This is a genomic window from Rheinheimera riviphila (assembly GCF_004005945.1).
GTDB classification, from domain to species: domain Bacteria; phylum Pseudomonadota; class Gammaproteobacteria; order Enterobacterales; family Alteromonadaceae; genus Pararheinheimera; species Pararheinheimera riviphila.
On record NZ_SACS01000018.1, the window covers coordinates 56,689 to 102,413 of the forward strand.

General features: G+C 51.4%; 38 protein-coding genes (1 of these 38 running past the window's edge). 22 read left to right on the forward strand and 16 right to left on the reverse strand.

Annotated elements, in window-relative coordinates; all coding sequences use genetic code 11:
* The 4 genes from ilvA to ilvG all read right to left on the reverse strand — a co-directional run.
* Positions 1-122, reverse strand: partial view of a threonine ammonia-lyase, biosynthetic gene (ilvA, locus tag EOE67_RS15415; RefSeq protein WP_240652840.1) — the 5' portion only. Its footprint begins 1,420 nt before the window's first position; the window shows 122 of its 1,542 coding nt (coding positions 1-122); it begins with the start codon at positions 120-122; its stop codon lies beyond the left edge, outside the window.
* Between the two features lie 146 nt (positions 123-268).
* Complete coding sequence (ilvD, locus tag EOE67_RS15420; RefSeq protein ID WP_127700230.1) at positions 269-2,122, reverse strand: dihydroxy-acid dehydratase; 1,854 nt, start codon at positions 2,120-2,122, stop codon at positions 269-271.
* A 352-nt stretch (positions 2,123-2,474) separates the two neighbouring features.
* Positions 2,475-2,750 (reverse strand): acetolactate synthase 2 small subunit, encoded by a 276-nt coding sequence (gene ilvM, locus EOE67_RS15425; protein ID WP_240652837.1) that lies wholly within the window; start codon positions 2,748-2,750, stop codon positions 2,475-2,477.
* 2 nt (positions 2,751-2,752) lie between these two features.
* A complete protein-coding gene (gene ilvG / locus EOE67_RS15430; protein ID WP_127700231.1) occupies positions 2,753-4,420 on the reverse strand; it encodes an acetolactate synthase 2 catalytic subunit in 1,668 nt (555 codons plus the stop codon).
* 506 nt (positions 4,421-4,926) lie between these two features.
* Between ilvG and EOE67_RS15435 the strand changes: the two genes are divergently transcribed.
* Together EOE67_RS15435 and EOE67_RS15440 are read left to right on the forward strand one after the other, a co-directional pair.
* Complete coding sequence (locus EOE67_RS15435; protein WP_127700232.1) at positions 4,927-5,187, forward strand: DUF1289 domain-containing protein; 261 nt, start codon at positions 4,927-4,929, stop codon at positions 5,185-5,187.
* A 99-nt stretch (positions 5,188-5,286) separates the two neighbouring features.
* Positions 5,287-6,960 (forward strand): ATP-binding protein, encoded by a 1,674-nt coding sequence (locus EOE67_RS15440; protein ID WP_127700233.1) that lies wholly within the window; start codon positions 5,287-5,289, stop codon positions 6,958-6,960.
* Positions 6,961-7,009: 49 nt separating this feature from the next.
* Here the strand turns inward: EOE67_RS15440 and EOE67_RS15445 are convergent, their stop codons facing one another.
* The 3 genes from EOE67_RS15445 to EOE67_RS15455 all read right to left on the reverse strand — a co-directional run bounded on the left by EOE67_RS15445 (position 7,010) and on the right by EOE67_RS15455 (position 10,290).
* Entirely contained in the window at positions 7,010-8,779 is a 1,770-nt protein-coding gene (locus tag EOE67_RS15445; RefSeq protein WP_127700234.1) for an alpha-amylase family glycosyl hydrolase, read from the reverse strand.
* A gap of 243 nt (positions 8,780-9,022) precedes the next feature.
* Entirely contained in the window at positions 9,023-9,379 is a 357-nt protein-coding gene (locus tag EOE67_RS15450; RefSeq protein ID WP_127700235.1) for a RidA family protein, read from the reverse strand.
* 92 nt (positions 9,380-9,471) lie between these two features.
* A complete protein-coding gene (locus EOE67_RS15455; RefSeq protein WP_127700236.1) occupies positions 9,472-10,290 on the reverse strand; it encodes a DUF2884 family protein in 819 nt (272 codons plus the stop codon).
* Positions 10,291-10,609: 319 nt separating this feature from the next.
* Here EOE67_RS15455 and EOE67_RS15460 point away from each other — a divergent pair, with 319 nt between their 5' ends.
* From EOE67_RS15460 to EOE67_RS15475, 4 genes are all read left to right on the forward strand, one after another.
* Entirely contained in the window at positions 10,610-12,418 is a 1,809-nt protein-coding gene (locus EOE67_RS15460) for an assimilatory sulfite reductase (NADPH) flavoprotein subunit (protein WP_127700237.1), read from the forward strand.
* Positions 12,418-14,154, forward strand: a complete 1,737-nt coding sequence (gene cysI / locus EOE67_RS15465) for an assimilatory sulfite reductase (NADPH) hemoprotein subunit (protein WP_206099621.1) — start codon at positions 12,418-12,420, stop codon at positions 14,152-14,154. The genes EOE67_RS15460 and cysI overlap by 1 nt, the downstream gene beginning before the upstream one ends.
* A gap of 49 nt (positions 14,155-14,203) precedes the next feature.
* Positions 14,204-14,938 carry a phosphoadenylyl-sulfate reductase gene (locus tag EOE67_RS15470; RefSeq protein ID WP_127700238.1) on the forward strand — a complete coding sequence of 245 codons (735 nt, stop codon included), beginning with the start codon at positions 14,204-14,206 and terminating at the stop codon, positions 14,936-14,938.
* 103 nt (positions 14,939-15,041) lie between these two features.
* Positions 15,042-16,448 carry a S41 family peptidase gene (locus EOE67_RS15475; protein ID WP_127700239.1) on the forward strand — a complete coding sequence of 469 codons (1,407 nt, stop codon included), beginning with the start codon at positions 15,042-15,044 and terminating at the stop codon, positions 16,446-16,448.
* A 13-nt stretch (positions 16,449-16,461) separates the two neighbouring features.
* On the opposite strand, the gene EOE67_RS15480 is transcribed toward EOE67_RS15475, so the two are convergent.
* Positions 16,462-17,652, reverse strand: coding sequence for a tetratricopeptide repeat protein (locus EOE67_RS15480; protein ID WP_127700240.1), 1,191 nt, complete (start codon positions 17,650-17,652; stop codon positions 16,462-16,464).
* Positions 17,653-17,846: 194 nt separating this feature from the next.
* Here EOE67_RS15480 and sstT point away from each other — a divergent pair, with 194 nt between their 5' ends.
* The 7 genes from sstT to EOE67_RS15515 all read left to right on the forward strand — a co-directional run bounded on the left by sstT (position 17,847) and on the right by EOE67_RS15515 (position 25,214).
* Entirely contained in the window at positions 17,847-19,046 is a 1,200-nt protein-coding gene (gene sstT, locus EOE67_RS15485; RefSeq protein ID WP_127700241.1) for a serine/threonine transporter SstT, read from the forward strand.
* 261 nt (positions 19,047-19,307) lie between these two features.
* On the forward strand, positions 19,308-20,729 hold the full coding sequence (cysG, locus tag EOE67_RS15490; protein ID WP_127700242.1) for a siroheme synthase CysG: 1,422 nt from the start codon (positions 19,308-19,310) through the stop codon (positions 20,727-20,729).
* Between the two features lie 59 nt (positions 20,730-20,788).
* Positions 20,789-21,691, forward strand: a complete 903-nt coding sequence (gene cysD, locus EOE67_RS15495; protein WP_338069036.1) for a sulfate adenylyltransferase subunit CysD — start codon at positions 20,789-20,791, stop codon at positions 21,689-21,691.
* Positions 21,691-23,118, forward strand: coding sequence for a sulfate adenylyltransferase subunit CysN (gene cysN / locus EOE67_RS15500; protein ID WP_127700243.1), 1,428 nt, complete (start codon positions 21,691-21,693; stop codon positions 23,116-23,118). Before cysD ends, cysN begins: the two co-directional genes overlap by 1 nt.
* Positions 23,119-23,204: 86 nt before the next feature.
* Entirely contained in the window at positions 23,205-23,798 is a 594-nt protein-coding gene (gene cysC / locus EOE67_RS15505) for an adenylyl-sulfate kinase (RefSeq protein ID WP_127700244.1), read from the forward strand.
* 24 nt (positions 23,799-23,822) lie between these two features.
* Positions 23,823-24,608: a 3'(2'),5'-bisphosphate nucleotidase CysQ gene (gene cysQ, locus EOE67_RS15510; protein ID WP_240652838.1), complete on the forward strand. Its 786-nt coding sequence runs from the start codon at positions 23,823-23,825 to the stop codon at positions 24,606-24,608.
* Positions 24,609-24,758: 150 nt separating this feature from the next.
* Positions 24,759-25,214, forward strand: a complete 456-nt coding sequence (locus tag EOE67_RS15515) for a hypothetical protein (protein WP_127700245.1) — start codon at positions 24,759-24,761, stop codon at positions 25,212-25,214.
* Between the two features lie 52 nt (positions 25,215-25,266).
* On the opposite strand, the gene EOE67_RS15520 is transcribed toward EOE67_RS15515, so the two are convergent.
* Positions 25,267-26,613: a sodium-dependent transporter gene (locus EOE67_RS15520; RefSeq protein ID WP_127700246.1), complete on the reverse strand. Its 1,347-nt coding sequence runs from the start codon at positions 26,611-26,613 to the stop codon at positions 25,267-25,269.
* 212 nt (positions 26,614-26,825) lie between these two features.
* On the opposite strand from EOE67_RS15520, the gene EOE67_RS15525 reads away from it, so the two are divergent.
* The 4 genes from EOE67_RS15525 (at position 26,826) to EOE67_RS15540 (ending at position 30,334) form a co-directional block, all read left to right on the forward strand.
* A complete protein-coding gene (locus EOE67_RS15525) occupies positions 26,826-27,572 on the forward strand; it encodes a substrate-binding periplasmic protein (RefSeq protein ID WP_127700247.1) in 747 nt (248 codons plus the stop codon).
* 134 nt (positions 27,573-27,706) lie between these two features.
* Entirely contained in the window at positions 27,707-28,411 is a 705-nt protein-coding gene (gene rsuA / locus EOE67_RS15530) for a 16S rRNA pseudouridine(516) synthase RsuA (protein ID WP_127700248.1), read from the forward strand.
* A 52-nt stretch (positions 28,412-28,463) separates the two neighbouring features.
* Positions 28,464-29,600: a sensor histidine kinase gene (locus EOE67_RS15535; RefSeq protein WP_164852369.1), complete on the forward strand. Its 1,137-nt coding sequence runs from the start codon at positions 28,464-28,466 to the stop codon at positions 29,598-29,600.
* Complete coding sequence (locus EOE67_RS15540; protein ID WP_206099622.1) at positions 29,597-30,334, forward strand: LytR/AlgR family response regulator transcription factor; 738 nt, start codon at positions 29,597-29,599, stop codon at positions 30,332-30,334. Before EOE67_RS15535 ends, EOE67_RS15540 begins: the two co-directional genes overlap by 4 nt.
* Before the next feature lie 51 nt (positions 30,335-30,385).
* Here EOE67_RS15540 and EOE67_RS15545 read toward each other — a convergent pair whose 3' ends face one another.
* The 3 genes from EOE67_RS15545 to EOE67_RS15555 all read right to left on the reverse strand — a co-directional run bounded on the left by EOE67_RS15545 (position 30,386) and on the right by EOE67_RS15555 (position 33,838).
* The gene (locus EOE67_RS15545; RefSeq protein WP_164852371.1) at positions 30,386-31,771 is read right to left on the reverse strand and encodes a serine hydrolase domain-containing protein; all 1,386 of its coding nucleotides are present in this window, start codon (positions 31,769-31,771) and stop codon (positions 30,386-30,388) included.
* A gap of 178 nt (positions 31,772-31,949) precedes the next feature.
* Positions 31,950-33,074 (reverse strand): site-2 protease family protein, encoded by a 1,125-nt coding sequence (locus tag EOE67_RS15550; protein WP_127700251.1) that lies wholly within the window; start codon positions 33,072-33,074, stop codon positions 31,950-31,952.
* Positions 33,075-33,142: 68 nt separating this feature from the next.
* Positions 33,143-33,838, reverse strand: a complete 696-nt coding sequence (locus EOE67_RS15555) for a putative 2OG-Fe(II) oxygenase (protein WP_164852373.1) — start codon at positions 33,836-33,838, stop codon at positions 33,143-33,145.
* A 287-nt stretch (positions 33,839-34,125) separates the two neighbouring features.
* On the opposite strand from EOE67_RS15555, the gene EOE67_RS15560 reads away from it, so the two are divergent.
* Both EOE67_RS15560 and EOE67_RS15565 read left to right on the forward strand, forming a co-directional pair.
* On the forward strand, positions 34,126-35,118 hold the full coding sequence (locus tag EOE67_RS15560) for a catalase family peroxidase (protein ID WP_127700253.1): 993 nt from the start codon (positions 34,126-34,128) through the stop codon (positions 35,116-35,118).
* Between the two features lie 246 nt (positions 35,119-35,364).
* Positions 35,365-36,324: a DUF5694 domain-containing protein gene (locus EOE67_RS15565; RefSeq protein ID WP_206099623.1), complete on the forward strand. Its 960-nt coding sequence runs from the start codon at positions 35,365-35,367 to the stop codon at positions 36,322-36,324.
* A gap of 103 nt (positions 36,325-36,427) precedes the next feature.
* On the opposite strand, the gene EOE67_RS15570 is transcribed toward EOE67_RS15565, so the two are convergent.
* Both EOE67_RS15570 and EOE67_RS15575 read right to left on the reverse strand, forming a co-directional pair.
* A complete protein-coding gene (locus tag EOE67_RS15570; RefSeq protein ID WP_127700254.1) occupies positions 36,428-37,327 on the reverse strand; it encodes an Abi family protein in 900 nt (299 codons plus the stop codon).
* Positions 37,328-37,559: 232 nt separating this feature from the next.
* Positions 37,560-38,489, reverse strand: coding sequence for a LytR/AlgR family response regulator transcription factor (locus EOE67_RS15575; RefSeq protein WP_240652839.1), 930 nt, complete (start codon positions 38,487-38,489; stop codon positions 37,560-37,562).
* Between the two features lie 113 nt (positions 38,490-38,602).
* Between EOE67_RS15575 and EOE67_RS15580 the strand changes: the two genes are divergently transcribed.
* Positions 38,603-39,844 carry an acyltransferase family protein gene (locus tag EOE67_RS15580; protein ID WP_127700256.1) on the forward strand — a complete coding sequence of 414 codons (1,242 nt, stop codon included), beginning with the start codon at positions 38,603-38,605 and terminating at the stop codon, positions 39,842-39,844.
* Between the two features lie 9 nt (positions 39,845-39,853).
* Here EOE67_RS15580 and EOE67_RS15585 read toward each other — a convergent pair whose 3' ends face one another.
* Entirely contained in the window at positions 39,854-42,892 is a 3,039-nt protein-coding gene (locus EOE67_RS15585; RefSeq protein ID WP_127700257.1) for an efflux RND transporter permease subunit, read from the reverse strand.
* Entirely contained in the window at positions 42,889-43,833 is a 945-nt protein-coding gene (locus EOE67_RS15590) for an efflux RND transporter periplasmic adaptor subunit (protein ID WP_164852374.1), read from the reverse strand. Before EOE67_RS15590 ends, EOE67_RS15585 begins: the two co-directional genes overlap by 4 nt.
* A 192-nt stretch (positions 43,834-44,025) precedes the next feature.
* Between EOE67_RS15590 and EOE67_RS15595 the strand changes: the two genes are divergently transcribed.
* Both EOE67_RS15595 and EOE67_RS15600 read left to right on the forward strand, forming a co-directional pair.
* A complete protein-coding gene (locus tag EOE67_RS15595; protein WP_127700259.1) occupies positions 44,026-44,652 on the forward strand; it encodes a TetR/AcrR family transcriptional regulator in 627 nt (208 codons plus the stop codon).
* A gap of 192 nt (positions 44,653-44,844) precedes the next feature.
* Positions 44,845-45,315, forward strand: coding sequence for an energy transducer TonB (locus tag EOE67_RS15600; protein WP_127700260.1), 471 nt, complete (start codon positions 44,845-44,847; stop codon positions 45,313-45,315).
* Positions 45,316-45,725 lie beyond the last annotated feature (410 nt).

Genomic DNA, 45,725 nt, shown 5'->3' on the forward strand with positions numbered 1-45,725 from the left:
CGTTTTAAATACACATGATGACCCAGCCGCTGCGCCAGTTTGGGCATGGCTTGCAGCGGCGTTTCCACCGCCGCCTGGTACACCGGCGACAGCAGAATTTCGCGCAAATACTGCTGTTGCAATGCTTGCGCTTCGCTTTCGGATAAATCGCTTGGCGGATAATTCGGGTTGCGGATTGATGCTGATGCTTGAACCGCATGAGTTTCAACCGAAAGCGTTTCGACCGCCGGATCGACCAATACCACCGAGTTTTTTAAGGCCGCCTGACTCATACATCTTCCAGCTTCGATAAATCGCGCACTGCACCTTTGTCGGCCGAGCTTGCCAATAAGGCGTAAGCTTTCAGCGCCGGGCTGACCGAGCGCACGCGATCAAGGGGTTTCCAGCCGAGTTTGCCTTTGGCGTTCATCGCATCACGGCGGCGCTGTAATTCGGCGGCGTCGATACGAATTTGAATCGAGCGGTTTGGAATATCGATATCAATGCCGTCACCTTCCTGCACCAGCGCGATGGCGCCGCCGCTGGCTGCTTCTGGTGATACGTGGCCAATCGATAAACCCGAAGTGCCGCCCGAAAACCGGCCGTCGGTGATTAAGGCGCAAGCTTTGCCCAAACCCATCGATTTTAAGTAACTGGTTGGATACAACATTTCCTGCATACCCGGGCCGCCTTTTGGCCCTTCGTAGCGGATAATAACTACATCACCGGCCACGACTTTGCCGGCCAGAATGGCCGCGACTGAATCGTCCTGGCTTTCAAAAATGCGCGCCACGCCTTTAAACACCAGGTTGTCTTTATCGACACCGGCAGTTTTGACGATACAGCCGTTCGGCGCTAAGTTGCCGTATAGCACGGCTAAACCGCCATCTTGTGAATAGGCGTTTTCTTTGCTGCGGATACAACCTTCAGCGCGGTCGTCGTCCAGACTTGGGTAACGGCAGCTTTGTGAAAAGGCCTGCGTCGTGCGGATCCCGGCAGGTCCTGCGCGGTAGAATTCTTTTACCGCTTCATCTTGCGTGGTCATGATGTCAAAGCGTTCTAACACATCGCCTAACGAGCTGCCCGCTACGTGTGGTGTATTGGGGTTCAATAAACCAGCACGATTGAGTTCGGCCAGAATGGCAATCACGCCGCCTGCTCGGTGCACATCTTCCATATGATATTTTTGCGTCGACGGCGCCACTTTGGATAAATGCGGCACGATGCGCGATAAACGGTCGATATCGTTCATACCAAAATCGACTTCGGCTTCAATGGCGGCAGCGAGTAAATGCAGCACCGTATTGGTGGAGCCGCCCATCGCGATATCCAGCATCATGGCGTTTTCAAAGGCAGTTTTATTGGCGATGGAGCGTGGCAGTGCGCTCACATCATCGTTTTTATACCAGCGGTTGCACAGGTCCATAATGCGCGAACCGGCACTGATAAACAGCGCTTTACGGTCGCTATGGGTGGCCAGCATCGAACCATTGCCCGGTTGGCCTAAACCTAATGCTTCTACCAAACAGTTCATCGAGTTGGCGGTAAACATGCCCGAGCAGGAGCCGCAGGTTGGACAGGCGCTTTTTTCAATTTTTTCGCTGTCTTCGTCACTGACGTTGGGGTTAGCCGCTGAGACCATGGCGTCGACCAGATCGAGTTTGATAATTTGATCAGACAGCTTGGTTTTACCGGCTTCCATCGGCCCGCCTGAGACAAAAATGGCTGGGATATTCAGGCGCAGCGCGGCCATCAACATGCCAGGGGTGATTTTGTCGCAGTTGGAGATACAGACCATGGCGTCGGCGCAGTGGCCGTTGACCATATATTCGACCGAGTCGGCAATGATTTCACGCGACGGCAGGCTGTACAACATACCGCCGTGGCCCATCGCGATGCCGTCATCGATGGCGATGGTATTAAATTCTTTGGCGATACCGCCCGCTTCTTCAATGGCTTCGGCCACTAGTTTGCCGAGATCGCGTAAATGCACATGACCCGGCACAAATTGGGTAAAAGAGTTCACCACGGCGATGATTGGCTTACCGAAATCGGTATCTTTGACGCCGGTAGCGCGCCATAAAGCGCGGGCGCCCGCCATATTGCGGCCTTCGGTGGTGGTGGCTGAACGTAATTTAGGCATGCGGTTTACTCCTGCATTTCTTTAAAAATAGGCTGACGTGTTGTTCAAGGCTCGTCAGCGGATAATTGTGCAAATTGTTCAGGGCCACTTGGTTGTTTGCCATCGCCTGTAGCGATAGTCGTGCCGGGCTTTGCCCGTGCTGTTATGGGTCGAGCTTATTCTATAGTCTTTTTTCGAAACAATTAGTTTTGTTATTCGATGGTGTTTTCGTACGGCGTACTACCCTTCGGGTGAGTACGCCCTACTGTGGTACGACGAATTTTTCATAAAGCGTATGTCCATCGAGCGTAGGGCGTACTCACCGCGTTCGCGGTAGTACGCCGAACATGCCGAAAGCCCAAAAAACACTCCATCAAGCCCGCAGCGCAGCCGTGGCTGGTGCATGCAATTCCAGATGCTGTACATCGTATAACTTATTCAGCTGTGCCGTCAGCAGGCTGATTGGTTTGTCGCTTAGAATATTTAAAGTCACTAATAAACCATTGTTGTCGGCCAGTGGTTTCATTTCCAGGCCGCACAGTTGAAAACCGCGGTAACGGGTGACTTGTAATAACCGCTCTACGGCCACCACTTCCAGGCCGGTCTGGATGGTTAAGGTATGTTGGGTGCTCATTGAATTGGTGCTCATGGTTAATCTTCCCACTGTGGCAAATCGGTCATCATGTCGTGGTTGGCGGCGCCTGGTGGTACTAACGGCCAAACGTTGTCGGTTTCATCAATCCGAACATGCAATAAATACGGGCCGGGCCAGGTGAACATGGCGTCGAGCGCGTCGGCGACTTCGTCTTTGCGGCTGATGCTGTGGCCCGGAATGGCAAAAGCGGCGGCCAGCGATACAAAATCCGGGTTATCCGATAAATCGGTTTCGCTATAACGGCCATTAAAAAACAGCTGCTGCCACTGTTTCACCATGCCAAGGCGCTGGTTGTCGATCACCACAATTTTCACCGGCAAACGGAAGCGTTTGATGGTGGCCAGTTCCTGCACATTCATCATAAAAGAGCCATCGCCGCTGACTACAATCGAGGTATCGTTCGGCCGCGAGATTTTCGCGCCAATCGCCGCCGGCAAACCAAAACCCATAGTCCCCAGGCCACCGCTGCTTAAATGATTGCGCGGGGTGTTAAAGCTCATATGCTGCGCCACCCACATCTGGTGCTGGCCCACGTCGCAGCTGACCACCGAATTGTCCGGCATCCGCTCGCTCAGTTGTTTCAACAGCAACGGCGCATAGATCCGCTCGCCCGGATGATCGTACCGCCAGCCGTGTTGCAGCTTCAGATTCAGACAATGTTGTTGCCAGTCGGCGCAATTGGTTGCCACCGCCATTTGTGGCAGTAACGCGCGTAAATCGCCGAGCATGGCGCAGTCGGCACGGCGTAATTTATTCAGTTCGGCGGGGTCGATATCGATATGAATAACCTTGGCTTCAGGCGCGAATTTCTGCAAATTGCCGGTGACGCGATCGTCAAACCGCGCGCCTAAGCAAATCAGTAAATCGGTTTGTTGCACCGCGATATTCGCCGCCTGAGTGCCGTGCATGCCCAGCATACTTAAATAATACGGATTGCTTTTATCGACCGAGCCCATGGCTTTTAAGGTAGTCACGCTTGGCATGCCGGTGGTTTGCAAGAAGTCATGCAGCTCGGTCAAAGCACCCGCCATATGCACGCCGCCGCCAATGTAAACGATTGGTTTCTTGGCGCTGGCGATCAGCTCGCGGGCTAATTGCAGTTGCTGCAATGGCAATACAGCCTGGGAAGTTTCCACCGCCGCCAACGAGCGTGGGGCAACATACTCAACCTGCGCCAGCTGCACGTCTTTTGGAATATCGACCAGCACCGGTCCCGGCCGACCGCTTTGCGCCAGCACAAAGGCCTGACGTAAGGTGTCAGCTAAGTCATTGACATTTTTCACTAAAAAGCTGTGTTTGGTCACCGTCAGCGATAAACCCAGTACATCCACTTCCTGAAACGCATCAGTGCCAGCAACGGCTTGCGACACCTGACCGGTGATGGCAACTACCGGCACAGAATCCAGCAAAGCATCGGCTAATGAAGTGATGAGGTTGGTCGCACCAGGGCCTGAAGTCGCCATACAGACGCCGGTTTTACCGGACGCGCGGGCAAAACCAATGGCGGAAAAGGCGCCGCCTTGTTCGTGGCGACAGAGGTAATGTTTGACCGGGCTTTGGTAGAGCGCGTCGTAAATCGGCATGATAGCGCCGCCAGGATAGCCAAAAATGCTCTCCACACCGTGCTCTGTCAGCAACTTGATCACTAATTCCGCGCCCGTCATACCTTTTCCTTTTTTCCTGACTTACATTTGACCTGCTGCTCAACACATTTTCACAGGCCCTAAAACGACAAAACCCCCGGACCTTTCGGTGCGGGGGTTTTGCTGGTATCTGGTTTCTTCGTCTATCTGAAACCCAAACGGCAGCCCCCGCGGCGACTAATAATCACCACGACGAGGACCACAATAATGTTCAGGTTGTTTACTAAATTCATTTTGGTATTAATAACTCTGTTGGTTATCTATTGAAACAAGTTGCCCAGCGGAGCTGGTGCGAATGACTATTAGAAATAGCCGTCTGAAAGGCCTAAGTCAATCGTTTTTTTGCTTTAAGTCGAAAATAGCCGTTCAAATGGCTATTGGCGGCCGCTGAATGTTAAATAAACAGCATTTCAGGGAAAGATGTAACCAGTTTCGACCGCTGTTTCACGCTGGCAAGCCAAGCGACAATTGAGTAGACTCAAATCAGCAACCTCATTCACCTTCGCCGCCGGAGCTGTGCACAAGCGATGGATCAACTCGAGCTATTCGACTTACCCAACCCCTGCATTGGGGTCTGCCAAAGCAATAATCGCGGTTATTGCATTGGGTGTCTGCGCTCGCGGGATGAACGTTTTAACTGGCCGCAAAAACCAGCAGCGGAACGGGCTAAAATTCTGAAACTGCTGGAACAACGCCGCGCCCGCCGTGATGCCGCGCGCCTCGCCGGAAAACCAGATAGCGGCTTTGAAGCCGACCAAACGCCTTTTACCCCCGACTTATTCGGCTGATTTGCGGCCAGATTTCACTGCAACTGATTTGCCTAATATTTGCCTAATATTGCCGCACTCTATACATTTAAAGCTGGATACAGCTTACCGGATCACTCCTTGACCAAAGCACCCGAAAATTCGTCCAGCGCCACTGCCCGCGCCGACTTACAACAACAACTGCTGGCAATCAAACATCGCTTTGTCGATGCTATCTGGCGCAGTTTTATTATCATCATTTTGATTGGGGTGCCGCTGTCGGTTTCGCGTTCCTTTACCAGCGGCTGGTTACCGATTTATACCCTGCATCTGGCTTATGGTCTATTGATTATCCTGATTGCACTGAACACCAAACGTTTGTCATTGCCGCTGAAATCCATGTTGTTGCTGTTTACGTTCTGGCTGATTGGGGTGCCGGGGATCTTCACTTTTGGCATGGCATCACCCGGCGTTTGGTGGCTGGTAGCCAGTTGCCTGGTGGCGCATGTGCTGTATTCCATCAGAGTCGCTATTGCTATGGCACTGCTGACGCTGCTGACCTTAAGTCTGATCGCCTTTGGTTTTGTCAGTGGCCTGTTGCAACTGCAGGTCGATGCCAATGTCTATTTGCGGCAGGCGTCGTCCTGGGCGACTTATATTATTGTCAATTCAGTGATGTTTTTTGTGGTGATCCGCGCGCTGCTGTCGTACAACGAAGCCAGTAAAGTCACCACCAAACACCAGTTCCGGCAATGGATTGACGATTTACCTCTGGGCGTTTTAGTTCGCGACAAAAACGGTCAGCCGTACTATCAAAACCAGGCCGCCAACTCCATGCTTGGCCCGTTATTGCAGCCTGATGCCAGTGGCAATGACAAAGTGGTGATCAGTGGCACCGAACTGCCTTACCCACCGCAGGATATGCCGGGCATGCGCGCCCTTCGTGGTGAAACCTGCATTGTCGACGATATCGAAATCATTCAAGAGGGTCAGCGCCGCCAACTGCAAGCCTGGGGTCGCCCCGGTTACAACGCTGATGGCGAACTGGCGTATGGCATTGCTTCGTTTCAGGATATTACCGAACGCAAGCGGCTGGCGCTGTTAAAAGACCAATTTGTCTCCACCGTCAGCCACGAACTGCGGACGCCACTGACCTCCATTCGCGGGGCGCTGGGGTTAATTTTAGGCAATACGCTGGGTGAGCCGCCGCCCAAAATGCTGAATATGCTGCAAATTGCTAATCAAAATTCGCAGCGCTTATTGCGGATCGTCAATGACATTCTGGACTTACAAAAGATTGAAGCCAATCAGCTGGAATATCAGTTTCAGCCGGTTGATTTGGCGCAGCTGCTGCACGATGCCGTGCTGGAACTTGAAAGTTACGCCAGCGCGCATCAGGTGAGTTTTCATGTCACCGTCACTGCTACAGACGCCACTTTGACGGCTGATCCTAACCGGCTGATGCAAGTGTTGGCGAATCTGATGTCAAACGCCGCCAAATTTTCACCCGCCAACAGCAGCGTGTCGTTGCATCTGGAACAGACCACACCGGATCAACTGCGCCTGACCGTCACCGATCAGGGGCAGGGCATTCCGGATAGCTTTAAAACGAGGATTTTTCAGCCTTTTAGTCAGTCAGACGCCGCCGACAACCGCGCTCGCGGTGGCACCGGGCTTGGTCTGACCATCAGTAAAGCGATAGTCGAAAAACATGGCGGACAGATCCGCTATGTGAGCGCGACTGGCGAAGGCAGCAGTTTTATTATTGATTTACCGAGGCAACGGCGAGAGCAGCCCGAACTGCCGCAAGATTAAACTTGCGGCAGGTGTTCGAACCTTTTGTTGTGATCGTGAGTTGTGATGGCTAGTTGTGATAAATCCGCAGCTGCCACGGCGCAATGGTGGCGGCAGCAGCAGGGTCAGCCTGTTCAGTCCACACCAACTGATAACTACTATCCGGCAACTGGGCGGCGGTTAAGATCTGCGGTTCCGCCGACAGATTCAGCACAAATACCGTGCTTTTGCCGTTTAGTTGCCGGGTGATTTGCAGCAACTTGCCCGAGGCATCGGCAGTGGCTTGATATTCACCAGCTACACCTAACTCCGACCGCTGTTTTTTCAGCTGGATCAGTGTTTTATACAAGGACCACAACGAAGTGGCTTGTTGCTGCTGTTCGGCAACGGTCAGTCCACCTGACAGCTGCGCCGCTAAAAACGGCTGCCACCAAGCGGTACCTTGTTGCGGCGGGAATAAATCGGCTGATTCGACCCAGGATTTAACCGCCGTGGTAAAACCGGCCTGTGCGGATTTGTCCCATAACATTGGTGCGCGGCGCTGAATATGTTCGGCGTCCGAAGCCTGGGTTAAACCAATTTCTTCACCGTAATACAAATATGTGCTGCCGGGGGATGCGAACAACATCGCCGCTGCCAGCTTGGCTTTTTGCTGATCGCCTTTGAGTTGCCAGCCAATCCGCGGCTGATCATGATTGGTGATAAAGGGGCTGAAATAACCCATCGGCACCCCCGCGTCGATGCGCTGCTGATAGTTTTTTTGCAGTTCATGCTGTGGCGCCGCGCCATCGTTAGACGCTACTGCCGCATCTTGCATAGTGCCAAATTCCGCTTTGACGCCACCATCGCTTTGCAACAACGCCAGCACTTTATAGCCAAAATCAAAATCAAAACCGGCGTCCAGCGCTTTGCCATCACCATAATATTTGGCGGCGACCGGCAAATCAGCCCAGGCTTCGCCGACTAACATGGCGTCAGGTTGAATCGAGCGCACATAAGCGCTGAAATCTTGCCAGTAGGCGATAGTTCCGGCGGTATCGGCCTGCCCGTCAGGCCCATTTTCAATGGCGTAGCGCACTGCATCTAACCGAAAACCGGCCACGCCTTTATCCAGCCAGAATTTGGCCATTTTTTTCATTTCTGCCACTACATCCGGGTGCGTCAGATTGAGATCTGGCTGCGAGCCACCAAAAGCGGCGTAATAATAAGCTTTGCGGGTCGGGTTAAAGTGCCAAACCACTTTTGGATCCACTTTGCTGGCGTCCCAGGCCGGGCCCCAGCCATCAGTCGGTAAATCGTCGCGCCAGATAAAATAGTCTTTGTATGGTGCTTCACCGGCAGCCGAGCGTTTAAACCAGTCGTGTTGGTCGGAGATATGGTTAATCACTAAGTCGAGGATAATCCGGATATTTTTAGCTTTGGCGTCCTGCACCAGCGCTTCAAAATCGGCCATGCTGCCGTAATCGGCTTCGACTTTATAAAACTCGGTGAAGTCGTAACCATGGTAAGAAGGGGCTTCAAAGATCGGCGTTAACCACAACGCATCAACGCCAAGGTCTTGTAAATACGGAATTTTGGCGCGGATGCCGTTAAAGTCGCCATGACCATCGGCGTTGGAGTCGGCAAAGCTACGTGGCCAGATTTCATAAAACACCGCGTCTTGCCACCAGGCTTTGCCGGGTTGGGTTTGTTGAACTGGATCAGCCTTTGCGGTGGCCGTTTCAGCCGCGACTGCGGGTTTTGAAGTGGCTGGCGCTGGTTTTTCGGCGGCAGGCTGACAAGCGCCCACTAACAGCGCTATCGATAACGACAGCGGTTTTAACAAATATGAAAGTTGCATCGTCTTGATCCTGTTGTGATTATGCCAGCGCAGATGCAACTGGCTTTATTATCACCACAGCTTAGACCAATTACCCTTTACAACAACAGTGCTTGCATACGTTTGCAATGCTCTGCCTTTCCTTACAGGTAGGGTATACCCTAAATCATTGGAGTTGCAGCTAGGCGACGAGTAAGCGAGACCCCAGGAACATAGCTGTCTATGTGACTGGGGCGAACGAGCGAAGTCAACAACGCTGCAGCTTCAAGGATGACGGGTATAGGCCGTCACTTTAATCTCAATCCGCCACGCCGGATTGGCCAATCGCGCTTCAACTGTGGCGCGGGCCGGTGCCTGACCTGGCGCAATCCAGCTATCCCAGGCGATATTCATACCGGTGTAATCGGCCATATCGGCCAGATAAATCACTGTATCCACCACGGCAGTTTTATCGGTGCCACACTCTGCTAACAGCGTATCTAGCTGTGCCAGCACGTCTTTGGTTTGCGCCACAATATCGCCGCCGGTGTGCTCTGGCACCATACCGGCACAGAAAATAAAACCACCGGCGATCACCGCTTCTGAATATCGATTACCTGGTAACACACGTTTTATGGTCATGCTGTTGTTAGTCAAAGTAAGGCTCCAAAAAAACGCCGCGCATTGGCGCGGCAAAATGTGGTTGGGAGCTTAACTGTTTTCAAACAAACTGGCTATTCGGTCTGACCTGCTGATTTTTTCAGCGGATTTTTGATGCCTTCTTTGGTGGTATCAATTAAGTCGTAAGCGGCCATTTGTGGCACTGCGACCTGAATTTGACGCTCCAACAGATCAAGCTGCTGTAAATTGTGGCAAATCACTTTGCCCCGTTGTTCCAGCGCATCACCGCGGCTTTCCATTTCCACTTCAATTTCATTGCCGAAGGTTTCCATTTTTTTGCCGAATTTTTCCATCCGCTGCTCAAAATTGCCTTCGCCCTGCATCATCGCCTGGCCCATCGTCATCATCACCGCGCCGGTCAATTGTGCAATAGATTGCTCCATCGCCTGTTCAAACTCGGCGGCGAGCTGGCCATCGGCTTGATTGATATGACTGCCGTTAATCCGAATTTCGTCGCCGTTTGAAATCACCAGATGATCGATTTTGGTTTTCAGACCACCCAATGCCTGATCAACAGAGCTTTTCAGCTGGCTGTTATCAACCCCAAAACCGGCAACGACTTTACCAACTGCATCAGAGGCCAGTTGCAAAGCTTCACCCACCAGCAACACCGTTTCTTTACTTTGTTGGCGCAGGCCAGACTGATATTGCTGCAAAGCAGCGGTGGTTTTGGCGTCGGTACTGACTTTTTTATTGTCGAGCCATAACTGGCCATCGGCATTGATGCGCCACAACTGTTTTTCCGAGCGCTCTAAATGCACGCTGGTTGGGGCAATTACTAAATCATCTTTAAACTGGAGAGAACAATTGTCAGCAGCAGCGGCTGACAGGGACAAGGAGGATAACAGGGCGGTAGCGATCAGCGTTTTCATGTTCGAATTCCTTCTGTGGTTGATAAGCTGGCAACGCAAAGGCTGTGCCACTGTATTAAATCTTTGTTTTTAAATAACATTCAGCAAGTGAACCTTTCATGAACACTATCTAATGTAGTGGCAAATGCTAAATAGTAGTCAGAATCGCCTTAATTTGCTGTGCCCATTGTTGTCTGTAGCCCAGCACCACTAAGTCAAACACTATGTCAGACTTTGCCATCTATATAACTAATTTGCATAAGCCGGAAAGATCGATTCTTTCAGATTTATCCATATAGACGGCTAAAATGCAGGCAATTGATTAGAAATAGGTGTTGTTATGCTTCTGGCTTCACTGACTGCACAAGCGAGCCCGCTGAGTGCGCAGCAAGTTAAAGATTTACAGGCGCTGGTCAGCCAGCTTAATCCAATCCAGCAAGCCTGGGTTAGTGGTTATCTGGCGGCGGCAGCGCAATTTGCCGGCCAAAGCGCGGGCACAGTGGCCGCAACGCAAGTGGCAGAAGCCTCAACGCTGACCATTTTATACGCCTCGCAAACCGGCAACGCCAAAGCCGTCGCCAGCAAGATTAAAGCTGCCGCGGAAAGCAAAGGTTTTGCCGTGGCTTTTAGCGATATTGCCAGTTATAAAACCACTGCGCTGGTGAAGGAAAAATTCCTGATCATCGTCGCATCTACTTATGGTGAAGGCGAACCGCCGGAATCGGCGGTCAGTTTCCACAAATTCTTATTTGGCAAAAAGGCCCCGCAGTTGCCACAACTGCAGTATGCAGTGTTGGGTTTGGGCGATAGCTCTTATGAATTTTTCTGCCAGACCGCCGTTGATTTTGATACCAAACTGGCCACTTTAGGCGCCAAACGGCTGCACCCAGCTGCGTTACTGGACGTCGATTACGACGCACAAGCGAGCGAATGGCAACAACAAGCTTTGACCCAGTTCGAGCCGCTGTTAAAGGCCGCCAATTCAGCACCATCAGCGCAAGTGATTGCCTGGCCAGGTGCCACCGACGGCCATCATAGTTTGTACAACAAACAACATCCGCTGCAGGCAGAATTGTCGGTCAATCAAAAAATCACCGGTCGTGATTCGACCAAAGATGTGCGCCATATCGAAATTTCGTTAGCGGATTCTGGCCTGACCTATCAGCCGGGCGATGCGCTGGGTGTGTATTTCCACAACGATCCGGCTTTGGTCAGCGCCATTTTAGCCGCCACCGGTATTGCCGCTGACAGCAAAGTTCAGTTTGATGGCGCTGAGCATACGGTGCAGCAACTACTGACCGAACAGCTGGAATTAACCCAGTCCTACCCGTCTTTTGTTGAAAAATACGCAGCGGCCACTGGCAATGCCAAGTTGCAACAACTGGCTACTGATAAAACGGCGTTACGCGAATTTTTAGCCCAGCATCAAACCGCCGATGTGGTGTTGCAATATCCGGGTTCATTAAGCGCGCAGCAGTTGGTCGACAGTCTGCGTAAACAACAACCACGCTTATATTCAATTGCATCGAGCCAGGCTGAAGTCGGCGAAGAAGTGCATTTAACTGTGGGTGTAGTGCGTTTTGATAGCTTTGGTCAAACTCATTTAGGCGGTGCATCAGGCTTTTTGGCCGAGCGGTTAGCCGAAGGCCAGCAAGTAAAAGTATTTGTTGAACACAATGACAATTTCCGCCTGCCGAACCACGATACACCGGTGATTATGATTGGCCCGGGCACCGGTATTGCGCCGTTCCGGGCTTTCCTGCAAGAACGCGATAACGCGGGTGCGACTGGTCAAAACTGGTTGTTCTTCGGTAACCCGCATTTCACCCAGGATTTCTTGTATCAGGTGGAACTACAGGATTATTTAAAACGTGGGGTGCTGAGCAAACTGGATGTGGCTTTTAGCCGTGATCAAGCGCAAAAAGTCTATGTGCAGGATAAACTGTTAAGTAAAGGCGCTGAAGTGTGGTCCTGGTTAGAACAAGGCGCGCATCTGTATATCTGCGGTGATGGCAGCAAAATGGCTAAAGACGTGCATCAGGCATTGCTGCAAATTGCGCAAACTCATGGCGGTCTGAATGATGAAGCTGCCGGCGACTATTTCGAACAACTGCGTGAATCTAAACGTTATCAGAAGGATGTGTATTAATGACAACGCCCCAGCAGCCAACACAGCACTCAATTAACCCTGAGCTACAAGTTCAGGGTGCGCTGTCTGATAACGAGCGGTTAAAAGCCGAAAGCCATCATTTACGCGGCACTATTACTACCGATTTAAAAGACGAAATTACCGGCGGTTTTACCGGCGATAACTTCTTATTGGTACGTTTTCACGGCATGTATCAGCAGGATGACCGCGATATCCGCGCCGAACGCGCCGAGCAAAAACTAGAACCGCTGCACAATGTGATGTTACGGGCGCGGATGCCAGGCGGCATCATTACCCCAACGCAGTGGCTGGCGATCGACAAATTCGCCACTGAAAAAACCATGTACGGCAGTATCCGTTTAACCACCCGGCAGACTTTCCAGTTCCACGGTGTGTTTAAGCCAAACATCAAACCGATGCATCAAATGCTCAACAGCATCGGCATTGATTCGATTGCCACAGCCGGTGATGTGAACCGCAACGTGCTGTGTACCTCGAATCCGGTGGAATCGGTATTGCACCAGCAGGCTTATCAGTGGGCGGTGAAAATTTCTGAGCATCTGCTGCCAAAAACCCGTGCTTATGCCGAGATTTGGCTGGATGAAGAAAAGGTAGAGACGACCGAAACTGAACCTGTGTTGGGCGATACTTATCTGCCGCGTAAGTTTAAAACCACAGTAGTTATTCCGCCGCATAACGATATTGACGTGCATGCCAACGACTTAAACTTTGTCGCTATTGCCGAAAACGGCCAGTTAGTGGGCTTTAACGTGTTGGTCGGTGGTGGTCTCGCCATGACCCACGGCGATAAAGGTACTTACCCACGCCGCGCCGAAGACTTTGGCTTTATCGGCCTCGAACATGTATTAAAAGTCGCCGAACATGTAGTGACTGTGCAGCGTGATTATGGCGACCGCGTGAACCGCAAAAACGCCAAAACCAAATACACCATCGACCGCATCGGTGTCGACACCTTTAAACAGGAAGTGGAAGCGCGCATTGGAGTGAAGTTTCAGCCAAGCCGTCCTTATGAATTTACCCATCGCGGCGACCGCTTTGGTTGGGTCGAAGGCATTGATGGCAAACACCATTTAACGCTGTTTATCGAAAACGGCCGTTTGCTGGATTATCCGGGCAAACCGCTGAAAACCGGCGTGTCGGAAATTGCCAAAATCCACAAAGGTGACTTCCGAATGACGGCGAATCAGAATCTGATTATCGCCGGTGTTGCTGTCGAAGACAAAGCGCAGATTGAGGCGATTGCCCGTAGCCATGGGTTGATTGAAGACTCGGTGACCGAACAACGTAAAAATTCAATGGCCTGTGTGTCACTGCCAACTTGTCCGTTGGCGATGGCGGAAGCCGAGCGTTATTTACCGACGTTGGTGACGCATGTGGAAGGCATTCTGGCAAAACACGGTGTGGCAGACGACCATATTATTCTGCGGGTGGTTGGTTGCCCGAATGGTTGTGGTCGCGCCATGTTGGCCGAAGCCGGTTTAGTTGGCCGTGGTCCTGGCAAATACAACCTGTATTTGGGTGGCAACACCGCCGGTACCCGTATTCCAAAACTGTACTTGGATAACGTCGCCGAAGCAGAAATTCTGGCCGCGCTGGATGGCCTGATTGGCCGTTGGTCGGTTGAACGTCAAAGCGGCGAATGTTTTGGTGATTTTGTGATCCGGGTTGGCGTGGTGGCTGAAGTGAAAGTCAGCAAAACCGATTTTCATGCCTGATTTGAATCTCTGATTTACATAGCAAAACAAAGGCTGGAGTTTTAACACAATGAGTTATCAGCAGTTATTGCAATTGGAGCCTGCCGCACAGCAGCAGGCGCTACTGGAACTGAACCAACTGCTTGCGCCCTTAACCGCGCAGCAGCGCATTGAGTTTGCGCTGAAAGAACTGCCTGGCAACCATATGTTAAGTTCCAGCTTTGGCATTCAGGCGGCGGTGATGTTACATCTTTGCACCAGCGTCAAAGCCGATCTGCCAGTGGTGTTAACCGACACCGGTTATTTGTTCCCGGAAACTTATCGCTTTATTGATGAGCTGACCGCCAGGCTGCAGCTGAATCTCAAAGTCTATCGCAGTGACTTAAGTCCGGCCTGGCAGGAAGCCCGTTTTGGCCAGCTGTGGACCAGCGCCGAAGGCCTGAAACAATACAATCAGCTGAATAAAGTAGAACCAATGGTACGGGCGCAACACGAACTGGCGGTACAAAGCTGGTTCAGCGGCCTGCGCCGTAGCCAAAGTTCGACCCGCGCCGATACGCCGATTGTCAGTGTGCAACGCGATGTGGTGAAGTTCTGCCCTATCGTCGAGTGGAGCAATAAAGACATTCATTATTACCTGCAAAACAATAACTTACCTTATCACCCGTTATGGGAGCAGGGTTATGTCTCAGTCGGTGACACCCACTCCAGCCGTCCGTTGGAATTTGGCATGACCGAAGAAGAAACCCGCTTTAACGGCATGGGCCGCGAGTGTGGGTTGCATGTGGCAGGGGATGGGATCTAGCTAAAAAGTATTGCGTTAAATATTTGCAAAATTTAAAAACTTTTTTCAAACATGCTTCGACCAAGCCAGCAGATCACCTACCCATCTGCTTTGGAAGAAATGTATGTTTGCCAAAAATTTGTTTCGTTCGACCCTGTTGTTAAGTGTTTGTCTAATGCCGTTTGCGAGCACCGCCAACACTCCCGCAGTGCAGGTGAAAGTGAAGCCCAACAGCCAAGCTGCTGAAAATACTGAAAAATTCACCCCAACCCAGCTCAAACAAGATTTACAAAGCCTACGGGCTTTTATCGACGCCACCCATCCTGACATCAGTCATTCGGCCTCGCCGCAGCAGCTTGAACAAGCCTTTGCCAGCATTGAAAACAGCCTGACCAAACCGATGACCGCCAACGAATTCTGGCATCAGACTGCGAAGCTGAATCCGTTGTTTAATGACGCACATTGGTCGGTGAATCTGCCGGAAGCCGATAGCGATATGCAGCAATTGATCAAAAAAACCGGCGGCCTGTTTCCGCTGGAAGTGCATCTGCGGCCCGACGGCGAGCTGACCGTGCTGGCGCTGGCCGGTGGCGGCGAGACGCCATGGCGGGGTGCCACTATTGAAAGTATTAATGGCGTACTGGCGCCGGTGCTTAGCCGTCAGTTGTTAACACTGCGCCATGGCGATACCCCGCTGAACCGCGCCAACTTATTGGGGCCATCTTTTCAGCTGTATTACGCCAGTGTATTTGGCACGCCGACCGAATTCACCCTGCAGTTAAAACAAAACGACCAATTAATAACGGCGGTACTTCCGGCGAGCAAACAGGCTGCCGTCATTGGCAAAACCAGCAACAAATTCGCTGATAATTTCAGTTATCGCGCACTGAATGCCAACACCGCCTATCTGGAACTCGGTACTTTTTACTGGCCGGAAGAACAGGAGATTGGCAGTTTTACCAAAGAAGCCTTTGCCAAAATCCAACAATCCGGCGCAACAACGCTGATTATTGATGTGCGCGAAAATCGCGGTGGTAATGATTCGGCCTGGATTGATCATCTGATGCCCTATCTGGCGGACCAGCCCTTCCGGGTCGGCTCGCACAGTAAAAAGAAGGTGATCGCCAGCCGCGCTAGTGTCACCGAACCGGCCGGTCTGGTGATTGAAAGCGAATTTAAAACCTGGTACCAACCGCAACTAACCAACCCACTTCGTTTCCAGGGAAAAGTGGTGGTGCTGACCGGACGGCGCACTTACTCGTCAGCGGTGCAATTTAGCAATGTGATGCAGGATTTTAGTTTTGCCACGCTGGCCGGTGAAGGCAGTTATGTCCGATCGCGCAGCACCGGTGGCGTGCAATTTATTGCTTTGCCACACAGTAAGTTAGACATCATCGTGCCAAGGTTTTGGGCTGCCAGACCACAAGGCGGTTTTACCGAACAACTGCAAACCCCGGACTGGCTGATGCCGGATGATGTCACAGCACCAGAAGCCCTGGTGCAGGCGGTCGCAGCACGCTTACAGCCTTAGACAACGCGCCTTTTCAATGCACCGTCATGTGTTCCAGCGCTTGCAGTTTCGCCTGATACATCTGGCGGTTGGCGGGATCGTAGCTATATTGCAACGCCTCGTGTAACGCACGTCTGGCAGATTCGGGCTGGCCAAGCTGAAATTGCAGTTTGGCCAGCGCCAGGTTGGCTTTGTGCAGATAAGGTACTTTTTTCAGTAATTTTTCATAATAAAAAACCGCATCGGCAGCTTTGTGGTCTTGCTCCGCCTGATAAGCCAGATAAAACCAGACATACGGATTATCGTCGTCCACCCGGCGCAGTTGCTTGTTGAGCTTGTCAATCAATGACTGGTCTTTCATTTGGGCTGCCAGCACCAGGTAATTGCTCGCCAAAGTGACAGGTTGAGACGAATAACGCATACCGAACTCATACCACTGCTGCGCCGCCAGCAAATCGCCTTTGCGTCGGTACAAAATCGCAATCAGATTGATGCTCGCACTGTAGTAAGGATCGAGCCACAGGGCTGCTTTGCTTAGCCAGTACGCTTGATCCAAATCACCAGCCAACAATGCATCGGCCGCCAAATTGTTATAAATCATCGCTTCAAAATGGCGGTTTTCCAGCATAGCGCCTAGCCGATCTAAGCGACCAGGAAAATAATCAACCCCGATAGCCGAACGTTGCAACAGCATCATCCCCTCTTCTTTCGGCTGGCTTTGTTCGAACAAATAACTTCGCACATGCGCCGAACTCAGCACAATATTGGCGGAAAAATCCAGCACCGGTTCGGCATAACTGGCGCGATACCCCACTTCGATATCCACGACCTGCGCCAGCGCAGTCACCAACAACGCCAGCGAAATGCAATTACCGGTCAGATTGGCCATGGTGACGCTGGCCATGGTGTTTTTACCTTCGTAGTTAAAGTTCACCAGATGATGTTCAAGATACCGATACAACCGCTGGTGCGGCGCCAGATGTTGCTGCGCCGGCGCGTTAAAAAATGTCAGAAAATGCTGTTGTTGGGCGGCAGTGAGCCGGTAAAAATCGCTGGTAGTTGGTAGCTGAACTTGTTGACCGGCAGGTGGCGCAAACCAATGCTCGCTGGTCGCAGGCAAAACCGGTGCGGTGGCAGTTGTGACAGAGTGCCGGGCGCAGCTGCTCAGCAGCAACGCGCAACACAACAGCAGCAGGGTGTTCAACCAACTGGTTGGTCTAGCCATTTTCAAAGCCTTTCGCATCATCCATCGCCTTTTCTAAAAATATCATCACGTTCTGATAACCTTGATAACAGAAATGCACCATCAGGCTCCAGTCATTTTTGCCCTGAATGCGACAAAAAATGCGCCGGACTCTGGTTGCCAGCTATGACCTTTACCGGCACAATCGGGCGCAGGGAAAAACAAGGCAACTCAACATGACAATCACAACAAAAACAACAAGCCGTTTTGGGCTGGTACCACAAATAATTCTGGGGATATTCTGCGGCGTTGCACTTGCCAGCTGGTCGGCAGAAGCCGGTCAGGCAGTGGCGATCTTCGGCGCGCTGTTTGTCAAAGCGCTCAAAGCCGTGGCACCCATTCTGGTGTTTATTCTGGTGGCTTCATCCATCGCCAATCGCAAAATTGGCGGGGCTGACAAAATGAAACCGGTGCTGATGTTGTATTTAACCGGCACGTTTTTAGCCGCGCTAACCGCTGTCGCCGCTAGCTTTTTATTTCCAACCACCTTAGTACTGGCCGGTACTGCTGAAGCGGTCACACCGCCGGAAGGCATCGGTCAGGTGATTAAAACGGTGTTATTCCAGGTGGTCGATAACCCAATCAATGCCTTGTTAACGGGTAACTTTATCGGTGTTTTAGCCTGGGCTATCGGTTTAGGGCTGGGGTTGCATCACGCCAATAAGACCACCAAACAAGTATTTGCCGATGTGTCGCATGGTATTTCGATGCTGGTGACTTTTATTATCAAACTGGCGCCCATCGGCATTTTTGGCCTGGTGGCGGAAACCGTCGCGACGACTGGCTTTGCTGGTTTAGCCAGTTATGGTCAACTGCTGACGGTACTGGTTGGCTGTATGTTATTGATTGCGCTGGTGGTCAATCCGGCGTTGGTGTATGTCACCACCCGTAAGAATCCGTATCCGCTAGTCTTTACTTGCCTGCGTGAAAGTGGCATTCCAGCGTTTTTTACCCGCAGTTCTGCTGCCAATATTCCGGTGAATATGCAGTTAGCTGAAAAACTGAAACTGGATGAAGATACCTATTCAGTGTCAATTCCACTCGGCGCAACCATTAATATGGCCGGCGCTGCCATTACTATTACAGTACTGACTTTAGCCACAGTGCATACGCTGGGTATTCCGGTTGATTTTGCCACCGCCATGTTATTAAGCGTGGTGGCATCCATTTGTGCCTGCGGCGCTTCCGGTGTCGCTGGTGGCTCATTACTGCTGATCCCGTTGGCTTGTGGCCTGTTTGGTATCTCCAGTGATGTGGCGATGCAAGTCGTGGCCATTGGTTTTATTATCGGCGTGATCCAGGACTCCTGCGAAACCGCACTGAATAGTTCCACCGATGTGGTGTTTACGGCCGCGGTTTGTCAGGCCAAAGCCTAACGACTTTCGCGCCTGATCAACATTGGGGCTGCTGTTCGCGCAGCCCCTTGCTTCTTTGCCAACACCTTTACTAACACATGCCTGGCGCTTTATCCCGCTACCGACATTCTGCAGAACTGCGCTATGCTAATTCCATTTAGTTATATCTGAGTGCAATCCCTTCTTGGATTCAGGACGTTTAGACGTCTAATATCCATGCTGCAGATAAAAAGCGACCCAATTCTTGGTGTCGTCAAAGCTCTCAGGGGAGCAGGAGCCAAAGTGCAGTACTTACCGATTTTCACCAACCTCAAAGGCAAAGCCGTGTTGCTGGTCGGCGGCGGCCATGTGGCGCTGCGTAAAGCCCGCACTTTGCTGAGCGCCGGTGCGGTATTGACGGTGGTATCACATCAATTTGAAGCCGAATTTTATGACTGGCAACAGCAGCAACAAGCCCGGTTAATTCAGGGCGATTTTGACGATTCACAGCTGCCCGGCCACTGGCTGGTGTTGGCTGCCACCGACGATGATGCGGTGAATGCCGCCGTACATCAGGCCGCTACCGCACGGCAGATTTGGGCCAATACTGTTGATGATCAGGAAAAGTGCGAGTTTATCTTCCCTTCTATTATTGACCGCTCACCGATTTTAGTCGCCATTTCCAGCGGTGGTACCGCCCCAGTACTGGCACGGCGCCTGCGCGAAAAACTGGAAACTTTATTACCGCAGCATCTCGGGCCTTTGGCTGAATTAGTCGGTCGGTTTCGAGGAAAAGTGCAGCAGAAACTACAGGGTTTTGCTGAGCGTCGGCAATTCTGGGAAAAAGTGTTCAACTCCAATATTGTCAGCCTGGTGCAAACCCAACAACTGGACGCTGCTGAAACTGAGCTGGCGCAATCACTTAGCGAGCATCAAACCTCCAAAGGCGAAGTTTATGTAGTCGGTGCCGGCCCTGGCGATCCGGAGTTGTTGACGCTCAAAGCGTTGCAACTGATGCAACAAGCCGATGTGGTGGTATACGACTACTTAGTGTCGGAACCTATTATGCAGCTGGTGCGCCGCGACGCTGAGCTGATTTGTGTTGGTAAAAAAGCTGGCGCGCATTCAGTGGCGCAAGAGCATACCAATCAGCTGTTAATTGATTTAGCCCTTGCTGGTAAAAAAGTCTGCCGCTTAAAAGGCGGTGACCCCTTTATATTTGGCCGCGGCGCTGAAGAAATTGAAGTGTTATTACCACATCAAATTCCGTTTCAGGTGGTACCTGGCATCACCGCCGCCGCAGGTTGCGCCGCTTATGCCGGTATTCCGCTGACCCATCGCGATTATGCGCAGGCAGTGCAGTTTGTCACCGGTCATTGCCAAAAAGATGGCAAAGAGCCTGATTGGCACAGCTTAAGCCGGCCCAATCAAACCTTAGTGATTTATATGGGGTTGATGAAATCTGCCCATATTCAGGCGCAGTTATTAGCGGCTGGTCGCGCGGCAACAACGCCGGTGGCAATTTTAGAAAATGGCACCCGACCAGAGCAACGCGTGATTACAGGTACTTTGGCGCAACTGGCTGACTTGATTGAACAACAGCAGGTGCAATCGCCGGCGTTATTGGTGATTGGCGAAGTCGTCGCGCTGCAAAGCAAACTGGCCTGGTATGGCAAACAGCCTACAGCGGCAGTGTTTGCGCAGCCTTTGGCGAGCCTGGCCTGAACTTGATACTAGATTGAAATACATAGCATTTATTCGTTTTTAAATTGAGGGTCATCCCTGTGCAAACCTTAACGCATTTACAACAGCTAGAAGCGGAAAGTATCCAGATCTTCCGCGAAGTCGCCGCCGAGTTTGATAACCCGGTGATGCTGTATTCGATTGGTAAAGACTCGTCGGTGCTGTTGCATCTGGCGCGTAAAGCCTTTTATCCGGGCAAAATTCCGTTTCCGCTGCTGCATGTTGACACCAACTGGAAGTTTCGCGAAATGATTGAATTTCGTGACAAACTCGCCGCGAAATACGGTTTTGATTTGCTGGTGCATAAAAACCCGGATGGTCTGGCGATGAATATCAGCCCGTTTGTGCACGGCAGCGCTAAACACACTGACATTATGAAAACCGAAGGCCTGAAACAGGCGCTGAACCATTATGGTTTTGACGCCGCTTTTGGTGGCGCGCGCCGTGATGAAGAAAAATCCCGCGCTAAAGAGCGGATTTATTCGTTTCGCGATCAGTACCATCGTTGGGATCCAAAAAACCAGCGGCCAGAGCTGTGGCACACCTACAACGGGCAGGTGAATAAAGGCGAAAGTATCCGGGTGTTCCCATTGTCGAACTGGACCGAACTTGATATCTGGCAATATATCTATCAGGAAAATATCGAAATTGTGCCGTTGTATCTGGCGGCATACCGGCCGGTAGTGGAGCGCAACGGGACCTTGTTGATGGTTGACGATGAACGGATGCCGCTGGAACCAGGTGAAGTGCCCCAACAGAAACTGGTGAGGTTCCGGACTTTAGGCTGTTACCCGCTGACCGGTGCTATTGAATCGGACGCCGACAGCTTAACCGGCATTATCGAAGAAATGTTGTTGTCGCGCTCAAGCGAGCGGCAAGGCCGGGTGATTGACCACGATTCCAGTGGTTCGATGGAAAAGAAAAAACGTGAGGGCTATTTCTGATGTCAGTCGCTATTGAATTAGAACAACTGGGGATTGAAGAATACCTCAAACAGCAACAGCATAAATCTTTGCTGAAGTTTTTAACCTGTGGCTCGGTCGATGATGGCAAAAGTACCTTAATTGGCCGCCTGCTCCACGACAGCGCACAGATTTATGAAGATCAACTGGCGGCTTTGCACAAAGACAGCAAAACCCACGGTACTACGGGCGAAACCATCGATTTGGCTTTATTAGTAGACGGATTGCAGGCTGAGCGCGAACAAGGCATCACCATTGATGTGGCGTACCGTTATTTCTCGACGTCTAAGCGCAAATTTATTATCGCCGACACGCCAGGGCATGAGCAGTACACCCGCAATATGGCGACCGGCGCTTCGAACTGCGACCTGGCGATCATTCTGGTTGATGCCCGTTATGGCGTGCAAACCCAGACCCGCCGCCATAGTTTTATCTGTGCTTTGCTTGGCATTAAGCATTTTGTCGTTGCCATTAACAAAATGGATTTGGTTGGTTTTGCCGAAGATCGTTACGAGCAAATCAAACAGGATTATCTGGCCTTTGCGGCGCAGCTGGGATCGCAACAGAAAAACGGCCCGAGCATTGATTTTGTGCCGCTATCGGCGCTCAACGGCGACAACGTGGTTAATCGTTCAACCCAAAGTCCTTGGTATGTTGGCCCGACTTTACTGGAAAAACTGGAAAACGCACCGGTCACTGGTTTTAACTTAACCGGCGAAGCGCGCTTACCGGTGCAGTATGTCAATCGACCGAATTTAGATTTTCGCGGTTTTGCCGGCACTATTGCCGCCGGTGAATTTAAAGTCGGTGATGCGATTACCGCTTTGCCATCCGGTAAACATTCGGTGATTAAATCGATTGTCACTTTTGATGGCGAGCTGACTTCAGCCTTTGCCGGTCAAGCAGTGACATTGACGCTGACCGACGAAATTGATATCAGCCGCGGTGATGTGATAGTGCCAAAACAACATCACGCCAGCTTGTCGAACCGCATTCTGGCCAAAGTGGTCTGGATGCACGAAGAACCGCTGGTACTGGGTAAAAGCTACAACATTAAACTAGCCACCAAAAAAGTGGCCGGTAAAGTCACCGCCATTGCCCATGCGATTGACGTGAATACGCTGGCCGAGTTTCAGGCCCAAACCCTGGGCTTAAACGGCATCGCGCTGGTCGAGCTGGAGCTAACCGAAGCTATTGTGTTTGATCCGTACAGCCAAAATCGCGACACCGGTGGTTTTATCTTTATCGACCGCTTAAGTAATATCACGGTTGGTGCCGGTTTGGTCGACAGCGCGCTGGCAACAGTGCAAACCCAAAACCAATTCAGCGACTACGAACTGGAACTGAACGCCTTTGTGCGTAAACATTTCCCGCACTGGCAAGCGCTGGATATTTCAAAACTGAAATAATGTTAACTTGAGGGCCAAAACGGACTTTTGGGGTCAGAGTAGTACTCTGACCCCTACTCTGACCCCAAAAACTATTTGGAAACCTAATGAGCAATATTGTCTGGCAACAACATCAGGTCAGCCGCGGTGAACGCGAAACACAAAAGCAGCAACAGGCGGTGGTGCTGTGGTTTACCGGTTTAAGTGGTGCGGGGAAATCCACGGTCGCCGGGGCGCTGGAACAGGCGTTGCTGGCGCAGGGTGCCCATACTTATTTGCTGGATGGCGATAATGTGCGCCATGGTTTATGTGCCGATTTAGGTTTTTCCGAAGCGGATCGCACCGAAAACTTGCGTCGGGTTGGCGCGGTTGCTGGTTTGATGGTTGATGCCGGCTTAATAGTGCTAAGCGCTTTTATTTCGCCGCTCAAAAGCCAACGTGATGCCATTCGCCGGGCGGTGCCAGAGGGAAAATTTATTGAAGTTTATGTCGCAACTTCGCTGGAAGAGTGCGAAAAACGTGACGTGAAAGGTCTTTATCAAAAAGCCCGCCTCGGTGAGATAAAAAACTTCACCGGCATTTCTGATCCGTACGAAGCGCCAGAGCACGCTGATATTGTGCTGGATACCGGGTTGTTATCGCTGGATGAAAGTGTGCAACAGCTGCTGCAGTTACTGCGTGAGCGTGGCATTATCCGCTAATCATCCCAAACTCAGGATCCAACCTTGATAACCCCAACAACTCAACAATTGGCCGACTGGCTACCGCAGATCCGCCGGATTGCCGTGGCCGCCGGCGACGCCATTTTAACGATTTATAACCAGCCAGAAGCTGTAGCCGTGCAGCAAAAAGCCGACGACAGCCCACTCACCGCCGCTGATTTAGCAGCGCATCAGCTGATTATGCGTGAGCTAACCTCGTTAACGCCGGACATTCCGGTGCTGTCAGAAGAAGCTGCGGATATTCCCTGGACTGTGCGTCAGCATTGGCATTGTTACTGGCTGGTCGACCCGTTAGATGGCACCAAAGAATTTATCAAACGCAATGGCGAATTTACCGTCAATATTGCGCTGATTGTGGCGGGTGAGCCGGTGCTTGGCGTCATTCATGCGCCAGTGCTAGCCAAAACCTACAGCGCCGTATTGGGGCTAGGCGCTTTTGTCGCCGATGCCAAAGGTGAGCGCCAAATCCACGCTGTAGAGCCAGTCCCAGGCGAAACCGTACGCTTGGTCGGCAGCAAAAGCCATTATCAACCGGAAGTGGAGAGCTATTTAGCACAGTTCCCACAACATGAATTAGTCGCAGTCGGCAGCTCGTTAAAATTCTGCATGGTGGCCGATGGCACTGCACATATCTACCCACGCTTTGGCCCCACCATGTTATGGGATACCGGCGCTGGTCATGCGATTGCGGTGGCGGCAGGTGCATCCGTGCAATACTTGGGTATCGATGGCCCGGCGTATCAGCGCGAGAATTTGTTGAATGGAAATTTTATCGTCAAAGCAAATTGACGATACTGCCGAAGGTCGATCACAACAAATCAATTTATCTCACCTTAGCCACGATAAATACTGCTGTTGTTTCAACCGCTGGCGGCAGATAATAGCGTTATGGGTGCACTGCAACGGGCAGTGCGGGCTGAATATGCCACGGGGTTTGGAATGAAGCTGCTACGTCATCTGCATAAAGCGCCACTTCGGGTGCTGCGGCTGCAGCGTCGAAAAAGTATGATCCGGATCCGCTTTAGCATGGTTCGGCTGAAAATTGCGTTAGCGCAGGAAAAAGACGAAACCCGGCAGATGCTGCGGATTTACCAGCATTATGTCACCGGCGACGTTAGCAAGACCGAATTGGCGCGTGCCAACGCCCAATTAGCCGATGTGCTGCGGGCTACTGGCCTTGGCATTTTTGCGGTATTACCTTTTGCGCCGATCACCATTCCCATTATCGTAAAGCTTGGCCGCAAGCTCGGCATCGAAGTGTTGCCAAGCGCATTTACGCCCCAAGGGAAACGCCGTGCCGCCAGGATCCATCGGCTGCGGCGCTCCGCCAGCGCCAGACCGCCATCGCTGATAGGACACAAAAATCCGGCAGCAACCGCAGAAGACGAGCAATAAAAAAAGCAGCCGCAGCTGCTTTTTTCATATCGGGCCGAGTTAAATAACCGGACTAACCTTTAATCGTCATATAAGCCACCACCGCAATCAATAGTGGCGCGACCACAGCAGCCATCAAGCGATACCAGCTCAGCACATGTTTGTGCATTTCTTCCGCCAGAATCACCTGAATTTGTGGCCAAATCCGCCAGCCGACAAACACCGCTGCCAGCATACCGCCCAGTGGCATCAGTAAGTTTGACGCGACAAAATCCATTAAATCAAAGGGGGTTTTGCCAAAAACTTTCATATCTTCGGCCATAAAACCAAAGGACAACGCGGCTGGAATACATAACAGGATGTAGTTGCTGACGCTGACAAGAATGGTGGCAGATTTACGGGCAAAGCCATATTCATCGATCAAAAAGGCGACTGCTGGTTCCAGAATCGAAATGGATGACGTCACTGCAGCAAATAACAACAAGGCAAAAAACACCAACGCCAGAATTTGACCACCGGCCATTTGCGCAAAGAGCGCCGGCATGGTGATAAACGTCAATCCTGGACCAGATGCCGGGTCTACGTTAAAGGCAAATACAGCAGGCAGAATCATTAAACCGGCTAACACGCTGGCCATCGTCGCTAAACCGGCAATCCATAAACCGGCATTCACCACTTTAGTTTCCGGGCTTAAGTACGAGCCATAAGCAATCATCAGACCGGCACCAACAGACAATGAGAACACCGCTAAACCCAACGCATCCAGCACCATTTTAATCGATAATTTGCTCCAGTCTGGGGTAATGAAGTACATCACACCTTCCATCGCACCCGGTAAGATCAGGCTGCGGTATACCAGGAACAGCATCAGCGCAAATAACACCGGCATCAACACTTTACAGATCCGTTCGATACCAGCCTGTACCCCGGCGATAACGATAGCAGCGGTAATAAACATAAAACCGGCGGTATAAATTAATGAAGCCGTTGGATCGGCAATAAAATTAGTAAAGGTATCACTCAGTACTTTAGCGTCGGTGGTCAGAATATCGCCTTTGACCGCTTCGACAATGTAGGCAATGGTCCAGCCGCCGACCACACAATAAAAACCAAGGATTAAATAAACACAGAGCACCGAGATCCAGCCTGCCCAGTGCCACTGGCTTTTACCAAGCTCGCGATAAGCGGAAGTGGCTGATTTTTTCGCACCACGGCCAATCATCATTTCCGCCAGCATCATCACGATGCCTACAGAAAACACACAAGCCAGATAAACCAGCAGAAAAACACCGCCACCATTGGCACCGGCGACGTAAGGGAATTTCCAGATGGCGCCAAGGCCAACTGCCGATCCGGCGGCTGCCAGAATGAAGCCGATGCGAGAGCCCCAGCTACCGCGGGCGTTAATGGTATTGGTCATGTGTGGTCCTGAAGTGATGATGCTGTTGTAATAGTTATTTGCTCAGCAATGTAGTGGAAAGTGGCCATTTAATGCAACCAAAATAGTTGACTAACTGGCCGGAGAAGTTAAAACGCAGTAAATGCGCCATAATCGCGAACTTCGCTGAAAGCTACCTTTTTTCAGCGAAGCCAACTAAGGTTAACCAAGCAACGTTGCTGAGGGAGCATTAAATGATCAGCCGAATTCTGGCCGGAATTTTATGTTGGTGCTGCTGTCAGGTACTCGCCAGTACCAGTCTGACCTTGTATGCCTATCACAGCTCACCGCCCTTTGTGATTAACCCCGATACCGAAACGGGTCTGAATTACGACCTGGTGCGGGCGCTACAACAGCAGCTAGGCAGCAGGTATCATCTTGAATTCAAACAACTACCCCGCCATCTGCTGAATGAAAGGTTAAGCGCCGGACTGCCGACCATCGTGCTGTGGGCCAACCCAGCCTGGTTTACCAATAAAGCCAAACCTTATCTGTGGTCCAATACGGTGTTTGTCGATCGGGATGTATTTGTCACGCTCAGTGACTTTCACGGTAAAGTTGAGCAACTGACGGATTTGGCGGGCAGTACCCTAGGTGCTTTGCGTGGATACAGTTATCCAGGGGTGAATGAACTGGTGAGTCAGCATCGGGTCACCCGGCTGGATGCCGATACCGATAAAGAAAATCTGGCCCGATTACTGGAGCGTAATGTTGATCAAATTGTGATCACCCGTTCCAGTTTTTTATACTATGCCAGACAGCAGCAACATTTAGGCAAAATGAAAATTACCGGCCAGCCTTACCCAAACTACCAAAGACAACTGTTGTTGACCCAACATTATCAGAGCGTGCTGGCAGACTTCGATACCGCCATTGCAACATTACCCAAACAACAGTTCTGGACCTCCCGCCTGGAACTCTACGGCCTGAAGCCGGAGTAGCCGCAACTCAGATTGAACAAGGGTTGTAGCACCATCGCCGCGAAGTTACACTAACCCAAACTTACTGAACTGACATCGTTTTCAGCCATTATTTGCGGTTCATCGCCAATTTTTTCTTCAGCAAAGGCATTTTCATGCGTTTAGACAAATTTATCTGTGATTGTACCGAGCTGACCCGTAGTCAGGCCGGTAAGGTGATCCGCCAGGGCTTAGTGACGGTTGATCAGCAATTATGTAAACAACCTTCAACGCAGGTCACTGCAGTTCAGCAAATTGAACTGGACGGCGAGTTATTAAAAATCATCGGCTTACGTTATTTTGTGATGCACAAACCTGCCGGTTACGTCTGCTCTACTGACGATCCGGATCACAATACCGTGTTTACGCTGATGGACGAACCGATGCAGTCACGGCTGCACACTGTTGGCCGGCTGGATTTAGACACCACCGGCTTGCTGCTGATCACCGACGATGGCCAGTGGTCACATCAAATCAGCTCGCCCAAACACGAGTGTGCCAAAACCTATCGTGCCTGGCTCGCCGATCCGGTCGACGCATCGGCGATAACCTTGTTTGCCGAAGGTGTGATGCTCAACGGTGAAAAACATCCAACCAAACCGGCACAGCTGGAGATTGTGAATCCACAGGAATGCCTGCTGACCATCCACGAAGGCCGTTACCATCAGGTGAAACGGATGTTTGCCGCTATTGGCAATAAGGTAGAAAAACTGCACCGCGAACAAATTGGTAGCTTTAAACTAGGCGCCGATTTAGCCGAAGGTAGCTATCGTGAATTAACGTTGGCCGAAGCTACGACCTTTGCGGCTGTCGCCAAATGATCACCACTGTGGCAAATTGCTGATGAACCAACCAGGTAGCATGCAGCATGCTATGCTCCCGGCTGATCCTGCACGCTCCTCCAGCAGCTTTTGGTTATACCAAAGCCTCGGCTGGAGCCTGTTTGCGTTATTGCAACTGCTGTTGGTTGGCGCCGACCAACCCTTAACCCTCAGCAGCTTGACGCCGGCGTGGTTGTTGCTAGTCCTGGCAATAGGCGGCTCTTTGCTGCTACGGCTACTGTTTCGACACTTGCGCCGCCATCCGCGCAGCACCGCCGCCACGCTCGGCTGGTTATTCGGTGCGCCGCTGCTGCTGGCAATCACCGTGGATGTTAGTCACTACCTGCTGTTATGGCCGCTATCACAATTACACCCATCACTAAACGGTGTGTTTGATGCGCAACCGCTTGGCGCAAAAACGCCATTTTTACTGCCGCTGTATATTTTCTGGAGCAGTTTGTACCTGACGTTAAGCCGCCAACTGGATATCCGCGCCGCTGAACAAGCCAAGCTGGGATCTGAACTGCGACTACAACAAAGTCAGCTGCAGATTTTATTGGCGCAGTTGAGCCCGCATTTTATGTTTAACTGTATTAATAACATCCGGGCGTTAATCCTTGAAGATCCACAAGCGGCGCGCACCATGCTGGCCCATTTTGCCGATATGCTGCGTTACCAGATTGATGCCGACCAACAAGTGTTGGTGCCGCTTCGCAGTGAATTGGCGGTGCTGAAAGATTATGCCGCGCTACTACACATTCAGTTTGAGCAGCGGCTGCAGCTGGAATATCAAATTGACCCAAGCTGTTTATCGCGCTTAGTGCCCAAGCTGACGCTCCAGTTATTATTTGAAAATGCGGTGAAACATGGCATTAGCCTGCAACCGCAAGGCGGCCGGATCAGCATCCAGATCAGCGCGTTGGATGCTATTGGCTGGCAAATCAGCATGCGTAATAGTGGTCAGTTGCATGCCACCCCGGCAACAGCAGAAAACAACTCTCAAAACAACATCGGCAGTGGCCTGAATAACCTGCGTCAACGCTTGGCACTGATTTTTGGTGATAACGCGACTTTGCAGCTACAGCAACAGGCAGAAGAAGTGGTGGCGACGGTGCAAATTCTGGCTGCTCCGCGAGAGTCCACCCAACTTGCAGCAAATCAGCATTCAAGCACGGAGAACCAGCAATGAAAGTGATGATTGTGGAAGACTCAAGGCTGGCGCGGCTGGAACTCAAAGAACAGCTCAAAGCCCATCCGCAGTTGGAATTGGTCGCTGAAGCGAGCGATGTCGAGATGGCATTGACGCTCGTCAAACAGCATCATCCTGAGCTGTTATTGCTGGATATCGATCTCTGCGGCGCCACTGCTTTTGATTTGCTGGCGCAGCTGGAAACAGTTCCGAAGATTATTTTTACGACAGCGTATGCCGAACATGCGCTGACCGCGTTTAATTACCCGACGGTGGATTATTTGCTGAAACCAGTGACAGCAGAGCGGCTAGCGACGGCGCTGGCGAAATTGCCGCCGGTGTTACAATCAGAAACGTCGGCGGCAGAGGAACCAGCGTCTGACAGCAATGAACGGCCACTCGATAGCAACAGCAACTTTTTCGTCAAAGACGGCGAACGCTGTTTTTTATTAAAAGTGGCCGATGTGCGCTGGTTTGAAGCCATTGGCAATTACAGTAAAGTGCACGCCGGACCGCAGGCGCCGATGGTGTATCGCTCGTTAAACAGTATCGAACAACGCTTGCAGCCAGGGTTATTTTTTCGGGTGAATCGTCATCAGTTGGTGAATCTGACGGCGATTAGCTCAGTGGAACCTTCAATCAGTGGTGGTTTGGTGTTAATGCTGAGCTGTGGGACTGAAGTGGAAGTATCGCGGCGGCAAAGTGCGGTGTTACGGCAGCAGTTAGCGCTGTAACCCCGGCCCTTCATCCTTGAAATTGCAGGGGTTGTAACTCACGACCAATAGTTATTGCAAACGTTTCGCCGGGAAGGTACCAAAACCGCGCACCACCAGTTCCAGCGCTGCTTTGCCTTTGCTGATTTTACCCAGCGTCAGGTAGCTGGTGTCGTCTTCCAGGTATAACTTGCCATCAGCAGATGGCGTCAGTTGTTGCCGCGCGCCTTCTTTGGTCTGGCAAATCAGCACACCCTGTTCCAGCGTAATTAGTCGCTCAGTACCGTCGTCAAAACTGTAGTTACCGGTAATGGCCCACAAAGTCGCTTCCGGTAAGGTGACAGGTGTTGGTTCCATCGGCTTACCCACCGCGATAGCCGCCAGTTTCACCGCCATGGTGTAACTGTCAAAGTACGAACTATTCGCCAATACCGCGACGTACACTTGCTGAGATGGAACACGGATAATATAGGAAGAAAAACCATCAATCCCACCGCTGTGTTCATGTGTTTCTAGCTCCGCCAAATCGGCGGACATCCAGCCATAACCATAAGGCAGCGGCTTGCCGTCTGCACCCGGATGCTTTACAAAAGACTGTTGCAACAGCTCTTGTGGCAACAGCTTGGTGGTGTAGAGCGCTTGATCCCACAGATTTAAATCATCGACTGTGCTGCGCAGGCCACCAGCACCTTGTGGCCGGGTCATGCTGATCACATCAGCATTGCGAAAACCAGTGGCCGTTTGCTCATAGCCTTTGGCGCGGTTTGGCACAATGTCGCTGGCCACATCATAACCAGTGTTTTTCATGCCAAGGGGCTGAAACACATGCTGTTGCAGGTAGTCAGCGTAGGTTTGTTTGCTGGCCGCTTCGATAATGGCAGTCAGCAGCACGTAGTTTGAATTGGAATATCCAAAGCGACTGCCAGGAGCAAACTGCAATGGCTGGCTGGAAAATAACGCCAACAGCTCCGGTAAAGTGGCATCTTTGGCTTTATTGTCACGAAATTCCGGCATCCGGCTTAAGTTAGGAATGCCGCTGCTGTGCGTCAGCAATTGTTTGATGGTGATATCCCGTCCGACCGCCGGATAGTCGGTTAATACTTCACCCACTTTATGCTCCAGCTTAATTTTACCGGCCTGCACCAATTGCAGCACCGCCATCGCAGTGAATTGTTTGGTTTGTGACGCGAGGCGTAAATTGCTATCCGGGCGCATTGGCGTGGCTGTTTCCAGATCGGCCAAACCATAACCGCCGCGTAACATTACTTGCGGGCCTTTGCGCACAATCACGGTAAAGCCGGGTTGATCGGCTTTGGCTTTTTGCGCCACCAGCTGCTGCATTTTTTGTTGTAGTTCGCTATCGGTAAAAGCGGCCGCCTGGTTGCAAAGCCCGAGGCAAATGCTGGCAGACAGGGTAGCGAACAGCGTTGTTGCTAAAGTTCTTGGGGTAATTTTCATAGGTATATCCTCGACTGACAAAATGGGCTGCATGTGTTTGATGCAGTGGATTTTGCGGCAACGGCAATTGTCGAGGGCTGGTTTTAGGATAAACGGTGTTTTAGCGATGTAAGTGGTAGGACGCAAAACGAAGGTTTTGGACGTCCGTTTTGCTTGTAACGAGTGGCGTTAGTACAGATCAGCTTTGCAGGATTTTGAGTGGCAGTGCCAACATATCATCACCAGAACTGGCGAAATACCAGATAATCGCCACTAAACTGCCAACTGTCAGTAAATACCAGACGGTGGAAAACGCCTGGCCATAGCGATCCAGCGGTAGCAAATGGCTTTGATGCCGACCCCGCCATTCAAACACAATTTCCAGGCTGCCAATCAGCAATAAAAAACCTAATAACGCCAGGCCAAAGCTGTAGCTGACATAAACCCCAACCGCGGCACCAATCACACAAGCCACCAAGCCTGCGACACTATTCATTGAAAAGCTGATGCTTTTAAGAATATGGCCACCATCGAGCGGTAATATCGGTAATAAGTTAAACAGATTCAGCAACGCATTAAAGGTGGCCAAACCTGCGAGGAAAATATTGCCGGTGACCCAATAGGCGATTAAGCAGGCCAGCGACAATAGCAAACCAAAAGTCGGCCCCATAATGGAAATCACCACATCCTGCCAACGGGTATTAATTTTTTCGTCCGACAGCGCCAGGCCGCCGAGAAACGGGATCAGATAAATCCCTTTGGTTTTCATGCCGAAATATTTCATCGCCCGGATATGGCCATATTCGTGGAACACCAGACAGGCCAACAGCGCCAGCGCAAACTGTACCGAAAACAACCAGGAATAAGCGGCCATACTGGCACCGGCCAGCACCACTTTAATCACTTTGGCGCTTTTCAGCAGTTTAAAACCCAATGACGCCAGACCCACCAGACTCATTTTGCTGGTATTGACCGGCGCGATTTCCGGGATTTGTTGTTCGATATCTTTGCTATGACGTTCGCCATCGAGCTGCGGTTCATCGTTGATCAACAACCGGTAACGCAATAAAAATGGCTGCCAGTTTAATTCGGTTTCAAGCAGAACCTGGATCTGCTCTGGTTGAGATTGTGGATGATCTTCTGCGGCCACCGCACCCTGTCGTTCAAACTGAAGTTCAAACTGATGCACCCGCACCGCGCCTAAATCGGCACTGGCCACTTGTTGCGACACCAATTGGCCATCCCAAAACAGTTGCTGCCAACCAGCCATCGAACCTTCCAGCCGTAACTGTTTGCCCAAACACTCAATTTTCAGTAATTCCACTGCGACTCCACTTGCTGATGTTCGCGACAACAATGGCCGCTATGATGCTTGCCTGGATCACTGAGGTTTCAGTTGCGGCCTTTGATAAAATCAGCCCGACCCAACAGTTTTTTCAGGGTTTTAAACCGCGGTTTATCCCCCTGTTTAAACACATTCAGGGCCGGATGATGCGCATTAAAGGCCAGACTAATCCGAGTCATGTCGCCACGATACGGCAATACCCGATGGCCAAGCCAGCTGGGGAAAATATACAGGGTGCCGTCAACCGGCGTCACCTGATATTCTGACGTGCGCAGCGGCACATTCAGACTGATATTCAGCGGACAACTTTGCTGATTGATAAACACCGTTTCACCACCGACATCGTCGCCACCACAGCGCACATAATAAAAACCAGAGGCGATAATGCCGGAGCGAAAATGATCGTGCGCTTTATTAAAATGGCCACGTTCGTTGCAGTTGGCCCAGAGTTCAATTTGCCACAGTGTTGGGTCTAAAGGCGTTGGCAGCTGAAAATACTGCTCCGCCCAGCCTGATAACCGTTCGTTGATTTCACTGACAAATCGCTGCATCGCCGGCAGCTGCACAAACTGTAAATCCGGCGGCGAATGCCAGCCACCTACATTGGTTTTATTGACGCCAGGACGTGATGCGCGCAGTTGCAGCACTTCTGCCACTAAATCTGGGTTCAGCGTTGCCGCATCCTGCAACAGGCTTTGCAGAATTTGGGTTGGAAATAACGGGATCATTTGAAAATTTTGCATCGCTGTACAACCCATAAGCAGCTTGAAATGTGGCAATTTTATGTGGAAATTCGCAGATAGCAAGTGCGGTGGTTGTCAAAATGTTGCTGGCTGAAACTGTACTTGTCACTACTACTGATATTGAAACTGAGCTGGTTTTTCTTGCATTGCATCGCAAGCCACGAAAGTCGTGGGCCTGATCGCCGGTACTTCATGGCAACCACTGACGTCAGGGACTGCTACAGTTTGTCTGTCCCTGTTGTCTATTCCCTTGATTTGTCCCAATAACGCCACCACCGGAGCTTACGATGAAAGCCATGTTCCTCACAACTAGTTTGACAGCAATGTCGCTGCTGAGCTTAAGTTCCACCAACGCCAACGCCGCCACCATTGCCACACCAGATCAATTTATCAGCACCTTCGCCAAAATTTTTGGTGAACATAAAGGCGAACGCAAAGGCCACGCCAAAGGGGTTTGTGTTAGCGGTGAGTTTCAGGGCGATAAAACGCTGGCAACTTACAGCGACTCGCCGTTATTCAGCGGCGACGTGTTTCCATTGACCGGCCGGTTTTCAATGGCCGGTGGTAACCCCAATGCAGCGGAAAACAGCCGTAGCCCACGCGGTTTTGCCGCGCAAATTAAGCTCGGCAATGGCGAATTACAGCATTTTTCACTGCTCTCCACACCGGTATTTGGCGCCAAAGATCCGGATAGTTTTTTAGGCCTGTTGCAGGCAACGATCCCCGATGCCACGACCGGCAAACCAGATCCGGCAAAAATCGCTGCCTATCGTAAAGCGCATCCGGATACCCAACCGCAGGCTGATTTTCTGGCAAAAACCGCACCACCCGCCAGCTATGGCAGCACGCCCTATTTTGGTTTGCATAGTTTTTATCTGAAAAATGCCAGCGGTCAGCAACAGGCCGTGCGCTGGCAGTTGACGCCGGTTGATGGCAGCAAAGGCTTAACCGCCAGCGAAATTGCCGCGCCGCCAAAAGATTTCCTGGTACAACGTTTGGCCGAACGACTGGCGCAAGGCGCCCTGAAATTTAAACTGGAACTGGTATTGGCTGAAGCCGGTTATCCGCTGCTCGACCCATCACAAGCCTGGCCTGTCAGCAGCAAAGTTGTGGCCGGTGGCGAGTTTCGGATCACCCAAAGCGGCGGCGACCTGTGCAAAAACATCAACTTCGACCCGAACGTGCTCGCCAGCGGCATCACGCCTTCGGCCGATCCAATTTTGCTAATGCGCTCAGGTGCTTATGCTATTTCATTTGGCAAACGGCTCAGCGGGCAGTGATAAAGTTGTGGTGTATACCCGTCATCCTTGAAGATTCGGGGTTGTTGCCTTCGCCTACCCGAATCTCCAATGATTTTGGGTATATTACAACCATTTCACTGCCAACATCCGACAGTGTTTGCACACACCAAGGAATTCAGCATGAAAACAATAATGACTCACACTTTAGTCGCAGGCATGGTTTTGACATTGCCCATATTCACGCAAGCCCAAACAAACATAAACCTGACAACACTGGATAATGCCATGACAGGGCCGCGCACCCAAGTGTTGGTGCTGGGGACTGTGCATTTAAGTGAATTACCCGCAGGTTTTGACGCCAAAGCGCTGGATCCACTGTTGGATCAGCTGGCAGGTTTTAAGCCCGAGATCATCACCATCGAGGCCTTATCGGGTGAAGAGTGCGATCTGGCGCTACGGCATCCGGTCAAATATGGCAGCGACTATTGTGCTGCGACAACGCTGGCGAAAACCGCAACCGGGCTGGACGTGCCGGCAGCGATGGCAGCTGTCGATGCCATGTTAAAAACGCTTCCGACGAAACCGACGCCAGCACAACGTCGACAGTTGGCGGCGCTGTTTTTGGCCGCCAATGACCGCGCTTCAGCTTATGTGCAGTGGCTGCAGTTGGCGTCAGCCGAGCAACGTGCCGGGGATGGGTTGACTGAAACTCTGGTAACAATGCTTGGCGAAATCAGCCAGCGTAACAATGAGAATTATCTGATCGCAGCGCGACTGGCGGCACGGCTTGGCCTGCAACGGGTGTTCGCCACCGACAATCACACCGGCGACAATATCGCTTACACCGATAAAGACGCTTTTGGCCGGGAAGTGATGGCAGCCTGGGGCGCGGGCCGCGGTGCTTTTGATCAACGCGAAACGCAAGTACAGGCGCTGACCAAAGCTGCCGATTTGCTGCCGCTGTATCGATATATCAACGAGTCCGCCCATTTACAGGTGCTGGCCGAAGTGAACGTCAGCGCCGCACTACGGGCCACATCGACGACCGGTTATCCGCAAATCTGGGTCAGTGGCTGGGATATCCGCAACTTGCGGATGGTCGCCAATATCGCAGAAACATTTCGCGAACAACCCGGCGCCCGGGTGCTGTCGGTGGTCGGTGTTTCGCATAAACCCTGGTTTGATCAATGGCTTGGCCAACTGCAGGGGGTGGATGTGGTGGGAGTCGAAGCAGTATTGGAATAATGACGAATGGTGTATTGCTTGCGTACCAGTTGATGGCTGATATGGTCGATTTACCCCTGAATTTCCAGTTCCAACATGGTTTGGACTAAAGTCTGAACCAGCGCTAACTGGTCTGCCATAGTGGCAACAAGTCCCACTGTTCAGGAAATCCCATTGCTTTTGGATGGGCGCTCGGATGTATCTTCATAAGATGAATTAAGCGCTGTGTGAAGTGGTGCTCAGGGGCAATCACATTCATAAAATGACACAACATAGCCAAGGTATTATAAAGCTCTTTAGGGCGGTCTAAATTCAAGCTTAACAACAAAGGCGCCGGCCCTTTGCGCGGCAATTTCATAGTAATAGTGAAATCTCTGTTCCATAAACGGGCATGATGCGCACAGATATTTCTGACCATGGTCAAATGGTGCAAGACTGAACAAAGTACCGTTTCATTGAGTTGAAAATGATCGGCTATATTCATTTTTAACGATCGTCTGGCCAAGCCATCGACACATTTGGACAACCATCCAAAACTAAGCAACTCGCAGCAAATCCAAATAGCTGGAGTTGCTTCATCGTACTTATCCATTTGCCGCTTAATATTTGGCTCGGTGGTTCTGACCAATTCCTGATGAACTGCCCCTATAAACCCATCATAATCAAAATCTTTGGAGTTAAATAAGCTCTGATCAAGATGGGCAAAAGCGCCACTGTAATGCGCAACGTGATAAGCCCATTGTGTCCTGACTGCAATCTCAATTCGCTCTATAGCATCCAGCACCAGCAGTCTTAGCTCCCGATCAAAAACATAGAGATCCAGCACCTGTTGAAAGGTGGTTTCTGCACGAAATTTATGGGTTTTGTGGTCGTCAATGAACGACCACCAATACGTACCTAACCGGTAATAATTGATATGTGATAGGTAAGAAGCAGCTAACTCTTCATCATCGACGATAAGTCCACGAGAGATCAGCTGTTGCACTTGCTGTTGCAGGGTAAGCGGAGGTTTTGTGAACTGCATTCAATTGCCTGTTCTCAAAAAAAGTAACCCCTCACAGGGCGCTGATCTTACGGGTAGCGGGAGGGGTGTTGTTGCCGCGTATTATAGACAAACAAGCTTATAATTCAAGCCAAGTTTCTGCTTGGGGTCTGAACCAACCTCATACGACCCACTGACATTAACACTGACAACAACAGCCTTTTGCGGTGGTTCAATACTCAAATTCAGGCGCAAATCCAAGAGAGTTCCCCCCTCATCCCCCAGCCTGAAATCGGGTCCGAAACTGCTCCTTAAACCGTCTCGACAACGCCAGTTGTTGGCCGTTTTTCAGCACCAGTTCGCCGTCGCCGCTCGGTTGGTAGCTGATATTGTCGATATGCCGGTGATTCACCGCGAAGCTGCGATGGATGCGACTAAAACCCTGAATTTCCAGCTGCAGCATGGTTTGGCTGAGGGTGGCGCGTAGCGGGTAAATGCGACCTTTACTGTGCAGGTTTACGTAGTTACCGCAAGCTTCCAGCCACTCGATGTCACCGATCGCCACCAGAAATTCGCGGTCGAGTTTTTTCACTAAAAAGTGCTGTGGCGGGTTGAGTTGAAGCGGAACTGCCGCTGCGACAACTTCATCTTCAGTGTTCTGTTCGGCTTTACCGTCCGGCTCGTCATCACCGCTAATCAACGTGGCGTCGCCAGTCAGCCGGTGATAAACAAATTGCAGCAACTGATACAACCCGAGGAGAAACAGATAACCCCAGGCGTCTTTGCGGTATTCGTAAAACAATTCCCGCGGCCAGGGACCAAAATCGTAACCACGGCCTAGCAGGTCATAGACCAGTTCCCGGCAACCGACCATCAGACCGGTGTGCGCCAGCGAAAACACTAACGAGCCGAGAAAATGTGCCAGCAGCAAAGCGCGTAACTGAGTCAGCCGCAGCGGATGACGATCAAACCACCAGGCAAGCAACGGCGCCAATAACAAAGTCGCCAACATGCTGCTGTATTCCCACAAAAACGGTTCCCACAACGGCAGCAGATTACCGGGTTGCCGGTTGTGTTCCATCCAGACAGATGTGGCGTTGATAGTGTTGTTCAGTAAGATATAAAGCGCCAACGCCAAATAACTATACAACACCTTATGCCGCTCAAACCGCTGTAGCCAGCTGATCCGTTCACCGTTGGTCACAACCATCCACCTCTTAACCCTGAAACCCGCTGCTTAGCCACCGGGCGCTTGGCGTGGCCCCTGCGCTCCGACATGCTGCATTCCATCAAGCCTCAACCCACTGGAGTCACAGCATGACACAAACTGAAATTAGCCGTCGAGATGTACCTGACATAGGCCGCCGTTACGATCTGGACTGGTTACGCATTCTGGCCTTTGCCGTATTGATCTTATACCACGTCGGTATGTACTACGTGGCCGATTGGGACTGGCATATCAAAAGCAGCGTCACCAGTGTGGCGTTGCAGGACTGGATGATCCTGACCAACCCATGGCGGATGTCGTTATTGTTTTTGTTAAGTGCGATGGCGCTGAGCCTGGTGCAGCAAAAAGTTGGCGCTGCGGCTTTACTGCGAAACCGCAGCAGCAGGTTATTGATCCCACTCCTGTTTGGCATGTTCGTGATCGTCACGCCGCAGGTGTATTTTGAAGCGCTGAGTCAGGATTTGATTGAACCCGGTTATCTGGCGTTCTGGTGGCAATATATAAACCCGAACACAGATTTACTGGTGGACCATCATAGTCCAATTGGCTTGCTGACCTGGAATCATCTGTGGTTTTTACCTTATTTATGGTGCTATACCATGCTGGTATTACTCTGCCGCAAGCCGCTGAATGCGCTGGCAAAAGCCTTGCAACCCGTGCCAGGCCGCTACGCCTTGTTAGCACTGGTTTTGGTATTTGTACCCATTGTTTATTTCCTGCAACCGCTGTTCGAAACAACCCATGCCTTGCTGGATGATTGGTACAGCCATGCCAAATATGTTGCGGTGTTTATTGCCGGTTATTTGCTGGCGCAGCATAAAAGCTGGTGGCAAGCGGTGATTGACCATCGCCGCTGGTTTTTAACGCTGGCACTTTGCTGTTATAGCTTTGCCATTGCCGATCGGCATGACATGTTTCCGTCCTTATCAGCACAGTTTGAGCACTCAATCCTGGTACAACTTGGCTATCGGTTAAACTCAGTGCTGAATCATTGGGGCTGGTTATTGGCGGTGCTTGGATATGCTGGGTTTTGGCTGAACCGCCCGGCGTTCAGCTTTGATCAAGACGGCAAAATCCGTCGTTATTGCACAGTCGCCATTTTGCCTTGTTACATGCTGCATCAGAGCTTGACGATCGTGTTTGCCAGCTGGTTAAAACCGCTGGCGATCCCTGCAGGCATTGAAGCGCCGTTGCTGATTGTTCTGACTTTTGCCGGATGTATAGCAGGTTTTGAATTGATCCGTCGCATTGCACTGCTGCGCTGGTTATGCGGCATGACGCCGCTGCAACAACCAACTGCCGCGAAGCAGCCGGTTATCGCAACGGCTTAAACCTAATACTCACACGGCGTGGCGTAGTTTGCGGCTGAAGATCTGCATATAAAGTGCAGGCACAAATAATAGCGTCAGCACGGTGCCAACACCCACGCCGCCAATTAACACAAAGGCCAGCGGTCCCCAGAATGTATCTAGCGTTAGCGGCACAAAGGCCAACATCGCCGCCAGCGCCGTTAACAATACCGGTCTGGCGCGGTGTACCGCTGCATCAACCACTGCATCACGTGCCGACTGACCGGTTGCCAGATTGTCAGTGACCTGCTGGGTTAAGATCAGCGTATTGCGCATCAGGATCCCGGCCAGGCCAATCATCCCCAACAACGCGACAAACCCAAATGGCTGGCGGAAGATCAATAAACCCAAAGTGGCACCAATCAGGCCCAACGGCGCCGTCGCCAGTACCATCCACATCCCGGTGAAAGAACGCATTTGCAGCATAATAAAAATCAGCATCAAGGCGACCATCAGCGGCATCAGTTTCTGAATGGAAGCGTCCGCCTTGCCAGATTCCTCCACCGAACCGGCCTGCGCAATTTTATAACCCACCGGCAGTGAGGCCTGCAGCTCCTGCAGTTGTTGCCACAACCGGTTGGACACATCGTTCGGCTGCGCACCTTGAACATCGGCCACCACCGCCAGATACGGCGTGCGGTTGTACCTTTTCAGCAGCGGTTGCTCGTACTCGACTTTTAGCTCGCCCAGCTGTCGAATCGACACCGCCTGGCCACGGACGGTTTTAATTTCCAGCGTTTCGGCTTTTTGGGCTTGCTGACGCTCTAACCTCGCCACCACTTCGACAGTGCGAATATCTTCCCGCAGCTGCGACACCGAGACGCCGGTTAGTTGTAATTGCAGCTGCTGCGCCACTTCAGTCGCCGTCAGACCATAAGCTGCCATGGTATCGGCTTGTAATTTCAAGCGCAGCACCGGTACCCGTTCATCCCACTCCAGATGCGCGCCGACGATATTGGCGTCTTTGACCATCAATGCCTGCACCTTCGTGGCAATTTCGCGCAGTTTTGCTGGCTCTTCGCCCATCACCCGGAAACTGACTGGCCATGGCACCGGCGGACCAAACAACAGGCGGCTGACGCGGATCCGCGCTTCGCTGAACATGCCCTGGTCGATATGCTGTTGCAGCAACTGCATGATGCGATCACGGGCTGCAGCGTCTTGCGCAACTATCAACAACTTAGCAAAAGCCGGATCTGGCTGCTCTGGGTTGGCGGAGATAAAAAACCGCGGTGCGCCGGCGCCAATAAAGGCCGACATGGTCCGCACATCGGCATTTCCGGCCAGCAACTGTTCCAGTTTACGGCTGGTGGCGTCGGTGTTTTTCAGCGCCGTGCCATGCGGCAAGTAAATGCTGACCAACACTTCCGGCCGGTCGGAGCTTGGAAAAAACTGTTTCTGCACCAGCTTGTTCATCGCCAGCAACGACAACAACAACATCAGCACTGTGGCCAGGATCACGGTTTTTTTCTGCTCAACACACCAGACAATCAAAGATCGCAATTTCAGATACAGCGGTTTTTGGTACATATCTTCATGGTGGGCTTTGACATCTTTGAGTAATTTCACGCCAAGATAAGGGGTAAAAGTGACAGCCACCAGCCAGGATAAAATCAGCGCCGAACCCACCACCCAGAAAATATTACCGGTGTATTCGCCGACTCCAGAACGTGCAAAACCAATAGGCACAAAACCAGCAATAGTGACCAGCGTGCCAAAAGCCATCGGTGCAGCGGTGGCCGACCAGGCAAAACTAGCCGCTTTGATCCGATCCATACCCTGTTCCATTTTCACCATCATCATTTCAATGGCAATAATGGCATCGTCAACCAGCAGGCCAAGAGAAATAATCAGCGCACCTAAGGTGATCCGGTCCAGGTTAATGCCGGCCACTTTCATCACCAAAAAGGTCAGACCTAAGGTCAGCGGAATGGCAATACCCACCACCAAACCTGCTTTAAAGCCAATCGCCAGAATACTGACCGCCATCACCACCAGCACCGCGACCAGAAATTTCAGCTGAAATAAATCGACCGCCGCCGAAATAGCTTCCGCCTGATTGGTCAGCTGATGTAATTCCATCCCCAACGGCAAACGGGCACTGGTGGCAGCAATTTCAGCTTGCAGCGCCTGACCCAGTTGCAGACCGTTTTCGCCGCGCTGCATCACCACACCCACCAATACCGAATCCATACCGCCGGTGCGCGCCAGCATTCGGGCTGGTTCTTCGTAACCGCGTCGGACTTTGGCTAAATCGCCCAGCGGCTGAATAGCATCTTTCACCCGAATGGGTAACTGTTGCAGTTCCGCCAGACTGTCGGCCCGCGCGTCAATACGTAGCGCCAGCGATGGGCCATTGGTTTCGATTTGACCGGCCGGAATTAACCGGCTAAAACCACTGATTTGCTGCTGCAGCTCAGCCGCCGAAAGACCAAGGGTGCTCATTTTTTGCTGATCAAATTCGATATAAACCCGCTCCGGCCGGTCGGCAATCAACACTGCTTTTTGCACCCCTGGCACCAAACTGAGTTTATCGCGCAGCACTTCGGCTTCCCGGCTCAGCTCACGAAACGGCAAACCGGGTGCACTTAACGCCACCAGACTGAAATACACATCAGAAAAGGAGTCGTTGACGATAGGACCAACCACCCCTTCCGGCAACGAAGCACTTTCTTCCAACATCCGTTTGCGCACCTGATAAAACAAATCCGGCACAATTTCCGCCGGGGTATAGTCTTTAAATTCAATAGTTAAGGTGGCAGCGCCAGGCCGGATATGGCTGTCCAGCTTATGGACGTAGCCAACTTCCTGAATGCGTTTTTCCAGCCGGTCGGCCAGTTGTTGTTGCATTTCATCAACAGTGGCGCCTGGCCAGTACACTGACACCAGCATGGCGCGAATGGTAAAAGACGGATCTTCCGCCCGGCCCAGGCTTAAAAAAGCATAGGTACCGCCAATAAAGGATAAAATGATAAAAAACAAGGTGATGGCGCGTTCCCGCACCGCCAGCGCTGACAAATTAAACTTCATTGTGGCAGCTCCTGTACCGCCATCTCCGGCTGCAGTAAATGGGCGCCCAACACCACCACATGACTGCCGTTGGTAAGGGAAGTGCGGATCGAGGCCATTTCACCCTCCAACACCAGAATTTCTACCGGCGATGCCTGCACTTTGCCATCCGTCACTTGCCAGATTTGTGGCTGGACACCACGTTCATCCAGCGCTCCGACCGGCACCTGCGCTATCTGCGACTGATCTTCCTGAAAATGCACCTGCACCACCCGGCCGAGCGCGATAGTCGCTGGCGCATCCAACAACCGATAGCGCGCCTGGCGCGACAAACTTTGTGGGTCAGCGCTACCGGCAAAACTGCGTAATTCCAGCTGCACCGACTGACCGTCGATCAGTACAGTGCCACTTCCCGGCGGCGTCAGATTTTCGGGTAACTGAATTTCCACTTCGGCTTGTTGCACTGTAGCCAGCGACGCCATCGGCTGACCAGCAGTCACCACCTGGCCCGGTTCGCTGCTGATTTGGGTGATAATGCCATCGTCCGGTGCATGTACTTTGGCGTACGTCAGCGCATGGCGCGCCTGCTCCAGCTGCGCCTGGCTGCGGTCCTGATTGGCGCTGGCTTCGTTGAATTTTAACTGCACTTGTTCCAGCGCTTGGTCGCTAATAAAGCCTTTTTTAATCAGCGCCTTAGTCCTGGTTAATTCCGCCTGCATCGTATTGACACTGGCTTTGGCAGCATCGACTCCAGCCTGCGCCACCCGCACCGCTTCGGTTAAATCTTTGGGATCCAATTGCAGCAGCAATTGCCCTTTACGAACCAACTGACCGGGTTCAATCAGTCGTTGCTGTAACCGGCCAGACACCTGAAAAGCCAGTGGCACTTCGGTGCGAGCCCGCAGCACACCGGTAAATTCCAGCTGGTGCTGTTGTTGCAGCTGCAACGGAAGCGTTTTCACCCAACGGCCATTTTTGCTATGATCGACCACGACCGTCGGCTCAGAACACCCGTAAATTTGAAACAAAATGGCGATAACCAGCAGCAATTTGATGCAGCGCATAGATCCCTCGGTATGAGCCTGTCATTATCAGACGATTGCGTTTAGAAACTAATTATTGAACGACTTTGTTCAATAAACAAGAGAATTTTTATGACAGCCACCAGCGGCAGACCCATCGATCGTAGTAAAGACACAGCAATTTTGCTGGCTGCCCGCAAACTTTTAATTCAGGAAGGTGTTGGCGCCGTCACGATGGAAGCCGTTGCGGCTGAAGCTGGCGTGTCCAAAGCCACTTTATATTCCCGTTACAGCAACCGCAACGAGCTGATTGAAGCGGTGCTGCGTGCCCAATCGGACTTCTTTATCGAAAGTTTAAACCCGGATATCCGCAATCCGGACCAGCTAGTCGAAGCGCTGGTCAGTTTTAGTGTGCGGTTGCTGGAATTTTTATGCAGTGACGATCACATCTGCCTGATGAATACCCTGCACGGCCATCAAGGCATGCCAGATGATTTACGCCACCGGATGTATGAACTGGGACCACAAGCCACCTGCGACCAGTTTCAGCAATGGCTGGGCAACGCAGGTGCAGCCGGTTTGTTATATTGTCCCGATCCGGACGCCAGCGGCGAGTTGCTATTTGGGATGCTGGTCGGCATGGATATGCTCAGGCGCATGTTCCAACAACCGCCCAAACACGCAGGTTTACAGATTGAAAGCCATGTCCGCAACGTGATCAGGCTGTTTATGCTGATGCATCAACAGCCGGGTGGCTGAGTTGCTTCCAGACCGGCGATGTCTGGTTTCTCACGCCACACGTTCCTCAATGAAAAACAAATGTTTCTTTAACGTTGATATTCAAGCCGAATCAAGTTAATTTCAGCAGGCTATCATCGGCAAAATAGGCAGACGTCTGGTAAAGATTTACACCTTTAACCATCCGTGACTGTAAATACAAGGAATGTTTTTATGCTGAAAAAACAGCTGATTCTGGTCATCGCAACCCTCGTCGTCAGCGGCTGTGCATCGACCAAAGCCCCGGATGAATATACCAACTTAACCGTCACTCAAAACGAACTACAATCGGCTAAATGGCAGCAATTACAACGATTTGTGGCAAGATATCCGATATCGGCTGCAAGCAGTTCCATCGATGGATGTGCAACAGTGGAGTATGTCATTACGCCACAAAATGAAATCAAAGATCTCAGGATTGTGACGGCCAGCCACCGCGACTTTGCTGATGTGGTTAAAAAAGTTGTGCTCCGCTGGAAGTGGTCCGCATTACCAAAAAATATAATTGCTCAACCCGTAAAAACCCAAACCCGTTTTGAATTCTGCCTGGATAAACCAAACCAACCATGTGCGTTGAATATTCCGGTACATGCCTGCCCGGGTGAAGATGTGCTGTATTCGATTGGATCGGTGGTTAAAAGATAAACACGAAAGCCTTAATGGTTTGTTTGACTCGACGCTGCGCTCCAATCAGCCTGTTCCTACTTTATATATAAAAATGTTATTAACGCCGTTGCCATATTGAACCGCCGTACCCTGACCACGACCATCGAATTCGGTCGCTTCTGGATAGTGTAGGCGCTGCACCGAATTGATAGGCCTGCTGGTGAGGACTGATCCCTTCTACTGGAAATGACTGACCAGACTGCTGGGGATTTTGCGCAGTTTGGAGATAAAAAAGGACACCGGTTTATGGGTGTCCAGATTCGAGTATGTAAAATTTTCTGTGTAAGTGGCTGTTTATCATAGCGATACACGGTCACCGTACATGATAATGAACTGATTCATCGCCGGTTTCCAGTCCCTAAGTGGCATTGTCCACTTCTTCGCAATTT

Coding starts and splice junctions, on each gene's coding strand:
- EOE67_RS15540 (WP_206099622.1), top strand. CDS start 29,597: ATGAAAGTGATGATTGTGGAAGACTCAAGGCTGGCGCGGCTGGAACTC.
- EOE67_RS15535 (WP_164852369.1), top strand. CDS start 28,464: ATGCTCCCGGCTGATCCTGCACGCTCCTCCAGCAGCTTTTGGTTATAC.
- rsuA (WP_127700248.1), top strand. CDS start 27,707: ATGCGTTTAGACAAATTTATCTGTGATTGTACCGAGCTGACCCGTAGT.
- EOE67_RS15520 (WP_127700246.1), bottom strand. CDS start 26,613: ATGACCAATACCATTAACGCCCGCGGTAGCTGGGGCTCTCGCATCGGC.
- EOE67_RS15455 (WP_127700236.1), bottom strand. CDS start 10,290: ATGAAAACGCTGATCGCTACCGCCCTGTTATCCTCCTTGTCCCTGTCA.
- EOE67_RS15475 (WP_127700239.1), top strand. CDS start 15,042: ATGTTTGCCAAAAATTTGTTTCGTTCGACCCTGTTGTTAAGTGTTTGT.
- EOE67_RS15580 (WP_127700256.1), top strand. CDS start 38,603: ATGACACAAACTGAAATTAGCCGTCGAGATGTACCTGACATAGGCCGC.
- EOE67_RS15445 (WP_127700234.1), bottom strand. CDS start 8,779: ATGCAACTTTCATATTTGTTAAAACCGCTGTCGTTATCGATAGCGCTG.
- ilvG (WP_127700231.1), bottom strand. CDS start 4,420: ATGACGGGCGCGGAATTAGTGATCAAGTTGCTGACAGAGCACGGTGTG.
- EOE67_RS15560 (WP_127700253.1), top strand. CDS start 34,126: ATGAAAGCCATGTTCCTCACAACTAGTTTGACAGCAATGTCGCTGCTG.
- sstT (WP_127700241.1), top strand. CDS start 17,847: ATGACAATCACAACAAAAACAACAAGCCGTTTTGGGCTGGTACCACAA.
- EOE67_RS15565 (WP_206099623.1), top strand. CDS start 35,365: ATGACAGGGCCGCGCACCCAAGTGTTGGTGCTGGGGACTGTGCATTTA.
- EOE67_RS15545 (WP_164852371.1), bottom strand. CDS start 31,771: ATGAAAATTACCCCAAGAACTTTAGCAACAACGCTGTTCGCTACCCTG.
- EOE67_RS15435 (WP_127700232.1), top strand. CDS start 4,927: ATGGATCAACTCGAGCTATTCGACTTACCCAACCCCTGCATTGGGGTC.
- EOE67_RS15600 (WP_127700260.1), top strand. CDS start 44,845: ATGCTGAAAAAACAGCTGATTCTGGTCATCGCAACCCTCGTCGTCAGC.
- EOE67_RS15450 (WP_127700235.1), bottom strand. CDS start 9,379: ATGACCATAAAACGTGTGTTACCAGGTAATCGATATTCAGAAGCGGTG.
- EOE67_RS15570 (WP_127700254.1), bottom strand. CDS start 37,327: ATGCAGTTCACAAAACCTCCGCTTACCCTGCAACAGCAAGTGCAACAG.
- EOE67_RS15595 (WP_127700259.1), top strand. CDS start 44,026: ATGACAGCCACCAGCGGCAGACCCATCGATCGTAGTAAAGACACAGCA.
- ilvM (WP_240652837.1), bottom strand. CDS start 2,750: ATGAGCACCAATTCAATGAGCACCCAACATACCTTAACCATCCAGACC.
- cysN (WP_127700243.1), top strand. CDS start 21,691: ATGTCAGTCGCTATTGAATTAGAACAACTGGGGATTGAAGAATACCTC.
- cysC (WP_127700244.1), top strand. CDS start 23,205: ATGAGCAATATTGTCTGGCAACAACATCAGGTCAGCCGCGGTGAACGC.
- EOE67_RS15480 (WP_127700240.1), bottom strand. CDS start 17,652: ATGGCTAGACCAACCAGTTGGTTGAACACCCTGCTGCTGTTGTGTTGC.
- EOE67_RS15525 (WP_127700247.1), top strand. CDS start 26,826: ATGATCAGCCGAATTCTGGCCGGAATTTTATGTTGGTGCTGCTGTCAG.
- EOE67_RS15585 (WP_127700257.1), bottom strand. CDS start 42,892: ATGAAGTTTAATTTGTCAGCGCTGGCGGTGCGGGAACGCGCCATCACC.
- EOE67_RS15470 (WP_127700238.1), top strand. CDS start 14,204: ATGAGTTATCAGCAGTTATTGCAATTGGAGCCTGCCGCACAGCAGCAG.
- ilvD (WP_127700230.1), bottom strand. CDS start 2,122: ATGCCTAAATTACGTTCAGCCACCACCACCGAAGGCCGCAATATGGCG.
- EOE67_RS15515 (WP_127700245.1), top strand. CDS start 24,759: ATGAAGCTGCTACGTCATCTGCATAAAGCGCCACTTCGGGTGCTGCGG.
- cysI (WP_206099621.1), top strand. CDS start 12,418: ATGACAACGCCCCAGCAGCCAACACAGCACTCAATTAACCCTGAGCTA.
- EOE67_RS15460 (WP_127700237.1), top strand. CDS start 10,610: ATGCTTCTGGCTTCACTGACTGCACAAGCGAGCCCGCTGAGTGCGCAG.
- EOE67_RS15555 (WP_164852373.1), bottom strand. CDS start 33,838: ATGCAAAATTTTCAAATGATCCCGTTATTTCCAACCCAAATTCTGCAA.